The sequence below is a fragment of the Brumimicrobium salinarum genome (genome assembly GCF_002844555.1).
GTDB lineage: Bacteria > Bacteroidota > Bacteroidia > Flavobacteriales_D > Crocinitomicaceae > Brumimicrobium > Brumimicrobium salinarum.
Genome location: NZ_PJNI01000017.1, coordinates 1 through 57,671, shown reverse-complemented (window position 1 = coordinate 57,671; position 57,671 = coordinate 1). Strand labels below are relative to the sequence as shown.

At 34.9% G+C, this 57,671-nt stretch carries 46 protein-coding genes, 1 tRNA gene and 2 pseudogenes (1 of these 49 running past the window's edge); 20 read left to right on the top strand and 29 right to left on the bottom strand.

Features of this window, described 5'->3' with window-relative positions; translation table 11 throughout:
- From CW751_RS13015 to CW751_RS12990, 7 genes and pseudogenes are all read left to right on the top strand, one after another.
- Positions 1-13 carry the final stretch of a hypothetical protein gene (locus CW751_RS13015; RefSeq protein ID WP_133122223.1) on the top strand. 2,168 nt of this gene lie to the left of the window's left edge, so only the last 13 of its 2,181 coding nucleotides appear in the window; its start codon lies beyond the left edge, outside the window; its stop codon occupies positions 11-13.
- A gap of 177 nt (positions 14-190) precedes the next feature.
- Positions 191-1,579, top strand: a pseudogene (locus CW751_RS16025) (DUF5723 family protein); the annotation flags it as partial.
- A 270-nt stretch (positions 1,580-1,849) separates the two neighbouring features.
- A pseudogene (locus CW751_RS16020) lies at positions 1,850-2,725 on the top strand (OmpA family protein); the annotation flags it as partial.
- 61 nt (positions 2,726-2,786) lie between these two features.
- On the top strand, positions 2,787-3,617 hold the full coding sequence (locus CW751_RS13005; RefSeq protein ID WP_101335463.1) for a hypothetical protein: 831 nt from the start codon (positions 2,787-2,789) through the stop codon (positions 3,615-3,617).
- A 44-nt stretch (positions 3,618-3,661) separates the two neighbouring features.
- Positions 3,662-4,501: a carboxylating nicotinate-nucleotide diphosphorylase gene (gene nadC / locus CW751_RS13000; protein WP_101335462.1), complete on the top strand. Its 840-nt coding sequence runs from the start codon at positions 3,662-3,664 to the stop codon at positions 4,499-4,501.
- Between the two features lie 2 nt (positions 4,502-4,503).
- Entirely contained in the window at positions 4,504-4,986 is a 483-nt protein-coding gene (locus tag CW751_RS12995; protein WP_101335461.1) for a hypothetical protein, read from the top strand.
- A 3-nt stretch (positions 4,987-4,989) separates the two neighbouring features.
- A complete protein-coding gene (locus tag CW751_RS12990) occupies positions 4,990-5,409 on the top strand; it encodes a PaaI family thioesterase (RefSeq protein ID WP_101335460.1) in 420 nt (139 codons plus the stop codon).
- 12 nt (positions 5,410-5,421) lie between these two features.
- On the opposite strand, the gene CW751_RS15945 is transcribed toward CW751_RS12990, so the two are convergent.
- Together CW751_RS15945 and CW751_RS12985 are read right to left on the bottom strand one after the other, a co-directional pair.
- The gene (locus CW751_RS15945; RefSeq protein ID WP_317045820.1) at positions 5,422-5,727 is read right to left on the bottom strand and encodes an aldehyde dehydrogenase family protein; all 306 of its coding nucleotides are present in this window, start codon (positions 5,725-5,727) and stop codon (positions 5,422-5,424) included.
- The gene (locus CW751_RS12985; protein WP_317045819.1) at positions 5,634-6,797 is read right to left on the bottom strand and encodes an aldehyde dehydrogenase family protein; all 1,164 of its coding nucleotides are present in this window, start codon (positions 6,795-6,797) and stop codon (positions 5,634-5,636) included. Before CW751_RS12985 ends, CW751_RS15945 begins: the two co-directional genes overlap by 94 nt.
- Positions 6,798-6,951: 154 nt before the next feature.
- On the opposite strand from CW751_RS12985, the gene CW751_RS12980 reads away from it, so the two are divergent.
- Complete coding sequence (locus CW751_RS12980) at positions 6,952-8,394, top strand: oligosaccharide flippase family protein (RefSeq protein ID WP_165779307.1); 1,443 nt, start codon at positions 6,952-6,954, stop codon at positions 8,392-8,394.
- A 4-nt stretch (positions 8,395-8,398) separates the two neighbouring features.
- Here the strand turns inward: CW751_RS12980 and CW751_RS12975 are convergent, their stop codons facing one another.
- On the bottom strand, positions 8,399-8,716 hold the full coding sequence (locus tag CW751_RS12975; RefSeq protein WP_101335458.1) for a hypothetical protein: 318 nt from the start codon (positions 8,714-8,716) through the stop codon (positions 8,399-8,401).
- Between the two features lie 162 nt (positions 8,717-8,878).
- Here CW751_RS12975 and CW751_RS12970 point away from each other — a divergent pair, with 162 nt between their 5' ends.
- From CW751_RS12970 to CW751_RS12945, 6 genes are all read left to right on the top strand, one after another.
- Entirely contained in the window at positions 8,879-10,171 is a 1,293-nt protein-coding gene (locus CW751_RS12970; protein ID WP_101335457.1) for an aminopeptidase P N-terminal domain-containing protein, read from the top strand.
- Entirely contained in the window at positions 10,171-10,947 is a 777-nt protein-coding gene (locus CW751_RS12965; RefSeq protein ID WP_101335456.1) for an alpha/beta fold hydrolase, read from the top strand. The genes CW751_RS12970 and CW751_RS12965 overlap by 1 nt, the downstream gene beginning before the upstream one ends.
- 266 nt (positions 10,948-11,213) lie before the next feature.
- The gene (locus CW751_RS12960; protein ID WP_101335455.1) at positions 11,214-11,990 is read left to right on the top strand and encodes a LytR/AlgR family response regulator transcription factor; all 777 of its coding nucleotides are present in this window, start codon (positions 11,214-11,216) and stop codon (positions 11,988-11,990) included.
- A gap of 1 nt (position 11,991) precedes the next feature.
- Positions 11,992-14,910, top strand: coding sequence for a ligand-binding sensor domain-containing protein (locus CW751_RS12955; protein WP_133122222.1), 2,919 nt, complete (start codon positions 11,992-11,994; stop codon positions 14,908-14,910).
- A 46-nt stretch (positions 14,911-14,956) separates the two neighbouring features.
- Positions 14,957-15,184 (top strand): hypothetical protein, encoded by a 228-nt coding sequence (locus tag CW751_RS12950; protein WP_101335453.1) that lies wholly within the window; start codon positions 14,957-14,959, stop codon positions 15,182-15,184.
- A gap of 819 nt (positions 15,185-16,003) precedes the next feature.
- Positions 16,004-17,560, top strand: coding sequence for a hypothetical protein (locus CW751_RS12945; RefSeq protein WP_101335452.1), 1,557 nt, complete (start codon positions 16,004-16,006; stop codon positions 17,558-17,560).
- 17 nt (positions 17,561-17,577) lie between these two features.
- Here the strand turns inward: CW751_RS12945 and CW751_RS12940 are convergent, their stop codons facing one another.
- A complete protein-coding gene (locus tag CW751_RS12940; RefSeq protein ID WP_101335451.1) occupies positions 17,578-18,216 on the bottom strand; it encodes an MBL fold metallo-hydrolase in 639 nt (212 codons plus the stop codon).
- 200 nt (positions 18,217-18,416) lie between these two features.
- On the opposite strand from CW751_RS12940, the gene CW751_RS12935 reads away from it, so the two are divergent.
- Positions 18,417-19,601, top strand: coding sequence for a M20 metallopeptidase family protein (locus tag CW751_RS12935; RefSeq protein ID WP_101335450.1), 1,185 nt, complete (start codon positions 18,417-18,419; stop codon positions 19,599-19,601).
- A gap of 452 nt (positions 19,602-20,053) precedes the next feature.
- Here CW751_RS12935 and CW751_RS12930 read toward each other — a convergent pair whose 3' ends face one another.
- The 4 genes from CW751_RS12930 to CW751_RS12915 form a co-directional block, all read right to left on the bottom strand.
- Positions 20,054-21,115, bottom strand: a complete 1,062-nt coding sequence (locus CW751_RS12930) for a methyltransferase domain-containing protein (protein ID WP_205677831.1) — start codon at positions 21,113-21,115, stop codon at positions 20,054-20,056.
- 73 nt (positions 21,116-21,188) lie between these two features.
- The gene (gene recQ, locus CW751_RS12925; protein WP_101335449.1) at positions 21,189-23,384 is read right to left on the bottom strand and encodes a DNA helicase RecQ; all 2,196 of its coding nucleotides are present in this window, start codon (positions 23,382-23,384) and stop codon (positions 21,189-21,191) included.
- A gap of 767 nt (positions 23,385-24,151) precedes the next feature.
- Entirely contained in the window at positions 24,152-24,832 is a 681-nt protein-coding gene (locus CW751_RS12920; protein ID WP_101335448.1) for a hypothetical protein, read from the bottom strand.
- The gene (locus CW751_RS12915) at positions 24,829-27,807 is read right to left on the bottom strand and encodes an N-acetylmuramoyl-L-alanine amidase (RefSeq protein WP_133122221.1); all 2,979 of its coding nucleotides are present in this window, start codon (positions 27,805-27,807) and stop codon (positions 24,829-24,831) included. The genes CW751_RS12920 and CW751_RS12915 overlap by 4 nt, the downstream gene beginning before the upstream one ends.
- Before the next feature lie 332 nt (positions 27,808-28,139).
- Here CW751_RS12915 and CW751_RS12910 point away from each other — a divergent pair, with 332 nt between their 5' ends.
- From CW751_RS12910 to CW751_RS12890, 5 genes are all read left to right on the top strand, one after another.
- Positions 28,140-29,192 carry an Mrp/NBP35 family ATP-binding protein gene (locus CW751_RS12910; RefSeq protein WP_240612582.1) on the top strand — a complete coding sequence of 351 codons (1,053 nt, stop codon included), beginning with the start codon at positions 28,140-28,142 and terminating at the stop codon, positions 29,190-29,192.
- A gap of 9 nt (positions 29,193-29,201) precedes the next feature.
- The gene (locus tag CW751_RS12905; RefSeq protein ID WP_101335446.1) at positions 29,202-29,465 is read left to right on the top strand and encodes a NifU family protein; all 264 of its coding nucleotides are present in this window, start codon (positions 29,202-29,204) and stop codon (positions 29,463-29,465) included.
- Positions 29,466-29,468: 3 nt separating this feature from the next.
- Positions 29,469-29,810 carry a diacylglycerol kinase family protein gene (locus CW751_RS12900; RefSeq protein WP_101335445.1) on the top strand — a complete coding sequence of 114 codons (342 nt, stop codon included), beginning with the start codon at positions 29,469-29,471 and terminating at the stop codon, positions 29,808-29,810.
- Positions 29,811-29,920: 110 nt separating this feature from the next.
- Positions 29,921-30,763 (top strand): universal stress protein, encoded by an 843-nt coding sequence (locus tag CW751_RS12895; RefSeq protein ID WP_101335444.1) that lies wholly within the window; start codon positions 29,921-29,923, stop codon positions 30,761-30,763.
- A 161-nt stretch (positions 30,764-30,924) separates the two neighbouring features.
- Positions 30,925-30,998, top strand: a tRNA-Asn gene (locus CW751_RS12890).
- Positions 30,999-31,304: 306 nt separating this feature from the next.
- On the opposite strand, the gene CW751_RS12885 is transcribed toward CW751_RS12890, so the two are convergent.
- The 21 genes from CW751_RS12885 to CW751_RS12785 form a co-directional block, all read right to left on the bottom strand.
- On the bottom strand, positions 31,305-32,045 hold the full coding sequence (locus CW751_RS12885) for a magnesium transporter (RefSeq protein WP_101335443.1): 741 nt from the start codon (positions 32,043-32,045) through the stop codon (positions 31,305-31,307).
- A gap of 124 nt (positions 32,046-32,169) precedes the next feature.
- Positions 32,170-33,093, bottom strand: a complete 924-nt coding sequence (locus CW751_RS12880; protein WP_101335442.1) for a hypothetical protein — start codon at positions 33,091-33,093, stop codon at positions 32,170-32,172.
- Positions 33,094-33,186: 93 nt separating this feature from the next.
- On the bottom strand, positions 33,187-33,633 hold the full coding sequence (locus CW751_RS12875; RefSeq protein ID WP_101335441.1) for a GatB/YqeY domain-containing protein: 447 nt from the start codon (positions 33,631-33,633) through the stop codon (positions 33,187-33,189).
- 11 nt (positions 33,634-33,644) lie between these two features.
- A complete protein-coding gene (gene ftsZ / locus CW751_RS12870; protein WP_101335440.1) occupies positions 33,645-35,222 on the bottom strand; it encodes a cell division protein FtsZ in 1,578 nt (525 codons plus the stop codon).
- Positions 35,223-35,251: 29 nt separating this feature from the next.
- Positions 35,252-36,520: a cell division protein FtsA gene (ftsA, locus tag CW751_RS12865; RefSeq protein ID WP_101335439.1), complete on the bottom strand. Its 1,269-nt coding sequence runs from the start codon at positions 36,518-36,520 to the stop codon at positions 35,252-35,254.
- Position 36,521: 1 nt separating this feature from the next.
- Entirely contained in the window at positions 36,522-37,316 is a 795-nt protein-coding gene (locus tag CW751_RS12860; RefSeq protein ID WP_101335438.1) for a cell division protein FtsQ/DivIB, read from the bottom strand.
- On the bottom strand, positions 37,313-38,677 hold the full coding sequence (murC, locus tag CW751_RS12855; RefSeq protein ID WP_133122220.1) for a UDP-N-acetylmuramate--L-alanine ligase: 1,365 nt from the start codon (positions 38,675-38,677) through the stop codon (positions 37,313-37,315). Before murC ends, CW751_RS12860 begins: the two co-directional genes overlap by 4 nt.
- Complete coding sequence (gene murG, locus CW751_RS12850; protein ID WP_101335436.1) at positions 38,674-39,774, bottom strand: undecaprenyldiphospho-muramoylpentapeptide beta-N-acetylglucosaminyltransferase; 1,101 nt, start codon at positions 39,772-39,774, stop codon at positions 38,674-38,676. Before murG ends, murC begins: the two co-directional genes overlap by 4 nt.
- On the bottom strand, positions 39,764-40,945 hold the full coding sequence (locus CW751_RS12845) for an FtsW/RodA/SpoVE family cell cycle protein (protein ID WP_101335435.1): 1,182 nt from the start codon (positions 40,943-40,945) through the stop codon (positions 39,764-39,766). The genes murG and CW751_RS12845 overlap by 11 nt, the downstream gene beginning before the upstream one ends.
- A gap of 28 nt (positions 40,946-40,973) precedes the next feature.
- Complete coding sequence (locus CW751_RS12840) at positions 40,974-41,411, bottom strand: hypothetical protein (RefSeq protein WP_101335434.1); 438 nt, start codon at positions 41,409-41,411, stop codon at positions 40,974-40,976.
- Positions 41,412-41,421: 10 nt separating this feature from the next.
- Positions 41,422-42,765 (bottom strand): UDP-N-acetylmuramoyl-L-alanine--D-glutamate ligase, encoded by a 1,344-nt coding sequence (murD, locus tag CW751_RS12835; protein WP_101335433.1) that lies wholly within the window; start codon positions 42,763-42,765, stop codon positions 41,422-41,424.
- Positions 42,766-44,010 (bottom strand): phospho-N-acetylmuramoyl-pentapeptide-transferase, encoded by a 1,245-nt coding sequence (mraY, locus tag CW751_RS12830; protein WP_101335432.1) that lies wholly within the window; start codon positions 44,008-44,010, stop codon positions 42,766-42,768.
- Positions 44,010-45,473: a UDP-N-acetylmuramoyl-L-alanyl-D-glutamate--2,6-diaminopimelate ligase gene (locus CW751_RS12825; protein WP_101335431.1), complete on the bottom strand. Its 1,464-nt coding sequence runs from the start codon at positions 45,471-45,473 to the stop codon at positions 44,010-44,012. The genes mraY and CW751_RS12825 overlap by 1 nt, the downstream gene beginning before the upstream one ends.
- 3 nt (positions 45,474-45,476) lie before the next feature.
- Positions 45,477-47,582: a penicillin-binding protein gene (locus CW751_RS12820; RefSeq protein WP_101335430.1), complete on the bottom strand. Its 2,106-nt coding sequence runs from the start codon at positions 47,580-47,582 to the stop codon at positions 45,477-45,479.
- Positions 47,582-47,995 (bottom strand): FtsL-like putative cell division protein, encoded by a 414-nt coding sequence (locus tag CW751_RS12815; protein ID WP_101335429.1) that lies wholly within the window; start codon positions 47,993-47,995, stop codon positions 47,582-47,584. The genes CW751_RS12820 and CW751_RS12815 overlap by 1 nt, the downstream gene beginning before the upstream one ends.
- Complete coding sequence (rsmH, locus tag CW751_RS12810) at positions 47,982-48,911, bottom strand: 16S rRNA (cytosine(1402)-N(4))-methyltransferase RsmH (protein ID WP_101335428.1); 930 nt, start codon at positions 48,909-48,911, stop codon at positions 47,982-47,984. Before rsmH ends, CW751_RS12815 begins: the two co-directional genes overlap by 14 nt.
- A complete protein-coding gene (mraZ, locus tag CW751_RS12805; RefSeq protein WP_101335427.1) occupies positions 48,898-49,359 on the bottom strand; it encodes a division/cell wall cluster transcriptional repressor MraZ in 462 nt (153 codons plus the stop codon). The genes rsmH and mraZ overlap by 14 nt, the downstream gene beginning before the upstream one ends.
- Before the next feature lie 792 nt (positions 49,360-50,151).
- On the bottom strand, positions 50,152-52,398 hold the full coding sequence (locus CW751_RS12800) for a T9SS type A sorting domain-containing protein (RefSeq protein WP_101335426.1): 2,247 nt from the start codon (positions 52,396-52,398) through the stop codon (positions 50,152-50,154).
- Between the two features lie 15 nt (positions 52,399-52,413).
- Entirely contained in the window at positions 52,414-53,880 is a 1,467-nt protein-coding gene (locus CW751_RS12795) for a PorP/SprF family type IX secretion system membrane protein (protein WP_101335425.1), read from the bottom strand.
- On the bottom strand, positions 53,873-56,086 hold the full coding sequence (locus CW751_RS12790) for a gliding motility-associated C-terminal domain-containing protein (protein ID WP_101335424.1): 2,214 nt from the start codon (positions 56,084-56,086) through the stop codon (positions 53,873-53,875). Before CW751_RS12790 ends, CW751_RS12795 begins: the two co-directional genes overlap by 8 nt.
- A 70-nt stretch (positions 56,087-56,156) precedes the next feature.
- A partial coding sequence (locus CW751_RS12785) for a T9SS type A sorting domain-containing protein (RefSeq protein ID WP_119782967.1) occupies positions 56,157-57,671 on the bottom strand: 1,515 nt, incomplete at its 5' end.

Here is a 57,671-nt window from a genome sequence, read left to right as displayed (position 1 = left end):
AATAGAAGGATAAGTTTCCCATTAAAAAAAACAGCCTCCACAATATTAAAAAACATCGTTATCCATAAAAGATGTAAGCACTGTTTTATTAATTAATAACTCAACGTCTTTTGTTAATTGCTATCTTTTGTTAATTTTGTTATTAATTGTTAACTAATAGCTTTACTAAAAATTCATTCAAACTACTTTTATGAAAAAATCAAATTACCTATTCGTTTTTTTAATTACCTTTTGCTTATTGGGTTTTAAAAACTTGAGTGCACAAAATTACTTGGGTGTAATCCACAGTAATTATGCAGGTATTATGGGGGCTGATCTACAGCCCGCTTCTATTGTTGACAATCGTTTCATTGTTGATGTTAATCTTTTTAGTCTTAATGTAGGTGCTTGGCAAAATGCAAAATATTTTGATGCAGGAATACTTCCCAAAAGAAGTTGGCCCTATTCTTTAAGAAAGGACACCACTTGGCAGAGCACTCCTAACTTATATGAAAATCATTTTGGTAATGTTGAAGATTATAATGACCCTAATGCAAAAGCAAGAGGAGTATATTTTAATACACAATTGGACATTCTGAATTTTATGTTCCATATTAATCCAAAAATTGCAGTTGGTTTTTCAGCAAAAATAAGGGTAATTAACAATTTAGATGATGTTAACCCAAAAGTAATAAAACTTGCTGAAGAAGGCTTGAACTTTGATCCATTGTGGAGTACACAAATAGACGGTTCCCTTCTTTCACAAAACGCTATGGCATGGGCCGAATATGGTGTAAATTACGCACAAGTAATTAAGGATGATGGCGAACACTTTTTCAAAGCAGGTGGTCGTTTAAAATTTAACCAAGGAATCGCTTCAAGTTATACCTATGCAAAAGATTTAGACTTCGAATTACTTAATAAAGATACTGCGACCACATTTAGGGGAGACTTTAACTTTGGTTATTCTGACAATATTGATAAGTATTTCTCCAACACAACAGGAGATATTTCTTTTAGCGATATTTACAAAATAACTTCCAAATTAGGTTTAGGAGTTGACTTAGGATTTGTTTACGAATGGAGACCTGATTGGAAAGAATACAAATACGATATGGACGGTGAAACCAATATTTGGAGAAGAGACCGTAACAAATACAAAATAAGAGCTGGTGTTTCTTTATTAGATCTTGGTGGAATGCGATTCACAAAAGCAGATAAAAGTAGGAGCTTTAGTGTAAATACCACCCAACTCGATTTAACAGTATTTGATCAAGCGAGCAGCTTAAGTAGTTTTTCAAACATTGTAGATAGTTTAATTCAAAACGATCCTGACTGGACGGCGAGTGAAGATACTTCGGAAACCTATTACATGAACACACCAACGGCATTAAGCCTTCAGTTTGATTATAACATCTACAAAGATTTTTACATCAATGCAACAGCATATATTAATTTAAATTCAAAGTCGAATGCATCTAAGGTTAGGGTACCGACTCAGTTTTCTGTTACACCTACTTATGACTATCGTTGGGCAGGTGTAGGAATACCTGTTTCGTACAATACTTACAGTGGATTTAAAGCAGGTTTAGGTTTGCGCTTAGGGCCACTTACCATTGGAGTTCCAGATTTAAAAACATTATTCCCAGGCGGAAAAGTTAGAGGTGCTGGTGTGTATGCTGGCTTACGTGTTCCTGTTCTTTACGGTCACCCAAGTGATATTGACAACGATCAAGTTTCTGACAAGAAAGACGAATGTATAGATGTACCAGGTGTTTGGGCGTTTAGAGGCTGTCCTGATTCAGATGGAGACGGTATTCAAGATGCGGAAGATGATTGTCCAATGACTCCAGGATTACCTGAGTTTAATGGTTGTCCAGATACTGATGGTGATGGAATTCCTGATAAAGACGACAAATGTCCTAAAGAAGCAGGATTAGTAGAATTTAACGGTTGTCCAGATACTGATGGTGACGGTATTCCAGACAAAGATGATGAATGTCCAGAAGAAGCAGGAATTGCAGAATTTAATGGATGTCCAGATACAGATGGTGATGGAATTCCAGATTTCGAAGATGCTTGTCCTGATGTTCCTGGTCCTGTTGAATTAAACGGATGTCCAGATACAGATGGTGATGGTGTGCTCGATTTCTTAGATGAATGTCCTGAAACTCCAGGTCCTGAAGAGAACAATGGTTGTCCATGGCCAGACACTGATGGTGATGGAATCCTTGACAAAGATGATGATTGTCCAAACCTAGCAGGTCCAAAAGAGAATAATGGATGTCCATATACAGATACTGATGGTGATGGTGTTCCAGATAAAGATGATGAATGTCCGGAAACTCCAGGTCCAGTAGAAAACAATGGTTGTCCTGAAATTGAAGAAGAAGTTCAAGAAATCTTAAAAACTGCGTTCGATAACCTAGAGTTTGAAACAGCACGAGCGAAGATAAAGGAGGAGTCGGTTACTTCTTTAAATGAATTAGCTGAAGTACTCATCAAGAAAGAAGGATGGAGCTTGCAAATTTCAGGTCATACGGATAACGTTGGAAATGCACAAAGTAATTTGATTCTTTCAAAGAAACGTGCTGAATCTGTTAGAGACTTTATGATTGAAAGAGGGATATCTGAAGATCGTTTATTCGTTCTTTACTTTGGTCAAACACAACCAATAGAGTCGAATGACACTAAGGCTGGAAGACAAGCCAATAGACGTGTAGAAATGACAATAATTTTTAAATAAAATAAGTTAACAACAGAAGTCCGTGACACCCTTATCACGGACTTTTTTATCCTATAGAAATATGGAAAACAAGACAATATTATTTGCTTTTATTTTAGGAATTGGCCTTTTTTGTTCATGCGATCAAAAAGAAAAGGTTTCCGAAGAAAAAGAGCAATCTGGAACCGTTTATAAGAAATCTACGGCAGACGTTTTTATGGAATATGAAAACGCTCAAAAAATGCTTGAGATTGAAAATCGAATTGCTGATGCACAACGTGTAGAATCTTTGAGTTGGGAAAAACAAACTCAAGACCATGGATCAGAGTTTATTCAAGTTATCGCTTATCTAAACGATGATGGCTTCCCAATGAAAATCACAGAAAAATATATTGACGGCAATTTTAAGCCTCAAGGAAACCGTCATTTTTACCTTGAAAACAATAAACTCATTGCTTTTAAAGAGCAGTCTGATTATTGGCTCGATTCCAATTTCACCAATTATATGGAAAAAAGAACAGTTTACAACGACGAAAAGCCTGTTATGAGCCAACAAAGAATCGCTTATGATTACACAGAAGTAGAAGATTCAACATGGAAAATCATTCCAGAAGAACATCATTCTTTAAAAAAAGTAAACAAAATTCTATCAGGAACAGAAGAGTTTGAGACGCATTTCATAAGTGTTATCAAAGGAAATGATTTATTTTTATTGCTCGGAGAAGATAAACCACAAACCGAAGAAAGATATACAACAGCAGTTCGCGTAGATGAAATGACACCATTTATTGAAGACTTACTCAATAATTTAGATGAATATAAGTTCAGGCCTGTTGAAGTCTCTTTTAAAGTTGTTGGTGGTAATAATCAACCAGAATTTAGAGTATTGACAGATATCGCCTGGAAAAAATAAGCGCTTTCTGAAAAGCAAGTCATATTTCTAATTAGTTTTGTACTATGATTGATGAAATTATAACGTTTGCTTTTAAAGAAGATTTAGGAAATGGAGATCATACCTCACTTTCTTGTGTCCCCAAAAATGCTGAAGGTAAAGCAAAGCTTTTAGTAAAAGACGAAGGTATTATTGCCGGTGTAGCATTAGCCGAAAAAATATTTCATAAATATGATTCAAACCTCAACATCACCACTTTTATAAAAGATGGAGACCAGGTAAAACATGGAGATATCGTATTTGAAATAGAAGGTAAATCTCAATCTATTTTAGCAACTGAGCGCTTGGTATTGAATTTTATGCAAAGAATGAGTGCAATTGCAACTCAAACCCATCGAATTGTCAATCTAATCTCAGGAACAGAAGCTAAACTGTTAGATACAAGAAAAACCACACCAGGCATCCGTGCTTTAGAAAAATGGGCAGTAAAGATTGGAGGTGGCCACAATCACCGTTTCGGTTTATATGATATGATTATGATTAAAGACAATCATATAGATTACGCTGGAAGTATTGAAAAAGCAATTGAGCGAGCGAATGAATACATCAAAAACAATGATCTAGACATTCAAATCGAAATAGAGGTCAGAGACGAAAATGAATTAATGGAGGTTTTACGCATAGGAAAAGTAAACCGCATTATGTTGGATAATTTTACACCCGAAAAAATAAGTGAGGTGTTACCAAAAATTCCAAAAGAAATAGAAACTGAAGCATCTGGAGGAATTACTGAAGACAACATTCGTGCATACGCTGAAACAGGTGTAAACTACATCTCTTCTGGAGCACTCACCCATTCTGTTTATTCCATGGACTTAAGTTTAAAAGCAATTTACACCCAATAATAATGGCACATATTAACGAAAAAAATATTACAGAAGCTGTCTTAAAAATCGATGGTTTATCTGAAGATAGTTTAGAGAAAATCTCCGAAACACATGTTCTTGCTCAAGAGACACTTGTTGGTTACATCCTCTCCTCAGCAATCGAATATGAAAACGATAGCTTGATGGATTATATGATATACTATTTCAATATTTTTTCTGAGGCAATTTCTATGCAAGGCCTTAAAATGAAAAAAATTGATGAAGATACCATTGATGAATTTCAAGAAGAGTATGTAGAGACATTGGATGAATATGTGGAAACAGAAGACCAAGATTTAATTGGGAGTTTCTGCAATCAACCCATGATGCTTTCCTTTTTACTTCATGAAATTAATGAGGAGGATGAAACCGGAGAACGTATGGAGGAAGAGCTCGCTAGCCACGTATTTATTGTTGGAATTGCTTTAATCGCTTTAATGAATCGAGCGATAATTAATGATTAGCAAATGGAACCAAAGGCGATTGTTCAAAGAATGATGGAAAAAGATGCTTTCTCTCAATGGATGAATATTGAAGTTAGTAAAATCGCTGCCGGTTCTTGTGAGTTGAAAGCAAAGGTTTCCTCCAAAATGGTAAACGGTTTCCAGATTGCACATGGCGGAATTAGTTATAGTTTAGCTGACTCTGCTTTGGCTTTTGCTGCCAATGCACATGGTAAACAATGCGTGAGTATAGAAACTTCAATTTCGCATACGCGTCCTGCACAAATAGGCGATTTCCTAACGGCTACTTGTACTGAATTACATCGTGGAAAAACAATAGGAGTATATCAAGTGATCATTAAAAATCAATTAAACAAAAAAATTGCTCTTTTTAAAGGAACGGTTCATATCTCAGAACGACTATGGAAAGTTGATGAAAATTAATCTGTTTTTTATTTAAGCCCCCATAATCCACCGAATAATTTTTAGCTTCTTGGGAGAATAGGGAGGATATTTGATACTCGGATCTAACCATGTCGCTTTATCCAATACACTTTTTTTGTGGGTAAACGCATCAAATCCAGCTTTTCCATGATAGTTTCCTATTCCAGAATTCCCAACCCCTCCAAAAGGCAGATTACTATTCGCAATATGCATCACCGCATCATTTATTGCACCTCCTCCAAAAGAAATCTCATCAATAATGCGCGTTTTAATAGATTTATCGTTGGTAAAAACATAACAAGAAAGTGGCTTGGGCATTTTTTTACAGAACGAATCGCCTCAGACAGATTTTCGTAAGCAATCACAGGCAAAATAGGACCAAAAATTTCATCTTCCATAACCTGATCAGAAAAATCAACATCATTTAAAATAACCGGTGGAAAATAGCGTGTTTTCACATCAAAATTTCCTGCATAATACACCTTATCTTTATCCACCAAAGACTGGAGACGTTGAAAGTTCTTATCATCAATGATTTGAACATAATTCTTATTCTCAAAAGAAAACTCCATCTCCTTAATTCGTTCCTTTAACTTTTCGAGCAACTGTTCTTTTATAGACTTCTCTACTAAAACATAATCAGGAGCAATGCAAGTTTGACCTGCATTTAGAAATTTCCCCCAAACAAGGCGATTAACCGTTACCTCTAAATTACAACCTTTCGTAATTATAGCTGGGCTCTTCCCTCCTAACTCTAAAGTTACTGGTGTTAAATTTTTGGCAGCAGCTTGGTAAACAATTCTTCCAACGTTCACACTTCCTGTAAAGAAAATTTTATCCCATTTTAAATTCAACAAATCAGTTGTAATGGATACTCCACCTTCAACAACATGGAAAAATGAAGTTGAAAAATTTTCGTTAACAATTTTCGCAATCACATTGCTTGTTGCTGAGGGAATTTCACTTGGCTTCAGTACAACTGTATTCCCAGCGGCGATGGCAGCAATAACAGGAGCAAAAGAAAGTTGAATGGGATAATTCCACGCACCGATTACCAAACATGTACCTAGAGGTTCGGGATAAATATAGCTTTTTGCAGGAAAATTAAGCAAATTAGTTTTTACTCTTTTTCTTTTCGACCATTTCTGAACTTTTGAAATCGCCTCATCAATATCAGTGTATAAAAGTGCTAACTCATTGGTGAAGGTATCAAACTTTGACTTTTTAAAATCAGAAAAGATAGCCTCATTCAATTCATTTTCGTTGGATTTCAATAAAGATTTTAATTGCTTCAATTGCTGTATCCTAAATCCAATTTCTTTAGTAGCATTTGCATTAAAAAACTGATTTTGATCCTGTATTAATTGTTTGAGCTCTTCTTTTTCCATGCTTAAAAGTATCAATTTTTATTGGAAGAACAATTCATGTTTTGTTAATGTGATGGTGAAAATGAATTTTAGGACGAGTTGTGGTTCAATATTCCACAGACAAAACAGCGGAATTACTATATTTGTTCATTCAATCAAAAGCAAGTACCCGTTTATGCAAAAGAAGTTCTTCAGTAATTTATTCTTTATCGTGCTGCTGAACCTGCTCATTAAGCCTTTGTATATTTTCGGGATTGATGTTCAAGTTCAAAACACAGTTGGAGCAGCCGACTACGGACTCTACTTCTCATTGCTTAACTTTTCGTTTTTACTCAACATATTCTTGGACATTGGAGTAACGAATTACAACACTAAAAACACAGCTCAAAATCCAAATACCTTAAGCAAATATATCGGTTCTTTTTTTGGTTTAAAAATCATGCTAGGTGTGTTGTACGCTTTTATTACGATTGGATTTGCTTTGATTTTAGGATACTCAGACCACGAAATGTACTTACTGAGTTTCTTTATTTTGAATCAAATATTTGTTGGTTTAATCTTATACCTGAGAAGTAATTTTGCAGGATTACATCAATTTAAAATAGATGCTATTTTATCGGTACTTGATCGATTTTTATTGATCATCATTACCGCAACTTTGCTAATGGGAGTTTGGACAGATCTAACATTTAAAATTGAATGGTTTGTTTACGCACAAACTTTCTCTTATGGAATTACACTAATCATCGGGATTATTTTAACGCGTTTACGTATCAGTAGAATTAGTCTTAAAACCAACAAGATTTTATCGTTTGCAATCCTCAGAAAAAGTGTTCCCTTTGCAGTTCTCATCCTATTAATGATGCTTTATACCCGAATTGATGCTGTTATGCTCGAACGATTACTTCCCGATGGTAAACATCAAGCAGGTGTATATGCACAAGGTTTTAGATTGTTGGATGCCGTAAATATGTTTGCTTTTCTTGTAGCTGGTCTTTTACTTCCCATCTTTTCAAGATTAATTAGCGAAAAAACATCTGTTTTACCCATTCTACAAAGCGCAGGTAAATTTCTTGTTGGCAGTGCATTTGTTATCGGAATCACACTTGCTTGGAACACAAATGAAATTATAGATTTTATATATGCAGAACGATACGATAATTCTGCAGAGGTATTTTGTTGGTTAATTTTGAGTTTTGTCCCCATGTCGTTCTCACACATTTTCGGGACCTTATTAACAGCGAACAACAACCTGAAATTGCTCAATAAAATGGCTTTACTAGGTGTGTTGCTAAACATCATCCTCAACTATTTCTTAATACCAGAAATGAAAGCGGAAGGAGCAGCAATAGCGACAATAACCACACAAAGTCTAACAGCATTAATGCAGATCATTTTAGCCATAAAGGTTTTTAAACTTAAAATAGACTGGAAAAGTTTACTTCGTTTTGTTTTTCTTCTATCAATTTTCATTCCTGTAACGCATTTTCTACATCAGGAAATCGGCAAATTATGGAGTATACTCGTGACTGTTCTTGTGGGAGTAGGATTACTATTTATGCTTAAATTAATTCACATAAAAACATTACTCACAATGCTTAAATCAAAAGCAGAATAAAAGATTAAGCGCGTATTTGTCTTACACGTTGTAAAGGAACAAAATCATCGATTACGATTTCACTCCATCCTTTTTTCTCAAAATCTAAGCTGTACAGTTCACCCTCTTCAGTTGAAAAATGTTCAAAATCTTCAGTTAAGGCAAGTGAAACACCTTTTGCTGACAATTTTGCCAATAGCATATTCAAATCTGTTGAACCCAATACCATGATGGTTTCAATAAGTATCTTTCCTTCTGTAAATTGCACCTCTACTTCGGCAAGTTGTGAACGCTCCTCAAGTTGAATGTGCTGTATTGTTAAGTTTTTAAATCCGTTTTTCATATCATTTGTTTTTTTGAACACTACAAATCTACGCCTTCAGAACGTAATCTATTTACGTAGTGATAAAAAACAGAAATTTCTTTAGAAAGCCCTTCAGAATTTTATATCTTGCCAAAACCTGCAATAATGCATTTAACAGATAAAGAACAGTAATATAAGATCATGAAATACGAAAAAATAGACAAAAGACTTTTCGAAAGAAACCGCACGAAGTTCATGCAGAAAATGAAGAAAAACACTTTAGCGGTATTTAATTCAAACGATATCTATCCAATTAGCTCAGATAGTACGATGCCGTTCGAGCAGCATAGAGATATATTTTATTTATCAGGAGTAGATCAAGAGGAAAGTATTTTACTTTTATTTCCTGACGCATCAGACAAGAAGCATAGAGAGGTATTGTTTTTAAAAGAAACAAACGAACATATTGCTGTATGGGAAGGAGAAAAATTAACAAAAGAGGCTGCACTAGCAACAACAGGTGTTAGAACTGTTTATTGGCTGGATCAGTTTGACACGATTTTCAACAATCTCATGACTGAGGCTGAAGGTATTTACTTCAATACAAATGAGCATTTAAGGGCTAATACCGAAGTGCAAACACGTGAAGATCGTTTTATTAAAAGAACAAAAAAGAAATACCCTGCGCATCAAGTGCATAAAAGTGCACCTATTTTGCATGCCATTCGGAGTGTAAAAGAAGATATCGAACTGGCTATTATGCAGCAAGCTTGCGACATTACAGAAAAAGCATATAAAAGAATATTAAAATTCATTCAACCCGGCGTTTGGGAACATGAAATAGAGGCAGAGATCATCCATGAATTTGTTCGGAACAGATCCAACGGATTTGCATATACACCAATTATTGCATCGGGAAAAAATGCATGTGTTTTACATTATGTAGAAAATAACCAACAGTGTAAAGATGGAGATGTAATTCTTATGGATTTTGGTGCAAAATATGCAAATTACGCTTCAGATCAGACCCGTTCTGTTCCAGCAAATGGACGATATACAGACAGACAAAGAGCAGTTTACAACGCAGTCTTAGATGTAAAAAAAGCTGCTGAAAAACTACTCGTTCCTGGTACATTAATTCCTGAGTACCATAAGGAAGTTGGAAAATTAATGGAAGAACAACTATTAAAATTAAAGCTTCTAGATAAAACAGATATTAAAAATCAGAATCCCGAATGGCCAGCATATAAAAAATATTTTATGCATGGAACCTCTCATCACATTGGTCTTGACACCCATGATTACGGTTTATACCACAAACCAATTGAGGCTGGAATGGTGTTTACATGTGAACCAGGAATTTACATTCCTGACGAAAATCTTGGAATTCGATTGGAAGATGATTTGATCGTTCAAGAATCTGGTGCTCCAAAAAACATGATGACAGGTTTACCTTTAGAAGCCGATGAAGTAGAGGATTACATGAACAGTTAATGAAAACAAATAATTCTAATATTTTAAATTACAGGATAATCGGAAATGGTTGTCCTGTAATTTTTTTGCACGGTTTTTTAGAATGTAATACCATGTGGAATAACTTAATTCCACATTTAAAAAATATGCGGATTTACGCAATAGAATTACCGGGTCATGGGAAATCACGATTAACCTCAACAACATTAAGTCTACCAAAAATAGCGCTCGCTGTTCATGAAACAATTCAACACTTAGGGTTGACCCATTTTTCTATTTTAGGACATTCATTAGGCGGCTATGTTGCTCTTTCTCTTGCTAAAATTCAAACTGAAGGAATCGAAAACATAGTTTTATTGAATTCACATCCTTGGGCTGATAGTGAGTCAAAAAAGAAGGACAGAGACAGAGCAGCCAAGGTTGTCGCATATAACAAGAACCTTTTTCTAAAGGAAGCCATTCCAAAACTGTATTATCAACCTCATCTCTTTGAAACAAAAATCAATGCATTAATCGAAGAAGCGTATGAAATGGACAACCTTGCAATCATACAAACGCTAATGGCAATGAGGGACAGGGGGAATTGTTTAGATGTTTTGAAAAATGGCAAACATAAAATTACCATCATTCAGGGAGAATACGATACATTAATTCCTATTAATAAAACACTCCAAATGGCTGAAGAAACACAAACACCTATTCATGTTATAGAGGGAATCGGTCACATGGCACACCATGAAGCTACGCAACAATTAGCAAAAATACTCAATCGAATTTTTGAGCTTCACGCGCGTTAACAAACGGTACTAATTGCCATTATCATTAAAAATCCAAAAATCGAAACGTACTTTAACTTTTAATTGACTTTTCATTGTTATTAGTTTTAGAATTCAAGTAAATATACGTTTAACAAAAGATGAAAAATTTAAAAAAACCTCATCGTACGATTTTATTGAGCCAATGGTCTTTTGGAGCGAGTAAAATGATAAAAACCTTCCTTATTTTTATGAAATAAGTCAAGCTAAACATCTATAAATTGTTATTTTAGTTCAAAACAAATGAAATGGAGCTCAGAGCAATTATAGTAGATGATGAAGAATTAGCCAGAAAAAACTTGGCTTTGATGTTGGAAAGAAATTGTCCAGAAATAGACCTTATTGGTGAAGCAAGCGACATTGACGAAGCAGAAAGCATTATAAAAAGTGCACAGCCAGATGTTGTCTTTTTAGATATTAGAATGCCAAGTGGGTCTGAAGGATTCGACTTACTAGAACGCCTAGAAAATAGAAACTTCTTAGTTGTTTTTGTTACCGCATTTAAAGATTATGCTATACGTGCTTTTCAATCAAATGCGGTACACTACGTATTAAAACCAATTGATGAGGATGACCTGAAAATAGCTGTAGATAAGTTAATTGCCACAAAGGAAACCTTCACACAACATCCAGAAAATTATGATAATTATTTTGAGGCACTACAAAATTTAGCAGATCGACTGATTCACAATAAAACAAACAGTAAAATTGCCATTTCACATACTAAGGGAGTTAAAATAATTGAAGACGATGACTTAGCCTACCTAGAAGCAAGCGGAAATTGCTCTATGTTATACTTTAAAGATGGAACAAGATATTTAGATACAAGAACGCTGAAAGTATATGAAAGCATTTTGAATACTGACAAGTTTTATAGGATTCACAAGTCATATATCATCAATATGGATATGATTAAAGAATACGTGAGCGAGGATGGCTATACCGTTATTTTAAAAAACAAAATAGAATTACCAGTTGCGAGAAACCGGGTGAGTGCCTTCTTGAAAACCATAAAAGAAATGTAAATTGAAGACACTAACTTGTATTGGTTTTATTCTGCTATCAATGGTCACTTTTGGCCAACGATTCTCATTTATTCAATTCAACACCAACTCTGGATTACCTCAGTCTCAAGTGAGCTCAATTGTTCAGGATGAAAAAGGTTATTTATGGATTGGTACTTATGGTGGGTTGGCAAAATTCAACGGTGCACAGTTCTCTACCTTTGGAAAAAACAATGGACTATTAAATAATCGCATCACAAAACTTCAAATCATTAATGGTGTTTTGTTTGTAGGCCATCCACAAGGTATTTCAATAAAACAAAAGGGCAATTCATTTACCTCTATCACTTATGCAGATGAAACAATTCTTGAAAATGTAACTGGATTTGCTTTTATAGATTCTACATTATACGTTGCCACAAATGGCAGTGGTCTCTTTCAATACGAGGAGTCAAAAAACAAGCTCATAGCCGTAAAATCTAGCCCACAAAGAATTAGAAAGCTTCTACAATACAAAAACACCATCTACTTGGCAACTAAAGAAGGTGTATACAATTTTGATAAAGTTACTTTCAATTTAAGTGCATCAACTAAAGATATTTCTTTTTCAGGAATAACCGCCAATAAGGACTATATTCTTGCTACTTCATACAATGGTGATCTATATGAATTCTACCCTAAAAACGACGAGTTAAAGCATCTCGTTAATCATAGTTATATGAGATTTAGAGATGTTTTAATCGATCATAAACAACAAAAATGGGTTAATTCACGTAATGGGATTCTACACATAAAAGAACAAGATACTTTGTCTTTTAATGAGAAATCGGGTCTCCCCATCAATGATATTAACGTAGTCTTTGAAGATACTGAGAACAATATATGGATTGGGACAAATGGGAAAGGCCTTATTCGCTTTACCGATGAAGTTTTCACATTTTATAACGAAAAAAGTGGATTTCCAAGTGATTTAATTATCGCTATGGAAATTGATAAACAGAACAATAAATGGTTTTCTACAATTGACCAAGGCATTTTTAAAATGGCTCCTAATGGAGATATTGAGAAAATAGAAGCCATCAACAGTGCAGTTTGGAAAATAACTTATCACGACGACAAGGTCTTTTTCGCTTCTAATTATGGCTTATTTGTGTATGATTACAAAACATTTAAAAGTTATTTCACTGGAAACTCCAAGCTGCCCTCCAATAAAATTAGGGGGTTACACTCGTTTAACGATTCAACTTTAATTATTAGCACCGTGGAGGGAAGTGTATTTTACACGGGTAAAAACAACTTGATTACACAACCACCTCCACATATTAAAGATTTAAAAAACGTTCGTGACTTTGAAAGTAAAGGTGAAGTACTTTACGGTGCCGCACCCAACGGAATTTTTCGATTAGAAGAAAATGAATTATCCGTGGAACACATGGAGTCAGGGATAAACTGTATTGAAATTGACAGAAATGGCCAACTATGGATAGGAACAGAAAATGGTTTGTTTCTCAAAAAGGAGAAAGAAATAGATAAAATTTCCTTAAATCAAGACAGTGATTTAGAATACATCAATTTCATACAAAAGTTTGACACCTTAATGTTAATTGGAACAAATAATGGCTTGTATGAGGTAGGAATCAACCATTTACAGGAATACAGATATGGAATAACATCTGGGTTAATTGATTTAGAAACAAATCTTAATTCAAACTACATAGAAAACAACCGGTTTTTATGGTTTGGAACAGCTTCCGGATTGATGCGCATGGATTTAAATAACAGGCAGTCCTTGAAGAAAAATGCGCTTCCTAAAATACAATTGAGTTCTATTATCGTAAATAATCAAAATGTAGATCAAGCAATTATTAATTTAATTAATCAAAAAGACAGTAGCCATGTTTTAAAAATAAAATATGCGGATAAAAATATTTCATTTAAATTCGATGGTATTTACATGACTAATCCGAGTGCTTTAAAGTACAGCTACTTTCTGTCAGGTTTTTCAAACAACTGGTCTATTCCAACAAAAAATCCAACCATAAGTTTTACCAATTTACCTCCAAATGATTATGAGTTAATTTTTAAAGTCAACAATGGACTTGACAAAACATCAAAAACAATTAACATCCCGATTAAAGTTTTACCACCTTATTATCAAACGTGGTGGTTTTACACTGCTGTCGCACTCTTAATATTTGGAATTATACTTATTATTGAACGCTATCGACTAAAACGTATTGAAAGCAGAAATTATCAAGTAAAACTGGAGTTTCAAAACAAACTTTCTAAGCTTGAGCAACAATCATTAAACGCAAGTATGAATCGGCATTTCATATTTAACTCTTTAAACTCAATACAATATTATATCAACTCTTCAGATTCAAAATCTGCCAATAAATACCTTTCAAATTTCGCAAAACTAATTCGTAAAAATTTAGACAGCTCCTATCATGAAGACGGCATGGTAACATTGGCTGATGAGATAGAACGACTCAATCTTTATTTGAATTTAGAACAGATGAGGTTTGCAGATCGTTTCAAATTTGAAATTGAAATTGATAATTCAATAGAAACTGAATTACTCAAAGTACCTGCAATGTTTTTGCAACCTTTTGTAGAAAACAGTATTATTCATGGTGTTTTACCATTAAAAAATAAAGAAGGTCTAATCAAAATAACCATTACAGATCACTTAGATCATATAAGAATTGAAATTAAAGACAATGGTGTAGGGATAAAAACATCAAAGGAAAAGAAAAATAAAAATGATGAAGAACACCGATCTCAAGGTATGTTAATAGCTAAAGGACGCATAGAACTCCTTCAAAAGATTTCTGAACGTTCTATAGAAATGATTGGCCCCACTCAAATCAAAGAAGGCGACCGTTTAATCAACGGAACTGTTGTTGTGTTTAAAATCATGAAACAATATTTGGGATAAATAAAGAATAGTTATATATTTGAATACACAAAGTAAACCCATCAATATGAAGAAGCTAAGTATATTACTATTAGGATTCTCTTTTTTAATTACACTATCATGTAAAAAAGAAATCATTCAACCTAAAAGTTCCGATACCGATGGGTCTGGTTTTTATAATGAAAGCCGAACTGATAACCGTTTTCAAGATTCAAACGCAAGAAGAGATTCTATAATTAACATCACCGATCCAAACAGAGATGAAGACGATGAACCAAGAGGAAATAAAAAATAATTTACTTTCCTAAAATGTACTTCGATTATTTCGAATTATAAATCAAAAATTTAAAGTTAGCTGTGTAAATCCTATCTTTCTAATTGAAGTTCTTAAAATTTATAATAACTCCCTGTAAATTCTCAAGATGTTATCCCATTTAATCCGATTCTATTAGGATCAAGGATAATTAATGGGAATAGGTGTATATTTTGCTAATCTATTTATATCTTGGAAATCAAGGATCAAGACTAATTGTTGGGGATTAAGCATAAATTTTAGTCAATCTGTTTATCTATTAATTTCGTAATTAAATAACTTAATAGGGTTACCCATTTAAATCGCAATAAGTCATTTCGTTTAACTTTATTTACCATTTACTGTATAAGACTTTAATAGTAAATGGATTAGAAGAGATCCTTCCCTTAGAAAAATAAAAATTCTTCAAGGTTCAGGGTCACAGTTTCATTGGAGAGTCAATCAAAAATCAAAGTTAGGACTTAAAATAAACAATACCTTTTAAACCCATGAAATGGGTGACATATACGGGGCTTTAATATGCGATGCATTACGATGAAGTGAGCTTGCAGAGATTTTTATAAATATTTCAAACCTTCAAGATTGTAATCAATAATAAGTATACAACTTGATAAGATATATCGTTATAAAATAGTGTTAATCGCTCCCCAACTTTTGAGACTAATCCCTTTTGAGACTAATTCTAAAGCAATTCACATCTATTTATATACAGGTCAATAAACCAAGTCAACGGAAAACTACTTCCCTACTTATTTGTAAAGCATAAGGGTTATATTAGCTATTCACTATAATTGATAAAACATGTCTAAAACAGCTTCTCCAGCATTATACGAACTCATTCATAGTTTGACAAAAAGTGAAAAAAGATATTTTAAAATTTATGCTTCTCGACATACGATTGGTGAAGTAAACAATGGAATTCGTATTTTTGATTTTATTGATCAACAAAGTAATTTTGACGAAGAAGAATTAAGAGCATATTTTAAAGGAGAGGCTTTTCTGAATCAGTTCCCAATAACAAAAAATAGACTTTACGAACAAATACTCAACGCCTTAGATGCTTTTCACATTAAAAGTGACATTGAGGCTCAAATTAACCAAACATTACATAGCGCCAGAATTCTATATAGCAAAAGTTTATATGACCATGCGGAAAAAGCATTGGCCAAAGCAAAGAAACAAGCTATAAAGAACGAAAAGAGCACGTTATTGTTACAGATTTTAGACGTAGAAAAGAAAGTAATCGAAACAAGAGGCTACGCAAGGTCATCTAAAAACAAAATTTTAAAAAGCCAAAACAACAGTAGTCTTTTGATTCAACAGCACGCTTTTGGTAATAAACTTTGGCATCTTAAAGCTCAATTATTCATCCTATTAAACCAAAAAGGACAGGCACGTTCAGATGAAATGTTGGCACAATATCAGGATATTTATAAAACATATAAGGAGATTGAAATTCCTCACTCACTTTCCTTCTATCATCAATACCTACAGTTTCATTTTGAAAGTGCTTATCATTTTGCAATTGCGCAGCACGGAAAATGTTTAAAGTATCTAAGGTTAAACATTTTACACTTCAAAGAAAATCCGAATAAGATTACAAAGTTTGCTAATGAATATTTTTCCATTCTTACGAATACCATTCATATCCTGTCTAAATCACAAAGCACGAAAGAAATGGTAAGTTATCTGAATGAATTAAAAGGATTGGCCCATCAATTAAAATCAGCGAAAAATGAGGATTTAAAAATAAAATTATTCTCTAGCATCAACAGTATTGAGTTAAAAATGCTGAATCATCAGGCGAAATTTGAACACGCTATCCAACTTGTTTCAACAATTGAAGCAGGGTTAATTAAATATGATGAGGAACTAACGCCAGCTAGAAAAGCATATCTAGCTTTTAATATCGCTATTGCATATTTTGGAGTAAATGAATTTAATAAAAGCCTGAAATGGATCAATATGATCCTTAACAACAAATGCCTTGATCAAAAAGAAGACATCGTTTCTTTTGCACATTTGGTAAACCTCATCATTCATTTTGAATTAAAAAACAATGAACTTCTACCTTATGCCATTAAAAACACAAAACGATTTCTATCAAAAAGAAAAAGAACCTATACTTTTGAAACCGTATTTTTACAATACATTTCTAAAATCAACCAAGCCAATGACAAATATGAAATTGAACTTTATTTATCTAAGATTGAAACAGAGCTTTTAACATTAAAGAACGATCCTTATGAGTCCATCGCTTTTGATTATTTTGACTTTCATATTTGGTTGAAATCAAAAGTTAAAAACAAATCTTTTCAATTGATTAAACGAGAGGAGTTTTTAAAAGCAACAGCTTAATCAATGATTATCAAACTTTACCACAAGATAGGATTGCTCTGTTTTTCTTCTCCAATTGTTGTTTCAGGCCCATGCCCTGTGTAAACTAAAGTATCCTCTGGCAATGAAAACATTTTCTGGGTAATGGAATCTTTTAGTGTATTCAAATCACCTCCAGGTAAATCTACCCTACCATAACTACCTTTAAACAAAACATCACCATTGATCACCAATTTATCTTGAGGACTATAAAAAACAACGTGACCAGGAGCGTGACCAGGACAAAATATTACTTCAAAAGAAATCCCTCCAAAAGTAAGTTTTTCGCCCTCTTTTAGATAACGATCAGGCAAAGGGGATTCCTGAAACTCATTTAAACCATACATTTGAGCACTTCTACTCCCCATCTGCAAGGTCACCACATCTTTTTCATGTAAATATAAATCAACACCATATTCACGTTTCACAAAATCATTCCCCATGATGTGATCTAAGTGACCGTGGGTATTCAACAAAGCTTTTACTGTCAGCTCTCGTTTACTTATATAATTCTTAAGAAATTGTCTTTCTTCTTCAAAATAACAACCAGGGTCTATGATAACTACATTTTTGTCATCATCAATGGCGAGATAGGTATTTTCTTGAATTGGGTTAAAGGTAAACTTAACTATTTCCATTTTTATATTTTTTACTTTGAATCTAAGAAGCAATGTCTAGCCAAATTCATAAATTCATGTCAAAATTAGCATCTTTGTTGCGTAAATAAACATTAAATTCGTAAAAATGTGTTTTTTCGCTTATTATTGGATTATCTCTTATAAAAGTAGCGGCCTACCCATTTATGATAAAAAGAATAAACTACAATATTTTGAATAAAATGAACAACAAACAAGCATACGTAACAAAACAAGCAAATTCATTATATGACAAAGTAGTTGGCTATCGACAGCATTTACACAAACATCCAGAGCTTTCATACCAGGAACATAATACGATGTTATTTATTTCCGAACAATTAACCAAAATAGGCATTCCGCATGAAACAGAAGTAGCAGAAACAGGAATAGTTGCGATTATTCGTGGCAATCAACATGCACCTGAGCAACCTTGTATAGGATTACGGGCCGACATTGATGCGCTTCCCATCTTAGAAAAAAACAATGTACCCTATGCCTCCATTAACAAGGGAGTGATGCATGCTTGCGGACATGACGTTCACACTTCAGTTCTATTAGGAGCAGCGGAAATTCTTTTCAACATGAAAGATGAGCTAGAACATCCTGTTAAACTGATTTTCCAACCAGGCGAAGAAAAGAATCCGGGAGGCGCTAGTTTGATGATAGCAGCAGGTTGTCTTCAAAATCCGAAGGTAAAAGAAATGTATGCTTTACACGTGTTTCCTGATCTACCCGTAGGACAAGTCGGTACAAAAGCAGGTTTATATATGGCCTCTTGTGATGAAATTTATATTGATATAATAGGTAAAAGTGGTCATGGCGCAACACCTCATGAAACAATAGATAGCATTCTAGTAGGTGCTGAGATCATTACTTCATTACAGCAAATTGTAAGTCGAAAATGTGATCCGAAAATTCCATGTGTTTTAAATTTCGGTCATTTTGAGGGCTTAGGAACGACAAATGTAGTACCAGAAAAAGTGCACATCAAAGGCACATTTCGAACAATGAATGAAGAATGGCGCGCGAAAGCATTAGAGCAAATTGTAAAGCAAGCAGAGTTAATTGCAGAAGCTCATGGTGCTCAAGCAAAAGTCGAAATCAGTAAAGGATACCCATTTTTGGAAAATGATGTTGATCTCACTCAGAATTTTGTAAAGAAAGCTAATGATTGGCTAGGTAAAGAAAATGTTCATGATTTACCAATTCGTTTAACGGCTGAAGACTTTTCTTTTTATGCACAAGAAATTCCAACTTGTTTCTTTAGAATCGGAGTTCGAAATGAAGCTAACGGAATTATACACGGCGTGCATAACGCTCGTTTTGACATCGATCATGAAGCTTTAAAAACGGGAATGCAGATGATGGTTATGGCCTGTTTATAGAAAATTACGAACGGCTTTAGCCCTCAACGAAGTTAATTACGAATTATTTAATTACGAATTGTAGGCCTTGCGCAGAGTGAAATGAATCCGCCAGTAATCGGACAAGAGGGGAATGCAGATGATGGTCATGGCCTGTTTATAGCAAATTACGAACGGCTTTAGCCCTCAACGAAGTTACTTACGAATTATTTAATTACGAATTGTAGGGTTTGCGCAGAGTGAAATGAATCTGCCAGTAGTTGGATATGTTATTTACTTTATGGAAGTGGATGGATAACACTTCTCCTAAATACAACTGTGTGGAAACCCAATTACAAATTGTAGGCATAATGTTAAACGAAGTCAGTTTGGTCAAGCACTCTGATCATTTCTATATCTTTAACTTAAAAAAACAACCGCTTCAGTTGTACTGCAGCGGTATTTTTTTCAATAAACTATTTGTTGCTCTAGAATCAACAACAACCTCCTCCTGCACTTTCATTTGTTTCTTTGCTTTTTGAAAAAGGCAATTCCGTTCCACAATCTTGATAAATTCCGTAGTGAGTTGACCAATCACCAAAGAAGTCAAAATGCTTTGCGTAACGTGTATCGTTTAACATTCTATAGGTATTTCCGCAAACACTCATTATTTTTCCTTTTGGAAATTCATGGTGATTATCTAAATAAAATTTCTCTTTTTCGGTCGACAAACTCCCTTTATACCTAACCGCTTGTCCGTAATCTTCACAAAAATATTCTAAATGATCGATCTTAAATAAACGATAGGTTACGGAATAAAAATTAATGTTTCCTATCTTCTTCTCTAACTGTTTATTTTCTATTGTTATGGGTTCATCTTCTGCTACCCTTGGATCAGCAAATCCAGCTCTTTTAGCCGTTTGCATAAAATCGTTCCAATACAAGGCACCACTTAAACATTCCCCCCATAAAACTTGATCGTTTTGCAATTCTTTTGGAATTCTTCTATCAGAATAAACATCCGAAAAATACATTTCACCTCCGGGTTTCAATAATTTAAACGCATCTGCTAATACCTTATCTTTATTGGTCGCTAAATTGATAACACAATTAGATATTATTAAATCAAATGATTCGGGTGCAAAATTCAATTCATCTAACGTTTCAATATTCCCTTTTATAAATTCAACATTAGATCTCTCGAAACCAAACTTTTCCCGATGATATTCTAAGTGTTTATTAGCAACCTCCAGCTGCTCATCAGTCATATCAACACCAACTACAGATCCTGCCTCTCCAACAAGTTGTGCCGCAATGTAACAATCTCGTCCGCTTCCCGATCCTAAATCTAAAATACGTAAGCCGTCCACTTCCGATGGAATTGTCAAACCACAACCATAATATTTATCTTTAACTTCAGAATGAACATTGCTTAAGGCTGACCTAATTTCCTGTGGAGGTGCAACTGCTGTACAACAAGCATTCGTTTTTAAGTCAGTTGAACTTTGCAATTCTTTCCCGTAATAATCTTTTACGTTATCGTGTATTGTTGACATGTTTATTCTATTTTGCTGTGTTTATCATATTTGGTGAAAGCAGATTACAATAATTTCTGTGAATTCAACCTATTTAATTGGCCATTTCTGACATAAATTTAATACGCATTAAACGAAGTTCCTCTTCTGTGTAATCTCCATCAAATTCGTCATAAGCTTCATCTAAATCATCTGTTTCTGCTTCAGAGAAGTAATCATAAATTTCCTCTTGATTATCTTCATCTAAAATTTCATTGATATAATAATTGATATTTACTCGCGTACCCGAATTTACAATCATTTCAATTTCATCAACAATTTCTTCCATCGATTTCCCTTGTGAAGAACTGATATCTTCTAAAGGTAATTTTCTATCAATATTCTGAATCAATTGCACTTTTAAGCCAGACTTATTCACTAACGATTTTACAACCATATCTTGAGGACGCTCAATCTCATTGGTGGCAACATATTCCTTTATGAGGTTTAAGAATGGCGCGCCATATCTACGTGCTTTTCCTTGGCCAACCCCCTGTATATTTGTTAGTTCTTCTTTGGTAACTGGATATTGAAAAGACATATCCTTCAAACTTGCTTCTTGAAAAATCACAAACGGTGGAATTTCTTTCTCACGTGAGATTTGCTTTCTTAAATCGAGTAATGCTTGATAAAGAACATCATCAAAAGCATCTTTCATTCCACCACCACCCGTAACAATATCGTCATCTTCGTCTTGATTCGAATAATCGTGCTCTTTGACCAAAGTAAAAGAGCGCGGTTTTTCAATAAAATCATGACCTCGTTGAGTCATTTTAATCACCCCATAGGACTCAATATCCTTTGATATTAGTCCCTCAACTAAAGATTGACGAATAACTGCATTCCAAAACACTTTATCATGATCTTTACCTGATGCAAAATGCGGAAGTTGATTATGTTTATAAGATTTAATTTCTGTTGTTTCTTCGCCATTCAGGAAAGAACAAATATGTCCTGCACGTTGCATTTCTTTAAGTTCAATCACAGCATTAAGCAGTTTGACAACCTCGTCTTTTCCTTCTGTTTTCTCTTTTGGATTGCGACAATTATCACACATTTCAGAGCATTTTGAATCATCATATTCTTCTCCAAAATAATGCAATAAATATTTCCTTCTACAAATTGAGGTCTCTGCATAAGATACAATTTCAAACAATAATTGTCGGCCGATTTCCTGCTCTGCAACTGGTTTACCTTGTAAGAATTTCTCTAATTTTTCGATATCTTTATATGCATAAAAAGCTACACATTCTCCAACTCCTCCATCTCTTCCAGCTCTTCCTGTTTCTTGATAATAACTCTCTAGCGATTTTGGTATATCGTGATGAATTACAAATCGAACATCAGGTTTATCGATCCCCATTCCAAAAGCAATCGTTGCCACAATCACATCAACCTCTTCCATCAAAAAGGCATCTTGATGCTTGGCCCGTGTTGAGGCATCCATTCCTGCGTGATAACCTAACGCATTAATACCGTTTACCCGTAAAACTTCTGAAAGTTGTTCTACCTTTTTTCGTGATAAACAATAAATGATTCCAGATTTACCGCTCCTTTTTCGTATATATTTAATGATTTCTTTTTCTACATTCTTTTTGGGTCGTACCTCATAATACAGATTATCCCGATTAAAGGATGCTTTAAACACATCCGCGTCCAACATATTCAAGTTTTTCTGAATATCTTGTTGAACCTTAGGGGTCGCTGTAGCCGTTAAAGCAATGATTGGAACATCAGAAATGGCCTGAAAAATTTCTCTTAATCGGCGATATTCTGGACGAAAATCATGTCCCCATTCAGAAATACAGTGTGCCTCATCAATTGCAAAAAAGGAAATTTCGACAGATGTGAAAAAATCAATGTTAGCTTGTTTGGTCAAAGACTCTGGCGCTACATAAAGCAGCTTAGTCTTGCCTGATTTTATATCCTCCTTAACTTTCTTTGTTTCTGTTTTCGACAAAGAGCTATTTAAAACATGAGCAACCGAATCATCTTCACTCACATTTCTTATGGCATCAACTTGATTTTTCATTAACGCAATCAAGGGGGAAACAATTATTGCCGTACCTTCTGATATCAATGCAGGAAGTTGATAACACATCGACTTCCCTCCTCCTGTAGGCATGATAACAAACGTATTCTTTTTATTGAGAATACTATTAATGATAGACTCCTGATCACCTCTGAATTGATCGTATCCAAAATACTTGCGCAAGGCAAGATTTAACTCAGAAACTTCTGCAACTGACATATTAAAAAAATTTTCTCTTTTAAAGATATAAAAAAAAGCAACACGAATTTAAGGAATAACTAAATACTTGTCAAAATCTATCGTCATAAAGTATTTTAAACAAGATGAACCTCACATTTGCAAAGATGAAAAGACTTCAACATGTGCGAAAAGTGTTTCTTTTCCCGAAAAGACATAAATATTAAAATAAATACTTACAGAATAACTATCATTCTTTATGCAGTATTCTTGAACTTTGTGATTAGAACTGTATCTTTAAGGAATCTCAATAATTAACTAGTAATAAAAAATGTACATCCTAAAAAAAGTAGGAACAATTCCCCCACAATTATACCAGTATGGGTTTAATAAGATTTTTCTACCAAATCACCATTAACCCGAATTATTCACCAATCTTAAAGTTTAAGAATATTAACATTTGTAAGTCAGTATTTTAACTGTATTTCCTGTAAAATTTGAGAAACCCATTTTTGGGTATTTGTGTATTTGTAAGATTTTGATTTAATTTTGATCTATTCGTCGTTACAAGCCCCGCGAAATATACATATATTACTTTAGGTCTTGTGCCTAGAATAGATTTAAAATTAAATGCATGAATAATCCGGGTTAAGTTCTTCAAGTTTTAAAAATCCTCAGACAATAATTTTTGCTTCAATGCATATATGCGACTGTTTTAACATGTAAAACTGAATGATATAAAAGCGGAAATCAAAATTAGAATGTACTTTTATAAGAATATTATTACAACATAAACAACCTATATTCTTTTAGGCTGTCCATTGATTATTGACAATTGCCTTTAGCTGATAGCTATTATTTTGCTCTTCAATTACGAAAATCAATGCTCGCCAATCTAAAAAACCTTCCTTAGAGGGCGGTTTGTAAAAACTAACATATTTCGCTGCCGGAAAAACCTCTTGAACATTGTGCAATTCTGATCCATAAGCCATAGGCTTTTCATCATACACTTGTACTTCCACATCCTCGTCTTCCCAATTAAAAGACAGAACAAACTCAGCAAGATATTCGGATTTTCTTTTTAGAATTGTGTCTCCTCGAGCATCGTAAATCCCCCAAGCATAAACGGTTTCATCTTCAATTAGCATGTCTGCAACCGTAAATTTCTTAACCATTTGTTGATCTATAAAAGCATACGGAGAAAACATCACTGGTGCGTCTATCCATTTTTCAGCAGCAACTACATCTCCATTTTCTATGGTTTTTGCGCAAAACTTCGCAAATTCAACAACATTATCAAATTGTACTTCATGCATTGTATCCTCCTTTAACGAAGGCGTCTCATTCACTTGCTCTCCTGATGATTCATCTTGTTTCGAAGACGCTAAACTTCCCTCTTGATCCCCCAAACTACGACTGTCATCACTACCTCTGTTCTCACAAGCCGTAAACGCAATAACCAACAGACCTAAAAATATATTTTTCATCATTGTTTAATCAGTTTTTTAACTACAATTGTATTTTCTAAATTAATTAAAACGTTGTAAGACCCAGCAGCAAAACTACTAATATCAATCGTTTGCGCTTTTATCCCAGGTGTTTCTTCAAAAACAAGTTGTCCTTTTTGATCATAAATAGAAACTACTGCTTGAGAAGGTAAGTTTTTTAACTCCACTTGACTAACCGATGGATTAGGATATAAGCTTACCTGTTCAAGCATCTCAGTTGTTGCTCCTAAATTACCATTAGCATACAGTTGACCATCACTAGAAACAGTTGACGTCAAGCCTGCATCGTTTTCTGCTTCTACGGTTATGAAATAAACAATATTATAAATTGGATTTGTTAAAACATGAGACAATACATCACTTAAGCCGTTATTTGTCCAAGCCATAACATCATCAGCACCTGCGCTTGTTCCAACAGCAACTTTATAATTAACCACACCTGAATGCGGATCGTTAATCGCCCCCCAATTCCCATTAATAGTTGGCTGATAAATAGTATCCACATCACTCCCTGTACCATCATTTACCTGAAGATTTTCTGGAGCTGTCCAATCGACATCGAAAGTTTCAGCGCTAATTGTAGAAATATTAAACATATTATCTTTTACAATAGATTTTACCCTTGCCGAACTTGTCGTTGGATTGGGATTTTGCTTTCGCACATCATTTGTATCTGCATCTCCAATTAATATATCAGCTTCTGGATAACGAGAACGATAAACAGTAAACTCATCTACTTCCATGATAGCGTTTCCTGAACGAAAAGAGACGTGAGAACCGGTAGATAATGGGTCAGGATCAACATACGTCCCTACAAGCACATTATCAATATACACTTGCATTTTACCTGTAATTCGGTCAAAACTTAATTTAAAATCATAAGTTACACCTGCATCAATTTGTTGAGGCTCATCAATTAATGGCGGTCCAAAAGTATTATTTTCTACTTTATAAAACTGGACGGCACTATCATCTACCCTAAACCAAATAAAATAAGAATCGCCTCGTTCCTCTCCAGTTGGGTCATTACATAAAATATACAGCCCGCCTCTTCGGTTTCCTGGTGTTCCATCAAAACTACCTTTCCAATGGTATAAATAATTATTGGACAATTCTTGATTTAATGGCATATAGATATTCGTATTATGAATTGTATCTGCAACTTGCTTAAGCACACCATTGTTTTGCTCCCAATATCCAGTTTCAGATGTCCAAGCTGAATTAATTGCCACACTTTCAAAATCATCATAGATAAATCCTCTTTTTGGATTCGCTGTCCACGAACCATTTGACAAATATCCTACATGATAAAGAGCTTTTTCAACACCAGAACCATTCTGATTGTCCTCATCTGTAAATACTACCTCAAAATCTTCAGTTTTCCATCCTGTATTTGGTTCTACCAAGGTAGATGGTGCTATCTCGTCTGGTGGTGTAATCGGAACAGATGTATAAGTTGCAGCCCAACCCGATCTTCTGGTCGCACAATCTGATCGAAACTCAAGCAATAAACTCCCTCCGGAAGATGTTATTGAACCTGGACTAGTTGTTCCCGTATACTTACCAATAAGCGGTGCATTTGTTGTGCTTCCATCATAAATAAATAAGTGATCCCAACCTGACTCCAGGTTAAAGGAAGAGAAACTCAAAGTTATTGAAGTAACATCTGTTGGTTGAATGAGCCACAATTCTCGCTCATCATTACCATAGTTACCTGAAGTTCCTCCAGAATCATAGATACTTCCACTAGCTGCCGTTACAGGAGTAGCTGTTGCAGGCGCATTCACTAGTTTATAATACTTTTCCCAGTCCCAATTTATTCCAGGGTCTGTATGTGACTGATTTGGGAAATGCTGATGTCCTTTTATACGTGTACAACCACCTAAAGTATTCGTACCGTGAGTCGAAGCTCCATAATATGTCCTCTGAGGAATAAGCTGCGAGTCATATCCTTTTGTTGTTATATGTTTAGTCAATGCAGCTGAACTTTGATACATTGCATTAGTATACCAATGGCTTTGAGAAATCCACCCCTCATGTTCATAACCGATTGAATAAGGGTTTGAATTTCCAACATGCCAACCTTTTTTATATTCTTCAAGCATTTGTGTAATCTGCCCATCACTCGAACGAATAACATAATGGTAAGAAACATTAGCACTACAATTTTGCGCCCAAGAAATAGCCCCTGCATAAGACCCTTGAATGGTATGAATAGTAATTGAGGTAATAGATGTCTCCCTTGAACTATAATTACATGATGGTGTAGAAACCCAAAGTGCAGGTCCATAACCAACAGATTTTGTTAACATTCCTTTATTGGGTTGATAAGATAATCCAGTTTTAGTTTCAATACCACTTGCTGTAAAATTAACTTGCTTAGCAGATAAAACTTTAACATTCTCTACTCCAAACACATTATTCAATCTCAATTTATGTTTATTAAATCCATGTTCATTAGCAAAATCTGCATCATTCAAGTAGCGCATCATCTCAAAAACCTGTGCATCGCGGGCGTAAAGGTTTACTTTTCCTGAATCTGGTATTTCGGAAAGCTGGGTAAAAACTTCATATATCTTTTCTCCTTGAGTAGGTGCTGAACTTTCAAGGTACAACTGCTCAAAAGCTGCTGCATAAGCTTTTATCTGTAAAGCAATGTTATTTTTCTGCTCCGCAACTGATATATTTGACAATTGAGCGATGTATTTTCCATTTTCATAAAAATAATTTGCTCCATCATCAAAAACTCCCATAACACCATACGGTTTAGGCATTCCTGTACAGGAGGCTGCAAAGGATTCATCAATATTTTGCATGTGGGTTCTCGTCCACGCAACGGTTTCTAAAACACCCTGCGGCACATTAGGATGCGCTTGATAAGCTTGATTAAAAGGCAACGTTTGTCCAATAGAAAAAAAGGACAACATAAAGACTGATAGTAGCAATAAAGTTTTCATAGTATATGTTAAAAACTAGTTTCACGTTGTTAATTTAAACAACATTAGACTACAAATGTGTTAAAATTAATTTTATTTATAAAGTAATTTATCAATATTTTTAAGGTGACTAATTAAAAAACCAGCTCAATCATATTGAAAATAAGTCAAATCTGTAATAAACATACTCAATTAATGGTAGACTTTTACTATGAATTTAAAATAAATTTTAAAACCGGCACAAAAAGGACATAATACCAAAAACTAAGAAAGGTCATTTTTCGGTACTTAATTGTCAATTTCTTTATTTAGAATGAATAAAAATACTAAATTTGAGGGTCAAATAAGCAATTATGGAAATTACACGAGATAAAGTTTTAGAAGCATTGGGAAATGTAATCGAACCAGATCTTAAAAAAGATATAGTATCACAAAATTTAATTGAAGAATTACAAATTGACGGAAACAAGGTTTCACTTAACGTTAATGTAGTAAATCCGGCAATGCATGCTCGCAAAAGGATGCAAGAAGCTGTTGCTTTCACTTTAAAAAGAATTTTAGGCGATGATATAGAAGTAGAGACGAGTGTAAAAGGAATGTCTTCAGAGGCCAAAGGTTCAAGAAGGAAAGTTTTACCAGAAGTTAAAAACATTGTTGCTATTGCATCAGGGAAAGGAGGAGTTGGTAAGTCAACTGTTACGGCAAACTTAGCAGGTGGTTTAGCAAAAGCTGGTTACAAGGTTGGAATTGTCGATGCAGACATCTATGGTCCATCGATGCCTACAATGTATGATGTAGTAGGTGAACGGCCAGCTTCAATCAAAGTTGATGGAGAAACGAAAATGTCTCCTGTTATGTCTTATGGAATATCCATTATGTCGATTGGTTTTTTTACAGAGCAAGACGACGCTGTAGTTTGGCGTGGTCCGATGGCGTCAAAAGCACTAACACAAATGTTTACAGACACCCATTGGGGTGAATTAGATTATTTACTTATTGACTTACCTCCAGGGACAGGAGATATTCACTTATCACTGGTTCAAAACATTCCTTTAGACGGTGCTATAATTGTATCTACACCTCAAGAAGTTGCTTTAGCTGATGCACGAAAAGGTGTAAATATGTTCCAATTAGACACCATAAAAGTTCCTATCGTTGGATTAATAGAAAACATGTCTTGGTTTACGCCAGAAGAATTACCAGAATATAAATACTACATTTTTGGTCGTGACGGTGTTAAAAACTTGGCAAAAGGGATGAATCAAAGATTTTTAGGACATATACCACTTGTACAAAGTGTCAGAGAATCAGGAGATATCGGTCGACCAGCAGTAATGCAACAAAACACAGTTGTTTCTGAGGCTTTTGATGATTTAGTTCGTAAGTTTGTAGAAATAACCAAGTAAATTAAAGAGATGGAAAAGGGAAATGAAGTATTAGTAAATACTGTAAATGAAGCACTGACACAATTGCGACCTTTTTTAGAACAAGATGGTGGCGATATGGAGTTAGTAGAAATTACAGATGACATGATTGTTCGGGTAAAATTACTTGGTGCTTGTAAAGATTGTTCGATGAGTGCAATGACTTTAAAGGCAGGTCTTGAAGAAGCAATTAAAAAGGTAGCACCTGAAGTTCAAAAGGTAGAAGCTGTGGAAGAGAGTCAAACTTTATCCTAAAAAATGTTAGGTTTTAATCATGCGCTGAGAGGTCTTTTTAACATAATAAAGTCCGAGCGAAATTTTAAAATACAGTTTTCTATTTTCCTTGTCGTTTTATGCATGGGTTTTTATTTTAAAATTGAAACTTTGGAGTGGTTAATTATTATTTTGACTAGTGGCGCTATACTCTCTTTAGAAATCATAAATTCAGCCATTGAAAAAACCTGTGATCTTATAAGCCGGGCAAACCATCCAGAAATAAAAGTAATTAAAGATATTTCCGCAGGTGCAGTTCTCTTGCTATCTATTTTCGCAGTAGTTGTTGGCTTGATTATTTTCATCCCTCATTGGCTTGCGTATTAATCCGATTCATAAAACATCCTAGTTTTTTTTATTATTACAACTGTAAAAACTTAATCCATCTTCAACTACAATAACTAAAAAATCCTTATCTTGGAACAAAATAAATTACTATGAAAAAAATACTAGTTCCAACAGATTTCTCTGAATACGCATTAAACGCCGCCAAATTAGCAGCATCTATAGCCAAGAAAACGGATACTCGAATCTATTTTTTACACGTTGTTTCTATGCCCGTATATGAGACAGGTGTTATTCCAGGACAATCAAGACAGGATGTAGCTGAAGGTTTGTTTATCTTAAAAAAAGTAAAGATGGACTTTGAAAAGCTATTGAATGAAGACTTTTTAAAAGGAATAAACGTAGCTACAGCCATACAATATGATGGTGTTTATGAATCTGTAGTGAGCCAAGCAGACAAACACGATATAGATTTAATCGTAATGGGAACACATGGTTCCTCGGGATATGTGAATGATTTCTTTATTGGAAGCAATACTGATAAAATCGTTCGACTTTCAGAAACACCAATTATAACTACTAGAGAAGAAGTAACAAACACAACATTTGACAAAGTAGTTTTTGCCAGTGATTTTGGAGAAGGAGTAGCACAATCTTTCCAAAAAATTGCTGAAATGGCTACCATATTAAAAGTAAAAGTAGAACTCGTACGGGTAATTACTGGCGATGATTTCTTCTACTCGGCTCCAATGCTCGATTCCATGGAGGTTTTTGCGAAAGAAAACGGACTAGTGAATTATGATTGTCATGTTTTTGCTTCCGAGACTGTACAAAGTGGAATTAATGAATTCGCACAACGTGTAAATGCAGATATGGTAATGACAGTTACACATGGAAGACGAGGGTTGGCACGCTTGTTTAATGGTTCTATTACGAGTGATATTATGAAATCAAGTCCATTACCCGTAATGTCTGTTAGGGCACATAAAAAATAGTTAATTGATTCTGTGGACATTGCAAAAATACTGAATATTTTTTTAGTTTTTTTTCTTTAAAGCTTGCTTGTAAACAAAAAATATCTCTATATTTGCACTCGCAGTCGAGCAAATGCTTTTTACAAAGCAAGAAATTGAAATAAAAATTTTAAATATATTATTCCTCCTTAGCTCAGTTGGTTAGAGCATCTGACTGTTAATCAGAGGGTCCTAGGTTCGAGTCCTAGAGGAGGAGCAAAAGTGAGCTTGTCGTTTTTACGGCAGGCTCTTTTTGTTTATAATCATTTCATCCCTTCGGGATTATTGGGATGCAAAGCGTTTGCTGAAGTGTCACCGCGGCAAAGCCGGGTTTGTCTAGCGTTATAATCATTTCATCCCTTCGGGATTATTGGATATTGGATTTATATTCATTTCATCCCTTCGGGATTATTGTAAGTATATAGCTTGATGGTCAAAATCCTTTGAAAGTATTATTAATCTCTACTCAACCTTTTAGACAAATCCTAAAACCCGAACCACCAACTGGCAATTGAAAAATAAATCAAGTAACTATACCGATTAAAACACCATCATCACCAATAACAGGCAATGCAACTCGGTCGTAATCTTTGAACACCTTTATGGCAACTTCTTGGTCTTCCTTGGCATTTAGGGCGATAAAGTTATCATCGATTAGCTCTGCAATTTGTTTTTGCGGATCTGCTAGAAGTAATGACTTTATTTTTAAATCGTCAATAAGTCTCCACTGTTCATCAACAACATAAATGACGTTTATAGTTTCTGAATTTTGACCGTATCTTCGTATATGCTTAAATGTATCATCAACCGTAAAATTTGGACGAACTGCGACATACGCTGTTGTCATTAATCGACCAATACTGTCTTTGGGGTAACCTAAAAGTTGATTAGTAATTTTCCGTTGTCCCAAAGAAAGATGTTGAATCAATTGTTGCGCAATTTCACTCGGCAATTCAGATAAGAACGCAGTTCTATCATCAGGCTGAATGTCATTAAGCAACTGTGCAATTTTATGTGCATTTTCAGCTAAACCTTCTATAATTTCATGTTGGTGCTCAAGAGAGAGGAGTTTGAATACAGATTTGGTCTTCTCATTATTGAGTAAACGGAAAACAACAATTTTATCTCTTGTTAAAAGATCTTCAAACAGTTCAGCCAAATCAAAAGCTTCTACATTTTTGACTCTTAACTTAAGTGCTTTCCATTGCTTTGAATTTAACAAAGCAAGAACATCTTTCCTTAACTTTTCTTTTCTACGATCCATACACGATCAAAATTAACTCAGAAACTGTGAGGCAAACATCAAATCAGTTACACTACAATGCATGCCATAAATATTCTTGCAAAAGATACTAAAAAGGAAGTGGTAGCACAATATCAGTTCAAAATTAATCGAAAAAGGTGTAATTTCTCAGCTCTAAAACCATAATGAAGTTTGTGGCTATATTTTGAATAAGAACATCATTTATCAACATTGTTTCATCGTGATAAATTACCTGGTATTGCGTTATGAAATCATCATTTTTAAACACCTCTTTCTTTACTAAATTCTCATAATCATCGTATTCAAAAACATAGGTTTTATTTTGAAAGTTGGGTGAATTAGACCTAACTTTTATTGAATCAATCAGATTTTTTTCATTATAAGAATAGAAAGTTGTTTTGGTATCTGAAGTTCTAATTAACCTTTCGACTTTAGAAGTAACAAGACCTAAGTCATCATAATAGGTGAAAACATGTTTATAAGGAATTCCATAGCTATTATAAATCGTTCTTTTTTGCTGACCATCATAGTCTTCGTATGAGGACTTTTCAGCTGAAACGGAAAACTCTCTACCCAATTTAAAATTAGTTGCACTTATTTCATTTCTATTTAGGTTCCTACGGTATTCTTCATTTATTACCCTGTTTTTTTCATCATAAGCGTATATATAGGCATAAAAACCATATTGATCTTTTTGTCTAAGTGCAACAAGGTTTCCATTATCATATTCATATAAACTAACCAATGTATCTTGACCATTGGCGACTTGTCTGCTCTCCAATTGACGAACGAGCTGCCCCTTTTCATTAAAAGTATATTCTCTAAAATAATCAGTCTCCCGAAGAATATCCCCTAGTTTATAATGAATAAAACCACCTGAAATGGTTTTTATCTTATTCTTACGTATAATTTCCTCATTAAAATATGGTCGATCCGTAAAAGCTTCTCCTGTTTTATTATTTAGCAATTGTCCATTTACATTTAAAGAAACACCTAAACATAAAGAAAGAAGGAACATTACAAAACTTGTAAAAAAGTCATTTTTCATTTGCGAAAATTTTAAAAAAAAGACCTCTGCCGAGGTATAAGCAGAGGTCTTTTTAAATAATTATATATTTAATTCAACGATTAAAACAAACAATTATTTGGCTAATTCTTCTTTAACAATTGTAGAAATCATTTTTCCGTCGGCTTTACCTGATAAATCTTTGGTAATTACACCCATAACTTTACCCATATCTTGAGGACCAGACGCACCCACTTTTTCAATTGTTTCCTTGACTTTTCCCCTCACCTCATCTTCGCTCATCATTTTAGGCATGTAAGCTTCTATAATTTTGGCTTCAAACAATTCTGTTTCCGCTAGGTCTTCTCTTCCTTGTTCTACATAAACACGATGTGCATCCATTCTTTGCTTGTGCAATTTAATGATCACCTTGTTTTCTTTTGCTTCATCGACCTCCCCCTTTCCAGAAGTGGCTTCATTAAGCAGTTTTGCTTTTATATCCCGTAATGCACCTAGTTTCTCTTTGTCTTTGGCACGCATTGCGTCCTTTATATCTTGATTGATTTGCGTTGTTAAACTCATTATTTAAAAAATTAATCTACGTTATCGTGAAGAAAAGAATTCGTTCCTCGAAGCGTTGTGTTATTATCATCTTTATTTGGATCAGTAGCTTCAAATCTAGAAGTACTTTCTTCTGAAGAATGCGGTGTGTCCTCCAAATCTATTTTTCTTCTTTTGAAAGCTGGTTCTCTTTCTAATTCATTCAATCCTTCAGCACTATTTAAGTGAGAAGTATATTTACGAATTCTATCCATCCTTTCTTGTGTTCTTCGCTGTTGTTCCTCCTGCGTAACCTCTTGACTTTGGGTATTTCCTTCAAAAGCGTCTTCGACCTCCATTTCATCATCTAGAAAGTAACGTTTAACAGTTTCCTTAGTTTTCTGTTTATCTTCCTCGTTTGTTGAACGTTCTTCACTAGATGTCGACTCACTAGGATTGATTGGCTTTACATTCCAATTCATGGTCGACGATTCCTCCGTTTCGCTTTGCGTTGGCGCTTCTTTCTCTTCAGATTTTATGTATGGTTCATCTTCAGGAGCTTTATATTCATTTTTTGCTGTAGCGTTAGTCAAAGGAGTTTTGATTTCTTCTTTATTTTCATCTTCCAAAACCTTCACCTTTTTCTCTGGTGCTTTTTCAAATCCTGTAACAGGTGACTGATTGAATCCTGTTGCAATAATGGTAACACTCAATCCTTCTCCTAAAGATTCGTCATAGCCATGTCCCCAAATCACATCTGCTGTTGAGCCAGCAGCATCTTGAATATAATCTGTAATGTCAGAGATTTCATCCATTAACACCTCATTAGAACCATAAGTTATATTCAGCAATACGTATTCTGCTCCTTCAATATCATTATCGTTCAACAAAGGAGAGCTTAATGCAGCTTGAACAGATTCAATAGCACGGTTTTCACCTTCAGAAACTGCAGATCCCATTACCGCAACTCCACTATTTTTCATAACCGTATTAACGTCGTTAAAGTCAACATTTATAGCTCCTGTTACAGAGATAACATCAGCAATACCTTTTGCAGCTGTTGACAAAACATCATCTGCCTGAGCAAAAGCATTCCCTAAGGTTAGATTTCCTGAAATTTCTCGTAAACGTTCGTTATTTATAACCAGTAAAGTATCTACGGACTCTCTCATCGTTTCAAGTCCTTCTTCAGCTTGTTGACGTCTTTTTCTTCCTTCAAAATTAAAAGGAACGGTTACAATTCCTACCGTTAAAATCCCTAATTCTCTTGCAACTTTGGCAATTACGGGTGCTGCACCTGTACCAGTACCACCACCCATTCCTGCTGTTACAAAAGCCATTTTGGTATTTTTTGATAACAGTTCTTGAATATCTTCAATATTTTCTATAGCTGCATTCATTCCTATTTCTGGAATAGAACCAGCTCCACGCCCTTCTGTCAATGAAGGACCTAATTGTATTTTTGTAGGGATTGGAGAAATATCAAGCGCTTGTTTATCGGTGTTGCAGACAATGAAGTCTACACCATCAATTCCTTGATTATACATGTGATTTACAGCATTACTTCCTCCACCACCAACACCAATAACTTTGATGATTGACGAATGACCATTTGGGATATCAAATTCCATATTCTTGTTATTTATTGGTTGCTAATTAATTATACTTCTTCTTCGAACCAGCTTTTTCCTTTTTCAAGCAACTTATCAAAGAAAGAGCCTTTTGTTCTTTCTGAATGAGATTTTATTGCTGCTGCTGATCGGTTCTTTCTCGCATTTGATTCAAAACCTTTCAATACCAAACCTACACCAGTAGCGTACATTGGACTTGTTAGAGCTTCTTCTGTCTCGGGTGTTCCTAAATGCTCATTAGGATATCCAATACGAGAGTTCATGCCTGTAACAAATTCGAATAGTTGATTTATATTATTCAACTCTGCTCCTCCGCCCGTAACAACAATTCCTCCAATTAATCTCTTCTCATAACCAGAGTTTTTAATCTCATAATATACGTGTTCAATAATTTCTTCCATTCGAGCCTGAATAATACCCGACAGCGCTTTGATGGAAATCTCTTTCGGTTCTCTACCTCTTAAACCAGGTATACAAACCACTTCATTCTCTTGACTTTCACTAGATAGCGCGCTACCAAACTTTACTTTAAGGGCTTCGGCTTGACGCTGTAAAATTGTACAACCCTCTTTTATATCGTCTGTAATCACGTTCCCACCAAAAGGTATAACGGCAGTATGTCGGATAATTCCTTCATGAAAAATAGCAATATCAGTAGTTCCACCTCCAATATCTACTAAAACTACACCCGCCTCTTTTTCTTCATCTGAAAGTACCGCAGTTGCACTTGCTAATGGTTCTAAGATTGTCTCTTCAACTTCAAGATCTGCTTTAATTATACATTTTTGTATATTCTTTGCTGCTGCAATTCGCCCAGTAATGATATGAAAATTAGCTTCTAATCGCACACCAGACATTCCGATAGGATCAACAATTCCTTTTTCTCCATCAACAATGTATTCTTGAGGTAGAACATGAATGATTTCTTCACCAGGCTCCATAACCAGCTTATACATATCATCAATCAACGCGTCGATATCTGCTTGCGAAATTTCTTCTTGATTTGAATTTCTGGTGTAAATTCCGCGGTGCTGCAAACTTTTAATGTGCTGACCTGCAATTCCAACATTAACCACACCGATTGTTAAATCTCCATCAACATTTTCTTGAGCTTGCCTTACTGCTTCCTTGATGGATTGAACTGTCTTTTCAATATTTGAAACCATTCCTCGTAAAACACCGTGCGATTCCGTTTTGCCCATAGACAAAATTTCGATCTTTCCATGTTCGTTTTTACGTCCAACAAAACACGCTATCTTCGTTGTTCCAATATCAAGTCCTACAATAATTTCTGACATCTTATTTATTTTTCTTTGCTACAATTTGATCTTTAAATTTCAAATTGATGGATTCATATCTACTCCAACCTTCATAAGGAATCACTTCATCATAAAAAGTGGTTAATTTTTCAAACTTATCTTTCACCATCTCTTCAGATTCTGCAGCTCCAAAAATAATACGGTGATTTCCTACCCTTGGAATCAACACGAATTGATCTGACTGGGTATAATGAACCTGAACAATTTGCGCATTATAAAAAGCATCATTACAAACATACGCTGAAATACGATAGATTTGATCCATCTTCAATTTAGTTTTCAAACTGTCATTGTTAATTAATTCATCGTAACCAACCTCATCACTCATGAGTTGTTCCAAACCTGTAAACGCAAGTATTTTTGGTTTTGAATAGGGTGATAATCGCATTAATTCATAATTGTTATCAATATAAAAATCATCAATTTCATTAGCCATTACCCTCGCAACTGGACGCCGAGTTGTCAAATCAATATGCCAACCCGTTCCTAATTCCATATAAACATCTGCAGAAAGTACTTCGTTCATACCTTCAATATACTTTTCAATTGCAGTAGTTTGTAAATCAATTTTTTTTATTCCATCTCGAAAAAGCCCTAAAGTATACAACTCCCGAAGAAGCTCAGCCTCTGTCAACAAGGAAATTCCATCTTGCACTTTTAAATCAATAATGGGCTGTTCCATCACTTGCTGGTTCAACTTTCTATCTGCTGCGACAAGCAAAAATACAGTTCCTGCAAAAATAATTGACAATATGATAATCTTAAGTAACTTCATGAGGACAACATACTTTTAATGGGGTTTACATATTGACTGATATCGCCTGCTCCAACAGTTAAAACTACCCCGTTCTGAACCTTTTCCAGCCATTCAAACATCATTTTTGCATTTCCAAATTTAGCGTTTGACGGTATTAACGTACTTAATGCTTCACTGGTAACACCTTTAATAGGTAGCTCTCTTGCAGGGTATATAGGCAACAGGTAAACATAATCAGCAGTTCCCAAAGCCTCTGCAAACTCATCCATAAAATCTTGGGTTCTCGAGTATAAATGTGGTTGAAAGATTAAATATATAGGAGATTCAGGATGTAGCAATCGAACAGAAGTTATTAACCCTTTTATTGCAGTTGGATGATGGGCATAATCGTCGATATAAGTTATTTTTTTTTGGGAAAGAATATACTCAAAACGACGTTTTACACCTTTAAAATTACCGATTGACATCTTTACTTCTTCTACACTTAGTCCTATTGTATCACATAAAGCAATAACTGCAAGTGCATTTTCTGCATTATGAACCCCAGGCAAACCCAGCACGATATTACTAAAGTCACCATAGGGTGTTTTTATATCCATTACAAATCTTGAATCTTCAACCCGAAGTTTGACACCCTGATAATCAACCACTAATTCATCTCCAACACCATAAGTTATTATTTTAGCTTTAGCATCAAGTTGAACACTGTGATGTAAAACGATACTACCTTCTGAATGAATTAAGTTGGCATAATCTTGAAACGCATCCTTAAACTTTGATGTATCTTCATAAATATCAAGGTGATCTGCATCAACAGATGTGATAATAGATGAAAAAGGTGTTAACTGATGAAAACTGCGATCGAATTCATCAGCCTCTACCACCATCCAAGGACTGTTTTCATTGATCACAAGGTTTGAATTAAAATCTGAACTAACCCCACCTAGAAAAGCATTGCACTTTTCGGCTGAATGAGATAAGACATGCGCCAATAATGTTGAAGTAGTCGTCTTACCATGTGTTCCTGCAACACCTAGTGTTTTAAAATCCTTAGAAATTTCACCCAAAACCTGAGCCCGTTTTCGCAGCGTAAAACCTTTCGCTTCTAATACTTTTAATTCTTTTAAAGACTTTGGAACAGCAGGAGTAACCACAACTAAAGTATCTTTCGGTGTACCGACGATAGACTCAACTTTTTCTCCCATATCACTTGTATGAATTGCTATTCCTTCAGCCATCAAATCCTTTATCAATGGTGTAATGGTTTTATCATAACCCGCTACTTTAAATCCTTTAGTGTGAAAATAGCGTGCTAATGCAGACATTCCGATTCCACCGATGCCTAAAAAATAGATATTTGAGAATTGAGTACTTATCACTTTACACAATTTTTAACAACATTAACAATGCGTTCATCTGCATTTCTAATGGCTTTCAACTTTATATTCTCTGCTAATTGCATTCGTTTTTTTTCATCGTTAAACAATGCAATTACTTCTGGAAAGAGCTCTTTTCGTGCAACCGAATCTTTTATCAAAATAGCTGCATCATCTTTTACCAACGCCATAGCGTTTTTCGTTTGATGATCTTCTGCCACATTGGGGGATGGTACCAAAATAGTTGGTTTACCAATAATACACAATTCTGAAATAGCAATTGCTCCCGCTCTTGACACGATCAAATCTGCAGCAGCATAAGCCAATTCCATTCGATTAATAAATTTACATAATACCACCCCTTCAAGCTGCAATTCATCGGTAATTGTTTTCATCTCTTCATATTGGTAACGTCCACATTGCCAAATCAATTGATAATTATGTTTTTGCAATTCATTTAAGTGATTCACAAAACTCTCATTCAGGGTTTTTGCACCTAAACTTCCACCTACAACAAGAATTGTTTTTTTATCTGGACTAAGTCCAAAAAATGAATATCCTTCAGTTCTTTTACCCTCAATTTCAACCACAGATTGGCGCACAGGATTTCCTGTTAGTTCAATTTTTTCTTTTGGAAAGAAACGTTCTAAATTTTCATAAGCAACACAAACTTTAGAAACTGTTTTCGATAAGATCTTATTGGTTTTCCCAGGGAATGAATTTTGCTCTTGCACAATTGTTGGTATTTTCAGCATGCTTGCAATTTTTAACGTAGGCGCACTTGCATAACCACCGACACCAATAACTACGTCTGGATTAAACTTTTTAATTATTTTTCTTGCCTTAAACAAAGAAGCAATAATCTTAAATGGAAGCGTTAGATTTTTCAGAGTTAAACGACGTTGCAGACCGCTAATCCACAGCCCAACAATTTCATAACCAGCTTCAGGAACTTTAGTCATTTCCATTTTCCCTTCAGCACCAATAAAAAGAATTTCAATATTTGGAAATTCTTTTTTCAACTGGTTTGCAATTGCAATAGCTGGAAAAATGTGTCCACCCGTTCCACCACCTGATATAATCACTTTTTTAATTTCCATTTTTTACTTCATTTTTCATTGCACTTACATCCTTTCCGTTTGTTTCATTCTTTCTTGCAATGGCCAACACAATCCCTAAAGAAATACAACTCATCACCATTGCAGACCCACCCATTGCAAGAAAAGGCATGTTTTGACCCGTTACCGGCATAAGTCCAGTACAAACAAACATATTAACTAGTGCTTGAGATAATAACAGCAGTCCAATTCCGATAGATAAGTAAGTTTCAAAAAGATGCTTAGCGTTTAATCCAATTTTAAGAATTCGGTAAAATAGAATCAAATATAAAAAGACAAGAAGTATAGCACCAATCAAACCAAATTCTTCAACAAATGAAGAATAGAAAAAATCAGCATAAGCTTCAGGTGTGTAGTGCTTCAAGTCTCCGTCTCCAACTCCAACACCAGTATATCCACCATTATGGATCGCTAATTTCGCATTAATGGCTTGCATGTTTTCAACCGATGCACCACCTTCTCCATAGGCTTTAAAAAAGCGATTCATCCAGGTATCAAAACGCGGTAATATATTCATTGCAGGAAGTGCTAAATGTAAGAGTACAAAAAGCAATAAGCCAAGGAGTCCAATCCCAATTCCTCCCAATAATTTAGAAAGTGGAAATTTCCCAATAAATAATATTAATAAAGAAACAAGAAAAATGAGAGCAGCAGTAGAAAAGTTATCTTTTGCAATCAGGGCACAAATTAATAAGATAGGGAAAATGACTTTAAACAAACTTTTCTTCCACGAATCAAAAGAGTCTTTATTTGTGATGAGCCTTCGAGACAAAAAGATAACCAATGCTAATTTCGCAAAATCAGAGCTTTGGAAAGTTAAACCAATGATAGGAATACGCACCCAACGCGAGGCATCGTTTACTCTCACCCCAAAAAAGAAGGTAAATATTAACAATCCAATGGCCAGATAAAAGATAAATTTAGAGAGTCTTTCAACATATTTCGGATCTTGCCGGTGGATCCAATACATGGCCGAAAAACCAATTGCAATATAAATAATATGTTTAAACAAATATCCAAAAGGAGTTCCCCCAGCAGTTTTAACCAAAATAGGCACAAAACTGTAAACACTAAGAGTAGAAAGGCCTAATAGCAAAATGGTAATTACCCAAATCACATTATCTCCTTTTAAATATTTGAATATATTTTGCACTTAAATTTATTTAAATTTTGACTATTTTTTATTTTAAAAAGCTTTCAAAATGAGTTTTCCATTCCTTTGCAAAAGACTCTTCTCCTTCGTGATAACAGAGTACAACATCATTATTCAAAAAGTTAAGCATCCCCAAACCTTGAGAAATATTATATTGATACCAAGCTTCTTTTTTAGCTTCTTCAATTGCAGGTAATTCGCGATATAGCCAATCAAAAAACAAGAAGTTCTTCACTTTACTTTCATCCCATGTGATATCTTCAAATGCAATTTTAGCATCGTAAGTCAGCAACCAAACTGAAGGATGACCATTAAGCATTACAGATTTTAAACCATCAGAAAGCGTTAATTCTTTCCAATGAAAACACGGAATATTTTTAAACCATTTTTGCTTAAAACGATTTTGAAAGTCTGCTATTTGCGAACTTTTAGCTTCTTGGAGTTTATTTTTAGTTGATTTATCCATAAAATTTGATTTAGAGTGAGCGAACTGCATTTTTAAACTGTTGCCCTCTATCTTCATAGTTCTCGAACAAATCAAAACTTGCACAAGCTGGAGAAAGTAAAACTGTATCGTCTTTTTTAGCCAATTGATATCCGTATCCAACGGCATCCACAGGCGATTGTGTTTCAACGATAGTGTCTACTACATCAGCAAAAGCTTCAATAATTTTTGAATTGTCTTTACCTAAACAAATAATGGCTTTAACTTTTTCTTGAACTAAAGGAAGCAACTCTTCATAATCGTTTCCTTTATCTACCCCTCCAACAACCCATACGGTTGGGTTATTCATGCTTTCTAGAGCAAACCAAGTAGCATTGATATTAGTTGCCTTTGAGTCATTAATAAACTCAATTCCATTTACCTTCGCAACGAATTCTAAACGATGTTCAACATTCGTAAAATCAGAAAGACTTTCGCGAATACTTTCTTTTCTTATTCCTACTAATTTACCAGTAATTCCAGCAACCAAGGAGTTCTGAACATTGTGCTTGCCTTTTAAGGCTAAATCATGAATCGACATAGTTAATTTATTTTTTATGGATATTGTTTTTTCTTCTTCTTTATAAAACCCGCCCTCGACCTGTGTATTAGTCAGAGAAAAGGGAAAGCGTTTTGCATGAACTACATGCTTTTCTAGTTGAATTTTTATTTGTTCATCGTCTGCGTTGTAGATGAAGGCATCAGCAATTGACTGATTATTGATGATCCTCATTTTTGCACGACCATAAGTCAAAATATTATCGTTATAGCGATCTAAATGATCAGGAGTTATGTTTAATAAAATAGCGATATCAGCTTTAAAATCATACATATCCTCTAATTGGAATGAGCTTAATTCCAGAACATAGAAATCGGCACGATTTTCAAGTACACATCTTGCGAAACTAACACCAACATTTCCTGCCATTTCAACAGCTAACTCTCCTGCTTTGAGCACATGATGAACCAAGTGAGTTGTTGTAGTTTTTCCATTACTTCCTGTAATAGCAATTAATTTTGCATTTGTATATCGTGCTGCAAATTCAATATCACAAATAGGGATTACTCCATTCGCTCGAATTTGTTGAATTAATTCACTACTATTAGGAATACCTGGACTTTTTATAACCTCATCGGCATTTAAAATTCGTGACATGGTGTGCCCACCTTCTTCCCAGGGAATAGCATGTTCATTGAGTTCATCTTTGAAGTTGGGCTTTATAATACCCGCGTCACTTACAAACACATCAAAACCTTTAGCTTTAGCTAAAATAGCAGCACCAACACCACTTTCTCCGGCGCCCAAAACAACGATATTTTCTTTTTCCTTGTTCAACTATCTAAGTTTCAATGTTACAATGGTAATTACTGCTAATAAAATTCCTACAATCCAAAAACGAGCTACAATTTTGGCTTCATGCATACCTTTCTTTTGGTAATGATGATGCAAAGGAGCCATTAGGAAGATGCGTTTTCCAACACCTGTTTTTCTTTTGGTTAATTTGAAATAACCAACCTGCAAAATCACAGATAAGTTTTCAATTAAGAACACTCCACATAAAACAGGGATTAATAATTCTTTTCTAATGGCAATAGCGAAAACAGCTATAATTCCACCGATAGCTAAGCTTCCAGTATCACCCATAAATACTTTTGCTGGATAAGAGTTGTACCAAAGAAAGCCCACACATGCACCAACAAAGGCCGCAATAAAAACTACCAACTCTTCCGCAAGAGGAATGTACATCACATCTAAGTAATCAGCGAATTGAACATGCGCACTCACATAAGCAAGAACGGCTAAAGCAATTCCAATGATTGCAGACGTACCCGTTGCCAATCCATCTAGTCCATCGGTCATATTCGCGCCATTGGAGACAGCAATTACAATAAAAATGACGATTGGAATAAATAAAACCCAGCCCCAAGTTCTGGCATTATCACCTAAAAACCAGTTGTAATTAATCTCATTATTCTTTACAAAAGGGATAGTGGTGGTCATATCACGTGTCTCTATCCATTTCACCTCTTCATTTGCATTTGTCTTATGCGAATCAGTTACAAATTTCTCACCTTGTTTAAGTTCATAATTGGAAGCAACCTCTTTATGGACCTTTACATCAGGATGAAAATAAAGCATAGCACCAACGATAATTCCAACACCAATCTGACCCACAACTTTAAAACGTCCCGCAAGTCCGTCTTTATTTTTCTTTAACACTTTAAGGTAATCATCAATAAATCCGATAGCTCCCAACCAAACGGTAGCAATTACCATTGTTAATACATAAACATTGTGCAGTTTAGCAAATAAGAGTGTTGGAATTAAAATTGCACCTAAAATGATTAATCCACCCATGGTAGGCGTTCCTTCTTTTTCTTTTTGGCCTTCAAGACCTAAATCTCTCACTTGTTCGCCCATCTGCATTTTCCTCAACATTCCAATAAGCTTATTTCCAAATAGTATAGAAATAATGAGAGACACGATTAACGCCATTCCCGATCGAAAGGAAATGTAATGAAAAACACCTGCTCCAGGGAAATCAAATTTATCGAGATAGTCAAATAAATAATACAACATTACTTTTCAAATTTGATTAATAATTCTTTTAATATTTCTAAGTCATCAAAATCATGTTTCACACCATGAATCTCTTGATATGTTTCATGTCCTTTACCCGCAATAAGAATAATATCGTTTGGCTCTGCCATGCTACATGCTGTTTTAATGGCCTCTTTTCGATTAGCAATACTTATTGTCTTTTTAAAATGCTCACCACCTACACCTGTCATCATTTCCTCAATAATCTCATTTGGGTCTTCAGTTCTAGGATTATCAGAAGTCAAAATCAATTTATCACTCAATTCACATCCAATAGCTGCCATTGTAGGTCTTTTGGTTTTATCGCGATCGCCACCACAACCGACCAATGAAAAAACTGTTTCATTGCCTGTTCGAATATTTTTAATTGTTTTAAGCACATTTTCTAAGGCATCTGGAGTATGCGCATAATCAACTATACCAATAATACCCGTTTCACTTTTATAATATTCGAAACGACCTTCAACAGCTTTCAATTCAGAGATCACCCGCATTATCTCAAGCGGCTCACCAATTAAATGGTCAGCAATTGCATACACTAACAATACATTATACGCATTAAAGTCACCTATTAATTGTGTATATAGTTCTGTATTATTAATAGAGAGAACCAAGCCAGAGAAGTTATTTTCTAGAACCTTGGCTTTGTAATCAGCTATGCTTTTTAATCCATAAGAAGATTTCTTAGCCTTCGTATTTTGCAACATCACAAATCCGTTTTTATCATCTGCATTAGTGATCGCAAAAGCTTCATTTGGCAAATCGTCGAAAAACTTCTTTTTTACATTGATGTATTCCTTAAAAGTATTGTGGTAATCTAAATGTTCATGGGTGATATTAGTAAATGCACCTCCTGAAAAGTGTAAACTACCTACTCTATTTTGATGAATTGCGTGTGAACTCACCTCCATAAAACAATGTGAGCAACCTGCTTCAACCATTTCAGCTAAGAGTTTATTTAAGCTTACCGCGTCTGGGGTTGTTCTTTCAGTGGGTATTTCAGTATCATTAATTCGATTAACTACAGTTGAGATCAATCCCACTTGGTAATTCATTTTTCGAAACAGATTAAAGAGCAAGGTAGTTGTTGTGGTTTTACCATTGGTTCCAGTAATGCCTATCAACTTTAGTTTTTTTGAAGGTTGATCATAATAGTTATGTGCTAAAACGCTTAAAGTTTTGTGCGTATCTGCAACCAATACATAATTAACACCTTCAACTAATTCACCAGGTTTTTCCTCACAAACAATAGCTTTTGCACCATTATTTATTGCCTGTGATATATAATCGTGTCCATTTGATTCTGCGCCAACTAATGCAATAAATAAATCATTTTTTTGTATATCACGAGAGTCAAAAACTAATGATTTAATTTCAATCGCGGTTGTACCAACAACTTCTTTAATTGAACTTCCGTATAATATGTCGCGTAAATTTTTCACTTATTAATTTGATTTTAATTTAAGTTCTATCAAACCTCCGTTCACAGCTTTAGTACCTGGCTTTATTGATTGGAGCACTACCCTTCCATATCCTTTAGCATGTACAACAAGCCCTTGCTTTTCTAACAAATACATTGCGTCATTCAGTCCCATTCCACGTACGTCAGGAACTCGGTCTTTATCTAATTTAAAATCAGAAAATGCTATTTTCTTACCGCCAACGCTAGCAGTTTTAACCCAACTTTGGTTTCCGTTAAATTCTTTTTTAACCTCAAATCGGTTTAAAACTGTATTGATATCATATCTACTACCGTTTTGCACCTTAGGAACAGAAACAACTTTATGTTTTTCATTAATCGCTTTGTGATAATTGTAACTCGAGGCATAAACTTTATTGGCTATTGCCGAAAACACTGTTCCTGAGACAGAAGCTCCGTAAATATCATCTGTAGGAGCAGCGATAACGACGATACATGAATAAATCGGGTCATCCGCAGGAAAGTATCCTGCAAAAGAGGCAATGTATTTTTTCTCTCCTTTTGCCCCATAACCTTTATTCCTATTGGCAATTTGAGCTGTTCCGGTTTTCCCAGCAGTTTTAAAGAAAGTAGAACTCAAATTACGCCCCGTTCCATTCACCATCACTCCCTCCAGCGCCTCCTTCATGGCATTGATGGTAGATTTACTAGCAATTTGTTCGTGCTTCACTATGGGTTCAAACTCCTCTATAACTTTTCTATTGTTTATAATTTTAGATACAAATTGGGGTTTCATGTACTTCCCGTCGTTTGCAACAGCATTGTAGAAAGACAATAATTCTAAGGGCGTCAATTGAAATTCGTAACCAATAGACATCCAAGCCAAAGAACCTCCCCACCACTGAGAGCTACCGGGTTTTGAAAGGATAGGATCAACTTCTCCTAATATGTTTACGCCTGTTTTCTGTGTCAACCCAAATTGATTCATGCGATCAATATACCGAGAAGGCTCATTTCTGTATCCATTAAAAATCACCTTAGAAATCACATTTGAGGAAACCTCAAAAGCCTCTTTGATCGTCACTTTACCATATCCATAAGGTCTAGAATCTTTTAAAACACGGTCGTAAAACTCATACCTCCCAACTGCCTTAACGGTATCTGAAAGTGAAATTTTCCCATCCTCAAGCGCTGCCATTAAAGAAGCAAGTTTCATAGTAGAACCTGGCACTTCTCTAGTACCAATCGCATGGTTGTAAACCTCCCCATAAGTGCCTGCAGATGTCTTTTGAAGATTAACCATCGCTTTTATAAAGCCCGTTTTAACATCCATAACAATTGCGCAACCATAACGCCCACCTTTTGTTTTTAACTGGTTTTCTAATTCAGTATGCGCAACCTCCTGAATATCTTTATCAATTGAAGTAACAACGTCATACCCGTTTATGGCTTCTCGCACGATTGTGCCTGTTGGCTTCCATGAATGCGATATTTTTTGCTCAACAATAACACCATTTTGACCTTTGAGGTATGAATTATACGCCCCTTCTAAACCAACCAAAAGCGTATCGTTAGTAGTTGGCTTAACATATCCTAAAGTTCTAGCCAACAAATCATCATTCGGACGCTTACGAATAATAGTCGCTTTATTATCAATAATCCCTCCTTTAAATCTTCCCTTTCTAAAAATCGGTAATTCGCGAACCTTTTTTCTTACTTCATTGGTCACCTTTTTCTGAATTAAAACATACCTTCTCTTTCGAGCTCGCGCTTCTCTCAAATATTCTTCATATTCACGTGCTGTTTTTTCTGGAAATAATTTCGAGAGACCTAATGACAACTCACCTATTCCTTTTTGCCATAGCTGATCACCTACGGTAACAGGATCCATATAAATATCATAAAATGAAACAGAGGTCACGAGCGGATTAAGATTAACATCTAAGATTTCTCCTCGTCTTGGCTCCACGATTGCTGAACGCTGCTCTAACTTATCTGATGTCGAAGTAAAGATATTGTTTCGCCCATCCATGATGATCGTAAATGTTTTCACAAGTACTGCAACCATAGCCATCACTACAAGAAAGTAGATCAAATATGTTCTTATTATGACTGCTTTAGGCATTTTCATCACTTCTCTTTATCTTTTATACGTATTACTTTTGTAGGATTGATTGTTTCTTTTAAACCTAAAGGTTTAAGCTTTTCAATCATTTCCGTCCTACGTGTCATTTCTTCTAATTCTGCTTTCGACTCAACAAAATCTGCCGTTACATCTCTAACTTTTTTTTCTTCTTCTGAAATATCATTTGCCAACTGATGCACGTAATACCCTTTACTCACCATCAAAATCATAAGTCCTATTACAAAAAAAATGTATGCTAAATTATTCATTACAAACCCCTTGGTTAAAAAATCACCATTCATGATTTGCACAAACGATTGCGATTGTTTTTTCCCAGCTTTAGCGAAGCGACTTTTTTTCTTCGATTTTTTAGCTTTCGTTTGCTTTGCTTTTTCCGATATGTAGTTATTCCCCTTCATTTCGTTCTGCAATTCTTAATTTGGCACTTCTCGCCCTTGAGTTTCGCTCAATTTCTTCTTCACTTGCAACCAACGGTTTTCTAGTGACACCACTTAGAGGCCTCAATACATTTCCAAAAAAATCTTTATTTATTTTACCTTTAAAATTTCCACTTTTTATATAGTTTTTCACTAATCGATCCTCCAAAGAATGATAAGACATGACCACTAATCGTCCTCCAGGGCGCAATACAGACGCTGTCTGTTCTAACATATCTTCCAAAACACCCATTTCATCATTAACCTCAATTCGAATAGCTTGAAAAACTTGTGCGAAAAATCGATTTTCCTTAAACTTGGGAGCCAATTCTGACAATACCGCTACCAACTCCCCAGTAGTTCTAATCGGAGAAGCCTGACGTTTTAAAACAATCTTTTGTGCAATTCTTCGAGGCGACTTAACCTCTCCATACTTTCCTAAGATCGTGGCAAGCTGGTCTTCATCATACGTATTCACAACATCATAAGCCGAATCTCCGCTACGCTGATTCATACGCATATCCAAATATTCATCTGCCCGAATACTGAAACCACGCTCAGGTTCATTAAACTGGTGAGAGGAAACCCCTAAATCGGCGAGAATACCATCAACCGCTTTAATCCCCAACATTCTCAATTGATTCTTTAGAAAAGAGAAATTAGAAGCAACAAAATGAAAATTTGGAGCGTCCCAAGCATTCTTTTTTGCATCCTCGTCCTGATCAAAAACAATGAGTTTACCTTTTACTGAAAGCTGCTCAAAAATTGCTCTTGCATGACCTCCTCCTCCAAAAGTTAAATCCACGTAAACACCATCTGGATTAATATCCAAACCATCAAGACATTCTTGAAGCATTACTGGAACGTGATATTCGTATTGATTTTTATTCTCCGTCATTTCCTATACTACCCATTACTTCATCTGCTAAATCAGCAAAATCTGACATGCTATTTTCGATCATTTCGAAATATTTAGACTTATCCCAAATCTCTATCCGGTCATTGTAAGCAATTAACATCACCTCTTTTTTAAGACCAACGCGCTCCATGTGTGCCGAAGGAATTAGAATTCTCCCTGTTTTGTCAAGCGATACATCTTTTGCACCTTGATGAAACAGTCGATAGAACATTCTATTCTTAGGCTTAAACAAATTGATCTTGCTTAATGAAGCGCTTAACTTTTCCCATTCATTCATGGGGTAGAGCGACAAGCAATCCTCAAAACCTTTGTTTAACATAAAACTTTCTTGGGCAGCAGGAGAAAGTTGCCTCCTCAAATGAGAAGGGAACAAAAAACGCCCTTTAGCGTCCAACTTAACCTCATATTCTCCTACTAATCCTGCCATGTACTTTATAATGTGTAAAAATAGCGGAAATTTTACCACTTTTTACCACTTTTATTCAAGTGTTGATAACTATTTACGCATCAATCTTAAATAAGTTACATAATCAACCGCTTAATCCATTAATATATAACAAATATACGTAATTTATCTATGGTGGTAAAAAGTGGAAGTTTTTGAAGAATGTTAATAATTTATTCAAATTACTTATTTATCTTACACCATCTTTTCACGATAAGGTATGTATGATAAAGAAGTAAAAAAAGTATAGAGACATGTGGTGAGCCTAATGATTTACAGTCATTAAAAATCCAAAAGCCCTCAAAATAATAGTGAAGTATACGTTGCCATTGATTTAGCCCGAATTATTCACCAATCTTAAAGTTTAAGAATATTAACATCTGTAAGTCAGTATTTTAACTGTATTTCCTGTAAAATTTGAGAAACCCATTTTTGGGGATTTGTGTATTTGTAAGATTTTGATCTATTCGTCGTTACAAGCCCTGCGAAATATACATATATTACTTTAGGTCTTGTGCCTAGAATAGATTTAAAATTAAATGCATGAACCGAGCCTGCGAGCTCAACGACTAAAGGAGTTAATAATCCGGGTCAGCATCAATATAGCAGATGCCGTCTAAAGGTGTTCTTATGAGACTAAAAGTTCGTAGAAAATTTAACTAAAGAGAAAAAGTATCCCCACTTACTTTTTGAGCAATATGGATAATTTTAAAAATGGTGGGAAAGGTGTTTTTGAAAAAATTACTGACCTAAAGTTCTTTTGTAATTTATGACTTAATGGATGATAACCTTCTTAATTTGCTTGTAATTTTTGTTTGAATCTGTTAATTCAACAAAATATATCCCAGATTTTGGTCGGCTTAAAGTTATTTCTACAGCTTCATATTGATTTTCACCCTGTAACACCACCCTACCTAGAGCATCTAAAATTCGATAATCAAACGATGTTGATCCATTTTCTTTTCGTATCGTAAAGCTTCCTTTTGTAGGATTTGGATAAATATTAAAGTGAATCAAATCAATGCTTTCTTCACTATTGATTCCTACCCCGGTAGTATCTCCAGGCGTATAATTCCAAACTCCCCCCAATGTAGTACCAACAAATAGATCATATTCGGAAGTGTTTCTTATTTGACTAACAAAAGGAGCTGACATTCCTCTTGTATCAATACCTAAATAAGTGTCGGAAACTAGATTAAAAGAACTTCCAGCATCAATATTTCCATCGATATTATCATACAATGAAATAGTTCCTGTTCTATTTCCAGCAAACAAATAAGTTGAATTATCATGTCTAATAAATCTAGGAACTCCTACAGACTGCACATATTCAGCTGAAGAGAGATCAACATTACCTAGCTCATCATTCACTAGCTCAAATGAAAAATTCGTTGGTGTACCTACATTACGATAATACAACAACGGTCCATTTCCTTGTCCAATGATTAAATCCATTTTACCGTCATTATCTAAATCAAATAATTCCGGTGTAGCATAATTAGAAACAGAAATTGGATCACCATTTACATCCATCATTTGATATTGTGCAATATTAAAATTCATGGGACCACTGCCGCCACTGTTTTCGTAAAAATAAAGTTTACCGTTACTCACCCCAATAACCATATCCAAATCACCATCGCCATCTAAATCCGCAAAGGTAGGGCTAACTCTTGAAGGCAAGCCACTATTGGCGAAATTCTCCCAGTTTTCATTGATTAGTTTGAAGATTGGTTCGGTATTCGTCCCTACATTCATATAGTAGTTAATTCTCGAGGATGGAGACAAAGGACTTTCTCGGTAATAAAAATGATTAGCTACTAGCAGATCTACTTTCCCATCATGATTAACATCAACTAAAATTGGGATAGCGCCTTTCCCGTTTTGTATCATCTCATCTTGTAAGAAATTGGTTTTAACTAGTTCTACATCCAGAGAATCATTTTGTCCTTTATTTTTGTACAACCAAACGCCTTTTGAATTATCGGAAGAGCCTGGAGCGGTTGTTGAAACAATGAGATCTTTGACACCATCCAAGTCATAATCTTCATAATATGCAGTTAAAAAGTTAGATAAATTCACAGGTGTATCATCACTTGGAAAATCAGCATCTGCACTAATCATGTTTGCATTAGCACTTGGACTTGTCCCTCCATTAATCAATAAGGTTAAGTTATTAAATTCAACATCCCCAATAATTAAATCGAGCAAGCCAGACTTATTTACATCAATAGCCAATAAAGACCCACCAGAGTGTCTTTGATTACTTTTTGGTTTAAAAAAGGACATGCCACAAGGTGCGTCTGTACTGTGCAACTCGATACTATTGCCAGAATTATTTTCAATAAAATTCCCCCAACAAGGTTGTTCCAATTTATACAGCAGTGAATCGGCATGACCATATTCTTCCATTGACATGTTTTTGTGCCATTCAACTCTAGATATCACGAAGTTGAAAATAAGAATATCTACATCTCCATCTCCATCAACATCAGCATAAGCAGGTATTTCATTAGAAGGCACATATAAATTGCTGTATGTTGAGTTGGTTAAAGATTGAACGGGATTTATGTATTCTTGCCATGCAATTCCCACATTTGAGTCGCTTATATTTTTCAACACTCTAATTCCTGACAATCCTTGAGTAAAGATATCTTTCTTTCCATCCCCATCAAAATCAACTAATTTGAGTCTATTTTTTAAACTCTTGGGAAACAAAGCGCTTCCATCATGCCAATAACTATATAATAGTTCACCATTTATATTTGTTCTTTTAAAAACGTTTACCAAACTACTTTCAGGTTCAAAAGCAATTAACTCTTCAATTCCATCAAAGTCCAAATCAATGGTGGAAAATTGCGGGTGACTCATCCCCCCTGACCATGCTAAGCTAACTGTATCACTGTTTTTTACAACTTTAATAGCATCGTTATAAACAAAGTTAAACTGTGATGTTGCAAAGTATGGAAATACAAAAAAAACAGAAAAACAAATAACAATATGTAAACGACAGCCTGACATGATACCAATTCTCTATTAATCCATTTTATATTTTAAAATCCAAACATCTTTTTGGGTTTCATTCCGATATTTAAGTAATGCTTTATAGGCTTTTTGTTTGCTAAGCGTATATTTTATAACAACATAATCATAAGTGTTTTTTTGATTCTTAACGTAATAAGCGCCTGGAAACAACCCTTTTAATCTTCTAATGTTTTTATTAACATTCCCATCATCAGAAAACACACCAATCACAACATAGTAACCAGCTGGAGAATCGGAACCATCCGCTTCAACAAAATGATAATTGCTCCCATCTCTAAAATCTAAGTTTTCTTCGAACGCTTCATTAGGTATAACAAACTCTTCATCTTCCACCTGCTCTTCCTCAACAACTTTCTTTGGTTCTTCCACTTCTTCTGTTTCCTCAGGCCTAGGAGATTCATCTTGATTTTGTGTTTCCTCTAACTCTTTCAATCTTTTTCTTAATTCCTCTTCCTTTTCTTTTAGTTTCCTTTTCAGTTCTTCGTTTTCCTTTCTAAGTTTTGGATCTTCAACAGGTACCTCTACTTCAATACGTCGCACAACTTTTCTAGACTTACCTGATTTAAAAGTATACCCAAGTAAAAACTCATGATTAACACCTGAGTAGTTGTTTTTAAATGAACCTGTTATATATTCATAACTATATCCAACATGCAAATCTTTTAAGATATGAAATCCTAAATTAACTTGAATGGCATAATCAGACTTATAAGTTAAAGAGAACCACCCGATATCTTCATAATCCGCATGCGCAGTTAAATCATACTGTACTGGTGCACCTACCACAAAACGAACTAATCCTTGAGGAGCAATTGTTAACTTCGGTAAAGAAGCAAATTTTAACTCATAGGAAGCAGATCCCATAAAGTGTCTAGCCAATGAATAATATCCCCGTGTATTTTCTTTTGCAAACTTAACTTTATTACCTATGAGCTGTGGAACTGACAACCCCACACTTAATTTATCCCAACGATATTTAACACCAAGATTAAAATCATAAGTAGGACGATAACTCTTCATTCCCATCAAATAAGGATCTGATTGATGCAATACATTTATTTCTTCTAAGCGAAATCTGTTGTCTATATACCCTGCACTTAAACCAAAGCTTAAATCATTTAGTTTGTTAAACTTTACATGATAGGCATAACTTAGTTGTGCACTCAATTGATCATGCAAGCCTATAGATTGTTGAGAGACTAATATGCCAAATCCAGAATTTGGAATTGCAAATTTACCTTCCATCGACAGCGTGTTGTTAATAGCTCCCGACTCAAAGCCCATATACCTCTGACCCCTTGTCAAATATGCATTTAGGTCTCCAGAAGCACCTGCCGTTGCAGGGTTTATAACAACAGGATTTATAACGTAATGATTATAAAAAGGTATTTGCTGTGTTCTTGCAATAAAAACAGACATAATCCCTACCAATAATATGAAAAGCTTTATTTTATTCATCCCCTAAAATCATTAAAGTTCCTTTTATGGCATTTTCATATCCATCTGGAGTCACAACGTAAAGATAGCTTCCATTAGGAAGAGCTTTACCTTCAAACTTTCCATCCCATTCATTCTGATAGTCTAAACTTTGGTAAACCATTCGTCCGTAAATGTTGTATATCTCAACTTGAGTTGATGAAAATGCAGCTAAACCTTCAATAATCCATGTGTCATTATATCCATCACCGTTCGGTGTTAAAACATTCTTTACATCTAGATCAGGTATAGCTGTACCAACTGTAATTGTAACATTATCTGTATCCGTGCATCCAAAAGAATTCATTACTGTTAGGTAATAAGTTGTCGTTTCCGTTGGGAAAGCTAAAGGATCATAAATTAATGAATCTGATAAAGATTCACCGTTTGTCCATCCTCCTATTTGACCTCCACTACCGTTTAACATTATCGTATCACCTTCCAAAATATCAATATCTAAACCTGCATTTGCGGTTGGATCTGGATTTAAGTCAACAAAAATGATATTCGTTGTATCTTCAGCACAAACTCCACTTTTTACAATTACCCTGTAATAAGTTGGTGTAAGAATAGAATCGACCATATATGAATCTGAAGTATTCACCAACGATGTCCAATTACTCCCATCAGTTGATGACTCCCAATCAATGATGCTACCAATATTACTATTTAAATTTAAGGTAAGACTATCCCCTTCACAAATCAAAGTATCTTGTTCTAATACGCCAGCATCCGTTATTGGAGAAACATTGATTAAAGCTGTGTCGGAATATTGGTCTGGACAAACACCACCATCAATTAAAACACGATACCATGTCGTTTGATTCAAGTTTGTATAATTTTCTGTGGTCGTTGTGTTAGCTATTGTAGCCCAAGTCATACCACTATCAGTTGAAGATTCCCATTCTATAATTGTAGATGAATTACCTGAAAGTGTTAAAACACCAGATGCACTTGTAGCACAAACAGAGGCTCCTCCACTTATACTTCCTGTTGAAATATTTGGCTGAACTTCTATGTAAACTTGATTGGAATTTTCAATTGGACATATACCATTTTTCACAAGTACACGATAATAGGTTGAAGATGACAATGCACCCGTATTATATGTTGTCCCTGTTATAGAGAGCGGCGACCATGTAGTTCCATCTGATGAAGATTCCCAATCTTGAACAGACCCTACCGAACTTCCAAGTGAAAGAGTAAGACTCTCATCTTCGCAAATTAAAGTATCTGTTTCAAGCAATCCAGGAGCTGAAGCCTCAACAATACTTAATTCTAATGTATCTGAATATACATTCGCACACGCACCTCCATCAACTAAAGCACGAAACAGTGTATTTTGAGTAAGCCCTGAAAAACTCTCTGTAGTTGTTGTGTTTCCCGAATTAACCCATGTAACACCATTATCAGTACTCAATTCCCAATCCACAACATTACCTGAATTTCCATTTAAATTTACAACTCCATTAGCTGAAACGTCACACAATTCGGTTGGCCCTGACAATGTACCAGCAGTTGGTAATGCTTGAATGGTTATCGAAGCAGGTGAAGATACATCATTTGGACAATAACCTCCATCAATCTCTACAGCGAATTGTGTGTCATCGGTTAAATTACTAAATGTGTAACTTGTGGAGGTATTAGGAATGTTTGTCCAAGTAGCTCCTCCGTCTTCTGAATACACCCAATTTGTTATTGTTCCATTTGATTGACCAACTAGGTTTAAAGTGTTTCCATTATTCCCGATGCACACCAGTTCATCACTTTCAACTTGACCTGGTATGATGGTACAGTCGTTTCTAACAGACCATCTGATAGTATCATTAGCTTGATTAACATCTCCAGGAAACTCTAACCAAACTAAAACATCAAAATCGGTATCACAAGCAGATAAATCCGCTTTTTGGGCAAATGTAAAATTATAAACTGCACCTGTTGCTGCAGGATTTCCAGGACCTAAAGTTTGAGAAACTGTAGCTCCACCGTTGATTGTATAGTTCATAACAACATTATTGTCGATAAGCAAAGGACCATCATTTCTTACTGCCACACCTATATCTTCTGCATTAGATAGATCACAGCCATTCCCTACATTTAAAATACCTGTAATAGCGGCATCTTGAGCATAAGCATAATTTAAACCTGCTATTAATAAAACAATATATAAAAGTATTTTTTTATGCATATCTGATTCTGTTAATCAATCTGAAATCTATAATACTATAATTTACAATGAAAACCATCATATTTTTCTTCTAATTTCTAATTACAACATTTTTATAAGTTACATTTTCGTATTCATCTGTAAGTCGTATAAGATACATGCCTGTTTCAATTGAGCTTCCTAGATTGATTGTATTCACGCCTTGCGAGAAAACATCCTGGTACACAAGTTGACCTAATGAATTAACTACTTCAACTTTTAAGCTTGTATAGGTCTCAAGTTTAAACACACCCTTATTAGGGTTCGGATATACTTTTATTAAACTCTCATTAAGTTCAGATGCTAAGTCTGCAAAATAAACTACTAAACAGGTCGAGGTGGAGACGCAGAACCCATCATTAATCTCCACTTTATATGAACCTGTTTGCCCCACATTAAAAGATCGACTCACTTCACCTGGAACATCGAAACCAGTTTCACAATCAATCCATTGATAATCTAAATTTGTTCCGACAGCATCCGCTGTTAAAACAGTATCAGAACTACTCACCGTATTTAGTGGCGACGTTCTGATTATTAAGGTATCAGAAGAGGTATTTGAACATCCATTGCTACCCGTAATTGAGTAGGTAATAACATTTACACCAAGATCTGCAATAGATGGATAGAATTTATTTGATGAAAGACCTGAAGTAGCTGTAAAAACACCTCCAGGATTTACCGGTGTCAAATCAACAGGGTCATGACTTTCACAATAGTAATCGTCTAGGTTATTGAATGACGCATTTGGTGAAAGTAAAACCTCAACTACTTGACTCAACGAACTTGTACATCCATTTTGAGTGATCTCGTAAGTAATTATATTTGCTCCTAAATCTGCGTTTTCAACCTCCCACTGGTTACCTGAAACTCCAGGACCACTGAAAGTACCACCGCCAACATTGGGAACTAGTGTTACAACATCATTGCCTGCAGAACAAAAAGTAACAGAAGTATTCAATCCAGAGAATGAAGCATCAGGAGTTGGATTAACATTTACTGTTTTTGAATTAGTAGATGTACATCCATTTACTGTTATCGTATAGGTAATTGTATGGGAACCGACACCAGCATTACCTGGAACAAAATTATTTCCAGAAATACCTGCACCAGAAAATGTCCCTCCAGCAATAGTAGGTGTAATCGTTACACCACTTGCATCTACACAAAAGGCACTAGGCAACCCGTTAAAGGAAGCATCCGGTAATGCATTAACAGTTACAGGTTTTGTTTCTGTTGCCGAACATCCGTTTCCGTCAGTAATGGTATAAGTAATGGTATGTGTTCCAACTCCTGCTGCGTTGGGATCAAAATCATTTCCTGTTATGCCAGGACCTGAGAACGTTCCACCTGATTGTGCTGGGTTTAACGTTACTGATCCAGCATCAACACAGTAATCAGCTGACAAACCTGAAAAAGTTGCATCTGGAACGGAGCTAACAATCACTGTTTCTGAAGTTGTTGCGGAACATCCATTTCCATCAGTAATGGTATAAGTAATGGTATGTGTTCCAACCCCTGCTGTACTTGGATCAAAATCATTTCCTGTGATTCCAGGACCTGAGAA

What these genes read in the sequence shown, in the direction of transcription:
- CW751_RS12970 (WP_101335457.1), top strand. Translation starts at nt 8,879, where the DNA reads ATGAAATACGAAAAAATAGACAAAAGACTTTTCGAAAGAAACCGCACG.
- nadC (WP_101335462.1), top strand. Translation starts at nt 3,662, where the DNA reads ATGATTGATGAAATTATAACGTTTGCTTTTAAAGAAGATTTAGGAAAT.
- CW751_RS12980 (WP_165779307.1), top strand. Translation starts at nt 6,952, where the DNA reads ATGCAAAAGAAGTTCTTCAGTAATTTATTCTTTATCGTGCTGCTGAAC.
- CW751_RS12960 (WP_101335455.1), top strand. Translation starts at nt 11,214, where the DNA reads ATGGAGCTCAGAGCAATTATAGTAGATGATGAAGAATTAGCCAGAAAA.
- recQ (WP_101335449.1), bottom strand. Translation starts at nt 23,384, where the DNA reads ATGTCAGTTGCAGAAGTTTCTGAGTTAAATCTTGCCTTGCGCAAGTAT.
- CW751_RS12900 (WP_101335445.1), top strand. Translation starts at nt 29,469, where the DNA reads ATGTTAGGTTTTAATCATGCGCTGAGAGGTCTTTTTAACATAATAAAG.
- CW751_RS12920 (WP_101335448.1), bottom strand. Translation starts at nt 24,832, where the DNA reads ATGATGAAAAATATATTTTTAGGTCTGTTGGTTATTGCGTTTACGGCT.
- CW751_RS12885 (WP_101335443.1), bottom strand. Translation starts at nt 32,045, where the DNA reads ATGGATCGTAGAAAAGAAAAGTTAAGGAAAGATGTTCTTGCTTTGTTA.
- CW751_RS12895 (WP_101335444.1), top strand. Translation starts at nt 29,921, where the DNA reads ATGAAAAAAATACTAGTTCCAACAGATTTCTCTGAATACGCATTAAAC.
- CW751_RS12965 (WP_101335456.1), top strand. Translation starts at nt 10,171, where the DNA reads ATGAAAACAAATAATTCTAATATTTTAAATTACAGGATAATCGGAAAT.
- CW751_RS12935 (WP_101335450.1), top strand. Translation starts at nt 18,417, where the DNA reads ATGAACAACAAACAAGCATACGTAACAAAACAAGCAAATTCATTATAT.
- CW751_RS12995 (WP_101335461.1), top strand. Translation starts at nt 4,504, where the DNA reads ATGGCACATATTAACGAAAAAAATATTACAGAAGCTGTCTTAAAAATC.
- mraY (WP_101335432.1), bottom strand. Translation starts at nt 44,010, where the DNA reads ATGTTGTATTATTTATTTGACTATCTCGATAAATTTGATTTCCCTGGA.
- CW751_RS12910 (WP_240612582.1), top strand. Translation starts at nt 28,140, where the DNA reads ATGGAAATTACACGAGATAAAGTTTTAGAAGCATTGGGAAATGTAATC.
- CW751_RS12940 (WP_101335451.1), bottom strand. Translation starts at nt 18,216, where the DNA reads ATGGAAATAGTTAAGTTTACCTTTAACCCAATTCAAGAAAATACCTAT.
- CW751_RS12905 (WP_101335446.1), top strand. Translation starts at nt 29,202, where the DNA reads ATGGAAAAGGGAAATGAAGTATTAGTAAATACTGTAAATGAAGCACTG.
- CW751_RS12990 (WP_101335460.1), top strand. Translation starts at nt 4,990, where the DNA reads ATGGAACCAAAGGCGATTGTTCAAAGAATGATGGAAAAAGATGCTTTC.
- CW751_RS12950 (WP_101335453.1), top strand. Translation starts at nt 14,957, where the DNA reads ATGAAGAAGCTAAGTATATTACTATTAGGATTCTCTTTTTTAATTACA.
- CW751_RS12795 (WP_101335425.1), bottom strand. Translation starts at nt 53,880, where the DNA reads ATGAATAAAATAAAGCTTTTCATATTATTGGTAGGGATTATGTCTGTT.
- CW751_RS12975 (WP_101335458.1), bottom strand. Translation starts at nt 8,716, where the DNA reads ATGAAAAACGGATTTAAAAACTTAACAATACAGCACATTCAACTTGAG.
- CW751_RS12820 (WP_101335430.1), bottom strand. Translation starts at nt 47,582, where the DNA reads ATGAAAATGCCTAAAGCAGTCATAATAAGAACATATTTGATCTACTTT.
- CW751_RS12880 (WP_101335442.1), bottom strand. Translation starts at nt 33,093, where the DNA reads ATGAAAAATGACTTTTTTACAAGTTTTGTAATGTTCCTTCTTTCTTTA.
- mraZ (WP_101335427.1), bottom strand. Translation starts at nt 49,359, where the DNA reads ATGGCAGGATTAGTAGGAGAATATGAGGTTAAGTTGGACGCTAAAGGG.
- rsmH (WP_101335428.1), bottom strand. Translation starts at nt 48,911, where the DNA reads ATGACGGAGAATAAAAATCAATACGAATATCACGTTCCAGTAATGCTT.
- CW751_RS12930 (WP_205677831.1), bottom strand. Translation starts at nt 21,115, where the DNA reads ATGTCAACAATACACGATAACGTAAAAGATTATTACGGGAAAGAATTG.
- CW751_RS12840 (WP_101335434.1), bottom strand. Translation starts at nt 41,411, where the DNA reads ATGGATAAATCAACTAAAAATAAACTCCAAGAAGCTAAAAGTTCGCAA.
- CW751_RS12945 (WP_101335452.1), top strand. Translation starts at nt 16,004, where the DNA reads ATGTCTAAAACAGCTTCTCCAGCATTATACGAACTCATTCATAGTTTG.
- ftsA (WP_101335439.1), bottom strand. Translation starts at nt 36,520, where the DNA reads ATGTCAGAAATTATTGTAGGACTTGATATTGGAACAACGAAGATAGCG.
- CW751_RS15945 (WP_317045820.1), bottom strand. Translation starts at nt 5,727, where the DNA reads ATGCCCAAGCCACTTTCTTGTTATGTTTTTACCAACGATAAATCTATT.
- CW751_RS12915 (WP_133122221.1), bottom strand. Translation starts at nt 27,807, where the DNA reads ATGAAAACTTTATTGCTACTATCAGTCTTTATGTTGTCCTTTTTTTCT.
- CW751_RS12800 (WP_101335426.1), bottom strand. Translation starts at nt 52,398, where the DNA reads ATGTCAGGCTGTCGTTTACATATTGTTATTTGTTTTTCTGTTTTTTTT.
- CW751_RS12815 (WP_101335429.1), bottom strand. Translation starts at nt 47,995, where the DNA reads ATGAAGGGGAATAACTACATATCGGAAAAAGCAAAGCAAACGAAAGCT.
- CW751_RS12790 (WP_101335424.1), bottom strand. Translation starts at nt 56,086, where the DNA reads ATGCATAAAAAAATACTTTTATATATTGTTTTATTAATAGCAGGTTTA.
- ftsZ (WP_101335440.1), bottom strand. Translation starts at nt 35,222, where the DNA reads ATGGAATTTGATATCCCAAATGGTCATTCGTCAATCATCAAAGTTATT.
- CW751_RS12985 (WP_317045819.1), bottom strand. Translation starts at nt 6,797, where the DNA reads ATGGAAAAAGAAGAGCTCAAACAATTAATACAGGATCAAAATCAGTTT.
- CW751_RS13005 (WP_101335463.1), top strand. Translation starts at nt 2,787, where the DNA reads ATGGAAAACAAGACAATATTATTTGCTTTTATTTTAGGAATTGGCCTT.
- CW751_RS12860 (WP_101335438.1), bottom strand. Translation starts at nt 37,316, where the DNA reads ATGAAGTTACTTAAGATTATCATATTGTCAATTATTTTTGCAGGAACT.
- murG (WP_101335436.1), bottom strand. Translation starts at nt 39,774, where the DNA reads ATGGAAATTAAAAAAGTGATTATATCAGGTGGTGGAACGGGTGGACAC.
- CW751_RS12875 (WP_101335441.1), bottom strand. Translation starts at nt 33,633, where the DNA reads ATGAGTTTAACAACGCAAATCAATCAAGATATAAAGGACGCAATGCGT.